36 protein-coding genes, 2 tRNA genes and 2 pseudogenes are annotated in these 41,813 nt (G+C 73.1%); 18 read left to right on the top strand and 22 right to left on the bottom strand.

From position 1 onward, the window contains the following. Together FM076_RS10505 and FM076_RS33615 are read right to left on the bottom strand one after the other, a co-directional pair. On the bottom strand, window positions 1-730 hold a 730-nt coding region (locus FM076_RS10505), incomplete at its 3' end, for an SAM-dependent methyltransferase (RefSeq protein WP_173869717.1). A gap of 30 nt (window positions 731-760) precedes the next feature. Next, window positions 761-1,120 carry a helix-turn-helix domain-containing protein gene (locus FM076_RS33615; protein ID WP_173869715.1) on the bottom strand — a complete coding sequence of 120 codons (360 nt, stop codon included), beginning with the start codon at window positions 1,118-1,120 and terminating at the stop codon, window positions 761-763. A gap of 97 nt (window positions 1,121-1,217) precedes the next feature. Between FM076_RS33615 and FM076_RS10495 the strand changes: the two genes are divergently transcribed. After that, window positions 1,218-2,318 carry an NADH:flavin oxidoreductase/NADH oxidase gene (locus tag FM076_RS10495; protein ID WP_173869714.1) on the top strand — a complete coding sequence of 367 codons (1,101 nt, stop codon included), beginning with the start codon at window positions 1,218-1,220 and terminating at the stop codon, window positions 2,316-2,318. A gap of 97 nt (window positions 2,319-2,415) precedes the next feature. Here FM076_RS10495 and FM076_RS10490 read toward each other — a convergent pair whose 3' ends face one another. From FM076_RS10490 to FM076_RS10480, 3 genes are all read right to left on the bottom strand, one after another. Beyond that, on the bottom strand, window positions 2,416-3,036 hold the full coding sequence (locus FM076_RS10490) for an NUDIX hydrolase (protein ID WP_173869712.1): 621 nt from the start codon (window positions 3,034-3,036) through the stop codon (window positions 2,416-2,418). Window positions 3,037-3,226: 190 nt separating this feature from the next. Then, the gene (locus tag FM076_RS10485; RefSeq protein ID WP_173869710.1) at window positions 3,227-3,433 is read right to left on the bottom strand and encodes a DUF397 domain-containing protein; all 207 of its coding nucleotides are present in this window, start codon (window positions 3,431-3,433) and stop codon (window positions 3,227-3,229) included. Then, on the bottom strand, window positions 3,430-4,305 hold the full coding sequence (locus tag FM076_RS10480) for a helix-turn-helix domain-containing protein (RefSeq protein WP_173869708.1): 876 nt from the start codon (window positions 4,303-4,305) through the stop codon (window positions 3,430-3,432). The genes FM076_RS10485 and FM076_RS10480 overlap by 4 nt, the downstream gene beginning before the upstream one ends. Before the next feature lie 207 nt (window positions 4,306-4,512). Between FM076_RS10480 and FM076_RS10475 the strand changes: the two are divergent. Then, window positions 4,513-4,878, top strand: a pseudogene (locus FM076_RS10475) (ATP-binding protein); the annotation flags it as partial. Window positions 4,879-4,941: 63 nt separating this feature from the next. On the opposite strand, the gene FM076_RS10470 reads toward FM076_RS10475, so the two are convergent. Further along, a complete protein-coding gene (locus tag FM076_RS10470; RefSeq protein WP_173869706.1) occupies window positions 4,942-6,411 on the bottom strand; it encodes an MFS transporter in 1,470 nt (489 codons plus the stop codon). Window positions 6,412-6,512: 101 nt separating this feature from the next. Here FM076_RS10470 and FM076_RS10465 point away from each other — a divergent pair, with 101 nt between their 5' ends. Both FM076_RS10465 and dusB read left to right on the top strand, forming a co-directional pair. Continuing rightward, a complete protein-coding gene (locus FM076_RS10465; RefSeq protein WP_173869704.1) occupies window positions 6,513-7,454 on the top strand; it encodes a helix-turn-helix transcriptional regulator in 942 nt (313 codons plus the stop codon). 82 nt (window positions 7,455-7,536) lie between these two features. Further along, a complete protein-coding gene (dusB, locus tag FM076_RS10460; RefSeq protein ID WP_173869702.1) occupies window positions 7,537-8,676 on the top strand; it encodes a tRNA dihydrouridine synthase DusB in 1,140 nt (379 codons plus the stop codon). On the opposite strand, the gene FM076_RS10455 is transcribed toward dusB, so the two are convergent. After that, window positions 8,673-9,263, bottom strand: coding sequence for a gamma-glutamylcyclotransferase (locus FM076_RS10455; protein WP_173869700.1), 591 nt, complete (start codon window positions 9,261-9,263; stop codon window positions 8,673-8,675). The two genes, dusB and FM076_RS10455, sit on opposite strands and share 4 nt — an antisense overlap. 400 nt (window positions 9,264-9,663) lie before the next feature. On the opposite strand from FM076_RS10455, the gene ppdK reads away from it, so the two are divergent. Then, on the top strand, window positions 9,664-12,411 hold the full coding sequence (gene ppdK, locus FM076_RS10450) for a pyruvate, phosphate dikinase (protein WP_173869698.1): 2,748 nt from the start codon (window positions 9,664-9,666) through the stop codon (window positions 12,409-12,411). Window positions 12,412-12,724: 313 nt separating this feature from the next. Here ppdK and FM076_RS10445 read toward each other — a convergent pair whose 3' ends face one another. The 3 genes from FM076_RS10445 to FM076_RS10435 all read right to left on the bottom strand — a co-directional run bounded on the left by FM076_RS10445 (window position 12,725) and on the right by FM076_RS10435 (window position 15,744). After that, on the bottom strand, window positions 12,725-13,510 hold the full coding sequence (locus FM076_RS10445) for a response regulator (RefSeq protein ID WP_173869696.1): 786 nt from the start codon (window positions 13,508-13,510) through the stop codon (window positions 12,725-12,727). Next, complete coding sequence (locus FM076_RS10440; RefSeq protein WP_173869694.1) at window positions 13,507-14,427, bottom strand: oxidoreductase; 921 nt, start codon at window positions 14,425-14,427, stop codon at window positions 13,507-13,509. Before FM076_RS10440 ends, FM076_RS10445 begins: the two co-directional genes overlap by 4 nt. Before the next feature lie 357 nt (window positions 14,428-14,784). Then, complete coding sequence (locus FM076_RS10435; RefSeq protein WP_173869692.1) at window positions 14,785-15,744, bottom strand: quinone oxidoreductase family protein; 960 nt, start codon at window positions 15,742-15,744, stop codon at window positions 14,785-14,787. A 235-nt stretch (window positions 15,745-15,979) separates the two neighbouring features. On the opposite strand from FM076_RS10435, the gene FM076_RS10430 reads away from it, so the two are divergent. Beyond that, on the top strand, window positions 15,980-16,588 hold the full coding sequence (locus FM076_RS10430) for a TetR/AcrR family transcriptional regulator (RefSeq protein WP_173869690.1): 609 nt from the start codon (window positions 15,980-15,982) through the stop codon (window positions 16,586-16,588). 138 nt (window positions 16,589-16,726) lie between these two features. After that, on the top strand, window positions 16,727-17,233 hold the full coding sequence (aroQ, locus tag FM076_RS10425; protein WP_173869688.1) for a type II 3-dehydroquinate dehydratase: 507 nt from the start codon (window positions 16,727-16,729) through the stop codon (window positions 17,231-17,233). A gap of 64 nt (window positions 17,234-17,297) precedes the next feature. Here the strand turns inward: aroQ and FM076_RS10420 are convergent, their stop codons facing one another. Both FM076_RS10420 and FM076_RS10415 read right to left on the bottom strand, forming a co-directional pair. Next, on the bottom strand, window positions 17,298-17,621 hold the full coding sequence (locus tag FM076_RS10420; RefSeq protein ID WP_173869686.1) for a cupin: 324 nt from the start codon (window positions 17,619-17,621) through the stop codon (window positions 17,298-17,300). A gap of 105 nt (window positions 17,622-17,726) precedes the next feature. Continuing rightward, window positions 17,727-18,719, bottom strand: coding sequence for an NAD(P)H-binding protein (locus tag FM076_RS10415; protein WP_173869684.1), 993 nt, complete (start codon window positions 18,717-18,719; stop codon window positions 17,727-17,729). A gap of 146 nt (window positions 18,720-18,865) precedes the next feature. Between FM076_RS10415 and FM076_RS10410 the strand changes: the two genes are divergently transcribed. Both FM076_RS10410 and FM076_RS10405 read left to right on the top strand, forming a co-directional pair. After that, window positions 18,866-19,825: an AraC family transcriptional regulator gene (locus FM076_RS10410; protein WP_173874650.1), complete on the top strand. Its 960-nt coding sequence runs from the start codon at window positions 18,866-18,868 to the stop codon at window positions 19,823-19,825. Window positions 19,826-20,052: 227 nt separating this feature from the next. After that, window positions 20,053-20,766: a helix-turn-helix transcriptional regulator gene (locus tag FM076_RS10405; protein ID WP_173869682.1), complete on the top strand. Its 714-nt coding sequence runs from the start codon at window positions 20,053-20,055 to the stop codon at window positions 20,764-20,766. A gap of 93 nt (window positions 20,767-20,859) precedes the next feature. Here the strand turns inward: FM076_RS10405 and FM076_RS10400 are convergent, their stop codons facing one another. Beyond that, window positions 20,860-21,255 carry a VOC family protein gene (locus FM076_RS10400; protein WP_173869680.1) on the bottom strand — a complete coding sequence of 132 codons (396 nt, stop codon included), beginning with the start codon at window positions 21,253-21,255 and terminating at the stop codon, window positions 20,860-20,862. 216 nt (window positions 21,256-21,471) lie between these two features. Here FM076_RS10400 and cutA point away from each other — a divergent pair, with 216 nt between their 5' ends. From cutA to FM076_RS10365, 7 genes are all read left to right on the top strand, one after another. Then, entirely contained in the window at window positions 21,472-21,804 is a 333-nt protein-coding gene (cutA, locus tag FM076_RS10395; RefSeq protein WP_173869678.1) for a divalent-cation tolerance protein CutA, read from the top strand. A 29-nt stretch (window positions 21,805-21,833) separates the two neighbouring features. Then, window positions 21,834-23,288 carry a deoxyguanosinetriphosphate triphosphohydrolase gene (locus tag FM076_RS10390; RefSeq protein WP_428814790.1) on the top strand — a complete coding sequence of 485 codons (1,455 nt, stop codon included), beginning with the start codon at window positions 21,834-21,836 and terminating at the stop codon, window positions 23,286-23,288. A gap of 240 nt (window positions 23,289-23,528) precedes the next feature. Further along, on the top strand, window positions 23,529-24,791 hold the full coding sequence (locus FM076_RS10385) for an FAD-dependent oxidoreductase (RefSeq protein ID WP_173869676.1): 1,263 nt from the start codon (window positions 23,529-23,531) through the stop codon (window positions 24,789-24,791). A 129-nt stretch (window positions 24,792-24,920) separates the two neighbouring features. Continuing rightward, a complete protein-coding gene (locus FM076_RS10380; protein WP_173869674.1) occupies window positions 24,921-26,663 on the top strand; it encodes a pyruvate dehydrogenase in 1,743 nt (580 codons plus the stop codon). A gap of 178 nt (window positions 26,664-26,841) precedes the next feature. Continuing rightward, on the top strand, window positions 26,842-28,755 hold the full coding sequence (gene dnaG / locus FM076_RS10375) for a DNA primase (protein ID WP_173869672.1): 1,914 nt from the start codon (window positions 26,842-26,844) through the stop codon (window positions 28,753-28,755). Between the two features lie 398 nt (window positions 28,756-29,153). Beyond that, window positions 29,154-30,428, top strand: a complete 1,275-nt coding sequence (locus FM076_RS10370; RefSeq protein WP_243274413.1) for an RNA polymerase sigma factor — start codon at window positions 29,154-29,156, stop codon at window positions 30,426-30,428. A 107-nt stretch (window positions 30,429-30,535) separates the two neighbouring features. Further along, window positions 30,536-31,363: a S1 family peptidase gene (locus tag FM076_RS10365; protein WP_243274412.1), complete on the top strand. Its 828-nt coding sequence runs from the start codon at window positions 30,536-30,538 to the stop codon at window positions 31,361-31,363. 114 nt (window positions 31,364-31,477) lie between these two features. Here FM076_RS10365 and FM076_RS10360 read toward each other — a convergent pair whose 3' ends face one another. The 3 genes from FM076_RS10360 to FM076_RS10350 form a co-directional block, all read right to left on the bottom strand. Then, the gene (locus tag FM076_RS10360) at window positions 31,478-33,397 is read right to left on the bottom strand and encodes an ABC transporter ATP-binding protein (RefSeq protein ID WP_173869668.1); all 1,920 of its coding nucleotides are present in this window, start codon (window positions 33,395-33,397) and stop codon (window positions 31,478-31,480) included. Next, window positions 33,397-35,130 (bottom strand): ABC transporter transmembrane domain-containing protein, encoded by a 1,734-nt coding sequence (locus FM076_RS10355; protein WP_173869665.1) that lies wholly within the window; start codon window positions 35,128-35,130, stop codon window positions 33,397-33,399. The genes FM076_RS10360 and FM076_RS10355 overlap by 1 nt, the downstream gene beginning before the upstream one ends. A gap of 140 nt (window positions 35,131-35,270) precedes the next feature. Then, window positions 35,271-36,680, bottom strand: coding sequence for an FGGY family carbohydrate kinase (locus FM076_RS10350; protein ID WP_173869663.1), 1,410 nt, complete (start codon window positions 36,678-36,680; stop codon window positions 35,271-35,273). A gap of 288 nt (window positions 36,681-36,968) precedes the next feature. Between FM076_RS10350 and FM076_RS10345 the strand changes: the two genes are divergently transcribed. Beyond that, entirely contained in the window at window positions 36,969-38,057 is a 1,089-nt protein-coding gene (locus FM076_RS10345; RefSeq protein ID WP_173874647.1) for a MalY/PatB family protein, read from the top strand. 98 nt (window positions 38,058-38,155) lie between these two features. Here the strand turns inward: FM076_RS10345 and FM076_RS10340 are convergent, their stop codons facing one another. The 6 genes from FM076_RS10340 to FM076_RS10315 form a co-directional block, all read right to left on the bottom strand. Continuing rightward, window positions 38,156-38,710, bottom strand: a complete 555-nt coding sequence (locus FM076_RS10340) for a hypothetical protein (protein ID WP_173869661.1) — start codon at window positions 38,708-38,710, stop codon at window positions 38,156-38,158. A 230-nt stretch (window positions 38,711-38,940) separates the two neighbouring features. Next, a complete protein-coding gene (locus FM076_RS10335) occupies window positions 38,941-39,486 on the bottom strand; it encodes a hypothetical protein (protein WP_173874646.1) in 546 nt (181 codons plus the stop codon). Between the two features lie 293 nt (window positions 39,487-39,779). Beyond that, on the bottom strand, window positions 39,780-40,379 hold the full coding sequence (locus tag FM076_RS10330) for a Clp protease N-terminal domain-containing protein (protein WP_173869659.1): 600 nt from the start codon (window positions 40,377-40,379) through the stop codon (window positions 39,780-39,782). A gap of 5 nt (window positions 40,380-40,384) precedes the next feature. Then, window positions 40,385-40,618, bottom strand: coding sequence for a hypothetical protein (locus FM076_RS10325; RefSeq protein WP_173869657.1), 234 nt, complete (start codon window positions 40,616-40,618; stop codon window positions 40,385-40,387). 435 nt (window positions 40,619-41,053) lie between these two features. Continuing rightward, a tRNA-Ile gene (locus FM076_RS10320) sits at window positions 41,054-41,127 on the bottom strand. 244 nt (window positions 41,128-41,371) lie between these two features. Further along, window positions 41,372-41,444, bottom strand: a tRNA-Asn gene (locus tag FM076_RS10315). A gap of 191 nt (window positions 41,445-41,635) precedes the next feature. Between FM076_RS10315 and FM076_RS33610 the strand changes: the two are divergent. After that, a pseudogene (locus FM076_RS33610) lies at window positions 41,636-41,813 on the top strand (YtxH domain-containing protein); the annotation flags it as partial.

The following is a 41,813-nucleotide window of genomic DNA, read 5'->3' as shown; positions in this document are numbered from 1 at the left end:
CGGAGGGGCGCAGCAGCAGGCAGACGAATCCGAAGCTGTCCCGGTAACCGTGCAGCCACTCGTTCCGGTGCGCGGCCGCGGCCCGGAGCGCCTCCGCGCTGTCGGGGTGGTCCCGGTTGTCGAGTGCCCACCGGGCGAGCGAGCCGGTCCAGCTCCACTCGTAGTCGTCCAGCTCGTGGCGGGTGGACTGGTGCGCGTACACGGGCGTCCAGCCGTCGGCGGTCACGCGGTCGACCGTTCCCGCCAGACTGTCGTACTCGCCCAGCACCTCCCGTGCCCACGAGGACGGTTCCTGTCGCCAGTACGCCTCTCCGACCAGGACGGCGCCGCCGGGGGCCAGCCGGCGGCGGGCGGCGTCCAGGGTGGGCCGCAGCCCGCCGAACGCGTGGGTGGCGCCCACACTCAGCACCAGGTCGAAGGGGCGCGCGGAGGTGAACGTCGCGACGTCGCCGCAGTGCAGCGTCAGCCGCTTGTCGGTCCCCGACTCCTCGGCGTTCCGTCGCGCGCGCTCCAGCGCCTCCTCGGAGGTGTCCACCCCCACCGCCGTCACGCCGGGATGGTGGCGCAGGGCGCGCAGCAGCCAGGCCCCCTGTCCGCAGCCGAGGTCGAGTACGCGCTCGTCACCGCGCGGCAGCGCACGGGCGAGCAGCCGGTCCACGGAGGAGTCGCTGAGCGGTGACGCGACCGGGTGGTCGGCGTGGGCGAGGAGTGAACGCGTCTGTCGGTCCATCCCCGAACCCTGGCAGACCGACCGCGCCGCTCACCTCCGGTTTGCGGAAACCTGCGACGTGGCGGCCCGCAGGACCGCGCTCAGCAGGCCCGGGAAGCGGGCCTCGAGGTCGGCGCGGCGCAGGCAGTTGATCTTCGCGGTGCCCCGGTAGCACTGGTTGATGACGCCGGCCTCGCGCAGCACCCGGAAGTGGTGGGTGGCGGTCGAGGTGGAGACGGGCAGCTCGATCTGGGAGCAGGTGGCGCCGCTGTCGTCCCCCTCGCCGTAGGCGCTCAGGGTGGTGACGATACGCAGCCGCACCGGATCGGCGAAGGCGTGCAGCACGTTCTCCAGGCGGATCTCCTCCCGCGCGGGGTGGGGGAGTCGGCGTACGGCGGTGGTGGTCGGCACGCGGCCATGGTACGGGAGGCGCCATAATTTGACAGGTCTCGTACTACGGTCGTTACCGTGATTCACGCCGAGACCCCCTGACCGATTGGAGAGCGCCGTGAGCGCACTGTTCGAGCCCCTCACCCTGCGGTCGGTGACCGTGCCCAACCGCGTCTGGATGGCGCCGATGTGCCAGTACTCCGCCGCACCCGAGGGACCCGAGCAGGGCGTACCGACCGACTGGCACCTGACCCACCTCGGCTCGCGCGCCGTCGGCGGCCTGGGCCTCGCCCTCACCGAGGCGACGGCGGTGACCCCGGAGGGCCGGATCAGCCCCTACGACCTGGGCCTGTGGAACGACCGCCAGCAGGAGGCCTTCGCCCGCGTCACCCGCTTCCTGTCCGAGCAGGGCACCGTCCCCGGCATCCAGCTCGCGCACGCCGGCCGCAAGGCGTCCACCGAGCGCACCTGGGTGGAGCGCGGAGGGCCCCTCGCCCCCGGCCGCGACCACGGCTGGCAGCCGGTCGCCCCCAGCCCGGTGCCGTTCGACCAGCGGCACACCACGCCCACCGAGCTGTCCCACGACGACATCGCCGCACTGGTGCGGCAGTTCGCCGACAGCGCCCGCCGCGCACACGCGGCCGGGTTCAAGGTCGTGGAGATCCACGGCGCCCACGGCTACCTGATCAACGAGTTCCTCTCGCCGTTCTCCAACCGCCGCACCGACGCGTACGGCGGCTCCTTCGAGGGCCGTACGCGCTTCGCGCTGGAGGTCGTCGACGCCGTACGCGCGGTGTGGCCCGAGGAACTCCCGCTGTTCTTCCGCATCTCCGCCACCGACTGGCTGACGGAGAACCCCGAGGACGGCCGCGAGGGCTGGACCGGCGACGACACCGTCCGCTTCGCCAAGGAACTGCTGGCGCGCGGCGTCGATCTGCTCGACACCTCCACCGGCGGCAACGCGCCCGACGCCCGCATCGAGGCCGCCCCCGGCTACCAGGTGCCGTTCGCCGAGCGGGTCAAGAAGGAGACCGACATGCGCGTCGGCGCCGTGGGCCTGATCACCGAGCCTCGGCAGGCCGACGAGATCGTCGCCTCCGGACAGGCCGACGCGGTCCTGCTGGGCCGTGAACTGCTGCGCCGCCCGTACTGGGCGAACGAGGCGGCGGCGGAACTGGGCGCCGAACCCCGCCGCCCGATCCAGTACCACCGCTCCTGACGGCACCGCTCCCGACGGCACCGCTTTGACGGCACGGTGCCTTGCGGAAGGGCGCTTGGTGGCGGGGCGCCCGCCGTCAGGCGTCTGACGGCACGGCTCAGTTCAGCTGGTGCACGAACGCGACCGTGAACAGCGCGCCCGCCACGCAGCCCAGCAGCATCACCGGCAGCACCCATCCGGGCCGGCGCTCCCCGCGCAGCGGCGCGGTCGCCCGACGCTGGAGCCCGGCCAGACCGGCCAGCAGCGCCAGCGCGGCGGCGGCGAACGGCACGCTCACCGCGAAGTGCGCGAGCCAGGCACCCGCCCTGGTGGGGCCGCCCCACGAGGTGTCATAGGGGCCGTCGTCCACGAACCCGTACAGCACGCCGCGGGCGACGAACAGCACGAGCAGCCCGGCCGGCAGCACGGCCAGCACCCCCAGGAGCGCCGTCATCGCGGAGTGCGCCACCACGCGCACAGGTCCCGCGGACGGGCTCTGCGGGCCGGCTTCCGCGCGCAGCGCCCGGCGGGCCGCCCCGGTCCGTCCGACGAGCGCGGCGGCACCCGCGTACACCCCCAGGGGCAGCAGGACGAGCCCCGTGCCGACGCGCCGCCCCTGCCGCCGCCAGAAGGCCGGCGCGAACGCGGACCGTCGGCCCGCCGGTGAGGGCGAGGGCGAGGGGGAGGGGGAGGGGGACGTCGTGGGGGCGGAGGTGCGGGTACCGTGCGGAAGGCTCATGCCCGGAACGCTAGGGAGCGACGGCCCGCCGCACGTCACACCACGGAGCCAACTCGCCCCCCTACCGGGGTAGGGGGGCGAGTTGGTGTTGTTCCTCTGCGGGCACGTGCGGCACGTGCGGGACGTGGGGGATGTGTGCGAGAGGAACCGACCGGTCGGTCTGCTGGGGGAGTGGTTACGGGGGGTGCGGTTACAGGGCCTGCGTCCGGTTCAGGTGGGTGAGGAACGCCCGCCACGCCCCCGGCGCGAAGTGCGCCACCCCGCGCCCGGGCTCCTTGCTGTCACGGACGGCCCGCCCTCCGTCCGAGGTGTGGGCCACCTCCACACATTCATTGGCCGTACCCCCGCCGGAGTACGACGACTTGGAGAAGGGGCTGACGATGCTCTTGCTGTTCACGTGGGTTCGCCTTCCTGGGGGATGGTGGTGATGAGCTTCTGGATGAAGTCGCGGGATTGTTCAGGTGTCAGTGCGGCGGACCGCAGGGTGTCGAAGGTGTGTCCGTAGAGAGCTGTGAGGTGGTCGTCCTCCAGGACGACGCTCTCCTGGTGCGTGTCCTGGACGACCGCGGAGGGTGCCCACTCCCCGTCGTAGGACAGCATGACAAACGGTGGCGCGTTCGTTGCCGCCGCCCATTCGTTCAGGGGCAGCACCTGCAAGGTGATCAACGGCTGCTGCTGGAGCCACAGCAGGTCGAGTAGTTGGGCCCGGTGGGTCTTGGGGCTGGACATGGACGAAGTGAGGGCGGGTTCCCAGATCACGGCGGCCAGCCGGGCGCCGGAAGCCAGGAACTGTTTGCGCCGTTCCTGGCGCACCGACACCACGAGGTCCACTTCCGCCTCGTCCTCGATCGCGGGATTCGCGGTGGTCAGCGCTCTGGTGTACTCCGCCGTCTGCAACAGCCCTGGTACCAGCGCCGTCTGCCAGGTGCGGATGAACGTGACGTCGGATTCCAGCGCGAGGTAGTCACCCAGCTTGTCCGGGACAGGCACGGGCTGGTTGACCCACCAGCCGCGCTTGGTCGCGCTGCGGGCCAGTCGTTCGAGCTGGGACCGGGTCGTCCTGTCTTTCACCTCGTAGAGGTCCAGCAGGTAGCGGACTTCCGCGACGCGGGCGCAGTTCGCCCCGGACTCGATGCGGCTTATCTTCGCCGTCGAGCAGCCCAGCGCCTCGGCCGCGTGCTCCTGGTCGAGTTTCGCGGCCAGCCTGTACTGCCGCAGGGCGGAGCCGAGCCGCCTGCCGCGCATGGTGGGCTTCCGGTCCGAGGGCATGTGTCCTCCCCATCTGTGCTTTCCCAAGTCTGCACGGCAACCGGCCGACTGGGACAGGAGTTTGAGACTCAGTGTGACTGGCAAGCTTGCCAATTCGCTCACTTGCCAAGAACCGACATTGCGCCGTAGCGTGAGATCCGTCACGCAGCGCGTGCGGTACGGCACGCAAAGTGAGTCCCATTCCATCGAGCCGCCCCCGGAGGCCCAATGACCGGGCGAACAGCAGTCGTGAGGTTCCGTATCCGTGCGGCGTCCGTGCCGAGAGCGCGGAGGCATGTGGAGCAGGTGCTCAGAGAGTGGAAGCTCGGGCACCTCGCGGAGGAGGCGGCGCTCGTCACCAGTGAGTTGGCGACCAATGTGGTCGCCCACGCCGCGCGGGGGATCGGGGACTACTTCGAGCTGGCACTGCGCCGCCGCGCGGGCGTCCTCGTGCTGGAGGTGTCCGACTCCTTCGAGTGGCGGATGCCGGAACTCCGGAAGCCCGGGCCCGAGGAGACGTCCGGCCGGGGATTACTGCTCGTCGACGCGCTCGCGCAGGCGTGGGGGGTGCGGCCCCGCTCGGGGCCGGGCAAGACGGTGTGGGTCCATCTCGCGGTGAGCGGGGCCGCCGGCAACCAGGAGGAAGGGTCCGCGTCCTCAGTCCGCGGGGCGCGGCATCCGCAGGCCGATGACGGCGAGCAGCAGCAGGCCGCACGCCTGGACGGCCAGGACGGCGGCGAAGGCTTCCCGCATGCCCAGGTGCGGGGTCAGGGCGAGGAAGAGGGAGCCGAGGGTGGCCACGCCCAGGGCGAGACCGGACTGCTGGGCGGTGGCGGCCAGGCCGCTGCCGGCACTGGCCCGGGCGGCGGGGACGCCGGAGAGCAGGACGCGGTAGTAGGTGGGCAGTTGGAGCCCCTGTCCCAGTCCGCACAGCAGCAGGCCCGGGGCGAGGGCGAGCGGTGACAGGCCGGGCCACGCCGCGAGCAGGGCCAGCAGCAGGGTTCCCAGTCCGGCTGTCTGCACCACGGCGCTGAGCGCCAGTACGCGTCCGGTGCCGAGGCGTTCGGTCACCCGGGGCGCGGACATGGAGGCGGCGAACTGTGCCAGGCCCATGGGGACCAGCGTGAGGCCCGCCGTCAACGCGCCGAAACGCAATCCGTGTTGCCACACCAGCGCGCTCTCGAACATGAAGCTGCTGAAGCCCAGGAAGATCGGCGCCCCGGCCAGCAGTCCGCGCCGTACGCCCGGCTCCCGCAGCAGTGAGGGCGGCAGCAGCGGACTGCGGCCGGCCCGTTCCTCGCGGCGTTCGACGGTGAGGAAGGCCCAGGCCAGTACGCACGCGGCGGCCAGCAGGAGCAGCGACCACCAGGGCCAGCCCGCCGCGCGGCCCTCCGTCAGCGGGAGCAGCAGGGCGGTGAGCCCGCAGGCCAGCAGCACCGCTCCGGCCACGTCTCCGCGTGCGGGGGAGGCCGAACGGCTGTCGGGGACGGTGCGCAGTCCGAGTGCCAGGGCGACCACGACGACGGGCACGTTGATCAGGAAGATCATCCGCCATCCGGTGCCCGCCAGGTCGGCGGCGACCAGTACCCCGCCGAGTACCTGGCCGGTGACCATGGAGATGCCGCCGACCGAGCCGAACAGGCCGATGGCGCGGGCCCGGGAGCGCCCCTGGGTGGTGGCGTGGATCGTGGCGAGGACCTGCGGGAACAGCAGTGCGGAGGCGGCGCCCTGGGCGAGCCGGGCGCCGACCAGCCACCACACGCCGGGTGCGGAGCCGCAGGCGAGCGAGGTGAGGCCGAAGGCGGCGACGCCCCACAGGAAGAGCTTGCGCCGTCCGTAGGTGTCGCCGAGCCGTCCGCCGGGGACGAGCAGGGCGGCGTAGGCGACGGCGTAGCTGGCGACGACCATCTCCAGGGCGGCGGGGGAGGCGTCGAGGTCGCTCTCGATGCCCGGGAACGCGACGTTGACGACGAAGAAATCGATCATGGGCAGGGCGGCGCCCAGCAGCAGCGTGAACAGGCCGAGCGGGCGCAGCTCCGTACCGGCCGCGGGAGAGGGCGGCCGCGTGGACCCGGTACCGGGGGAGGAGGCCGCACCCGGCCGGGTGGTGGCGACATCGTGACTCATGGCTACGAGCCTCAGCGACCTGCCAGCCTGGTACCAGACGCTCCTCATCCTGGTATGACGACTACCTGGCACCAGAATGAGCGGTGCTCCATCCTGGTGGCATGACCGTCACCGACCCCTCACCGTCACCGGAGGCCGCCGCTCCGCCGCGGCACAAGCGGGCACCTGAGCCGACGCCCGAGCCCGCGCCCGGCGCCGCCTGGGCCGCCGACAGCGAGCGCCGCGAGGAACTGGCCGCGTTCCTGCGCAGCAGGCGGGAGCGGATCACCCCCGAGCAGGTCGGGCTCCCGCGCGGCCCGCGCCGCCGGACGCCGGGGCTGCGCCGCGAGGAGGTGGCGCACCTGTCGGCGGTCGGCGTCACCTGGTACACGTGGCTGGAGCAGGCCCGCGACATCCAGGTGTCGGCCCAGGTGCTGGACTCCCTCTCCCGGGCGCTGATGCTGGACGCCAGCGAGCGGGCGCACCTGTTCGCGCTCGCGGGCGTCGCCGACCCGACGCCCGCGGCCGAGACGACGGCGCTGCCGCCCGGCGTCCGCCAGATGCTCACCCAGCTGGAGCCGTTCCCGGCCTGTGTGCAGAACGCGCGGTACGACATCCTCGCCCACAACCGCACCTATGGCCGCCTGCTCGGCGATCTGGACGCGGTGCCCGCCGAGGACCGCAACTGCATGTGGCTGGCCTTCACCGACACCGGGTGGAGGACGGCCATGCCCGACCACCAGGAGACCATCCGGCTGATGGTCGCCCGCTTCCGCTCCCGGATGGCCGAGCACTTGGCGGAGCCCGCGTGGAAGGCCCTGCTCGCACGCCTGGAGCAGACCTCGCCGGAGTTCCGCGAGCTGTGGCAGCGGCACGAGGTGGCCCGCGCGGTGGACAAGGGCAAGCGGTTCCTCAACCCCCTGGTGGGGATGCTGTCCTTCACCTACCACGGGCTGTGGCTGAGCCCGGCCGAGGGCGCCCGCATGGGGGTGTACGTACCGCGGGACGAGCAGACGCGGGAGCGGGTGGAGCGGCTGCACCGGCTGGTCACCGAGGGCGCGTAGCCCGCGGGGAGGGGGCACGGGCCGGATGGGTGACAATGGGATGTTGTCCCCGCCCGCCGAGAGCACAGAAGGACGCCGCCGTATGACCCAGCCGCTGCACATCGGACCGCACGTCGTCGACCCGCCCGTCGTGCTGGCACCGATGGCTGGGATCACCAACGCTCCGTTCCGGACCCTGTGCAGGGAGTTCTCCGGGGGCCGCGGACTGTTCGTCAGCGAGATGATCACCACCCGGGCGCTGGTAGAGCGCAACGAGAAGACGATGCAGCTCGTCCACTTCGACGCGAGCGAGAAGCCGCGCTCCATCCAGCTGTACGGCGTGGACCCGGTGACCGTCGGCAAGGCCGCGCGGATGATCGCGGACGAGGACCTGGCCGACCACATCGACCTCAACTTCGGCTGCCCCGTCCCCAAGGTGACCCGCAAGGGCGGCGGCTCCGCACTGCCCTACAAGCGGCCGCTGCTGCGCGCCATCCTGCACGAGGCCGTCAGCAACGCGGGCGGCCTCCCGGTGACGATGAAGATGCGCAAGGGCATCGACGACGACCACCTGACGTATCTGGACGCCGGGCGCATCGCCGTCGAGGAGGGCGTCACCGCCATCGCCCTGCACGGCCGCACCGCCGCGCAGCACTACGGCGGCACCGCCGACTGGGAGGCCATCGCACGCCTCAAGGAGGCCGTCCCCGAGATCCCGGTGCTGGGCAACGGCGACATCTGGTCGGCCGACGACGCGGTGCGCATGATGCGCGAGACCGGCTGCGACGGCGTCGTGGTGGGCCGCGGCTGCCTGGGGCGGCCCTGGCTGTTCGCCGATCTGGTGGCCGCGCTCTCGGGCGAGGGCTCCGGCGCCTACGCCCGGCCCACCCTGCGCGAGGTCGCCGACGTGATGGTGCGGCACGCGCGGCTGCTGGGGGAGTGGCTCGGTGACGAGGCGCGCGGCGTCATCGACTTCCGCAAGCACGTCGCCTGGTACACCAAGGGCTTCTCGGTGGGCTCCGAGATGCGCAAGAGGCTGGCCGTCGCCGGCTCCCTGGCCGAACTGCGCGCACTGCTGGACGAGCTGGACCTGTCCCAGGAGTGGCCCCCCGGCGCCGACGGCCCCCGCGGCCGTACCCACTCCCGCAACAAGGTCGTCCTGCCCGACGGCTGGCTGGAGGACCCGTACGAGTGCTCCGCGGGCATCAGCGCCGACGCCGAACTGGACACCTCGGGAGGTTAGTCCGAACCGGGGCGGCCCTGCCGAGGGGCGGCCCCTCTGTGTGCGTCGCGGTCCCCGGAGGAGCCGCGGCCAGGTGTGCCACTGCCCGTGCCCCTCCGGGGCGCATGGTGCGCGGCCTGCTCCAGCCGGGTCGCGTATCCGTCGAGCAGCTGCCCGGCGAAGGTGTCGGCCTCCCAGTCGTCGGGGCGGACCTGCGCGGGGCTCGTCCAGGTGTAGGACCAGGCCGGCACGGGGGTCCCCGGCCCTGCGGCGGGCCCGGCCGCCGTCCGGGCGGTGAGGCGGCGCAGTGCGTACTCGTCGTCCTCGAACGCGTCCAGTACCCGCCAGGCGCGGGCGTCCAGTCCGGTCAGCAGCAGCCCGTGTGCCGTCCGGCCGGGGGCCGGGACGAGGCCGGGGTAGGGCCTGCCGCGCAGGGCCGCGGTGCGCCAGCCGGTGACGGTCGCGGGCGCGGCGGACGGGACGTGGCCGAGAAGCGCCGTCAGTATGCGGCGGAAGCGGAGGGTCCCGTAGACGAAGAGCGTGTCGGAGGCGGGGTCCACGGGCGCGAGGCGTGCGGCGGGGGTACCGCCGTTCGTCGGGTCGCTCACGCGCGCAATCTACTGCGGCCCGAACGCTGTCCGCATGGTGAGACGGTCACGCGAATGGAGGCGTGATTCGCGCCACCTTGATAAGGGTGACGCTCATATGAGCGCTCAAATGAGGGGTGTATCTCTCCAAGGAGCAGGTGCCGGTTTTACCGGCCCTTGGTTCCGTTGTCGTAGGCGCGGTTCGCTCAGCGTGCGCAAGTGGGTGACCGGCGTGTCTCAGCGTCATCATGCGTTCGGCTTCTGAATGGCACGGCCAATCAGCCGTAACCACGGTGCACTTTCGATCTCTCGGCAGACGGGTGGTTACGGCCGTGTGACATGCCGCTGGACGTACTCGTACGCCTTTGATCTGGGTACGCTCCCCGCCGTCAGGGCAACCGACCACGAGGAGCCGAGTGCGGTGCCGGTTCACGCGAAGAACACAGAGTCCGCGGTAGACGCGCAGCAGCAGAAGTTCGTCTACGACTTCAGCGAGGGCAACAAGGACCTCAAGGACCTCCTCGGCGGGAAGGGCGCCAACCTCGCCGAGATGACCAACCTCGGCCTGCCCGTCCCTCCGGGCTTCACCATCACCACCGAAGCCTGCAAGGCGTACCTCGCCTCCGGCCAGGTGCCCCCGAGGCTCCAGGACGAGGTGAGCCGGCATCTGGCCGCGCTGGAGGAGCGGATGGGCAAGAAGCTCGGCCAGGCCGACGACCCGCTGCTGGTCTCGGTGCGCTCCGGCGCCAAGTTCTCCATGCCCGGCATGATGGACACCGTCCTCAACATCGGCCTCTCCGACGAGTCCGTGCACGGACTGGCCGCCCAGTCCGGTGACGAGCGCTTCGCCTGGGACTCCTACCGGCGCCTCATCCAGATGTTCGGCGACACCGTGCTCGGCATCGACGGCGAGCGCTTCTCCGAGACCCTGGAGGAGGCCAAGAGCGCGCGCGGGGCCGCCACGGATGTGGACCTGACGGCGGACGCCCTCAAGGACCTGGTCCAGAAGTTCAAGAACATCGTCTCCGAGGAGACCGGCCGCGACTTCCCGCAGGACCCGCGCGAGCAGATGGACCTGGCCATCCGCGCGGTCTTCGACTCGTGGAACGGCAGCCGCGCCCGCCTCTACCGCCGCCAGGAGCGCATCCCGCACGACCTGGGCACCGCCGTCAACATCTGCTCGATGGTCTTCGGCAACCTCGGCCCCGACTCCGGCACCGGCGTCGCCTTCACCCGCGACCCCGCCAGCGGCCAGCAGGGCGTCTACGGCGACTACCTGCAGAACGCCCAGGGCGAGGACGTCGTCGCCGGCATCCGCAACACCGTGCCGCTCGCCGACCTCGAACAGCTCGACAAGGCGTCCTACGACCAGCTCATGCGGATCATGGAGACCCTGGAGAACCACTACCGGGATCTGTGCGACATCGAGTTCACCATCGAGCGCGGCAAGCTGTGGATGCTCCAGACCCGGGTGGGCAAGCGCACCGCCGCCGCCGCGTTCCGCATCGCCACCCAGCTGGTGGACCAGGGGCTGATCGACGAGGCCGAGGCGCTGCGCCGGGTCAACGGGAACCAGCTCGCCCAGCTGATGTTCCCCCGCTTCGACTCCAATGGCGGGCTCGAGGGCGCCGACCAGATCGGCTGGGGCATCGCCGCCTCCCCGGGCGCGGCCGTCGGCAAGGCCGTCTTCGACTCCTACACCGCCATCAAGTGGTCCCGCTCCGGCGAGAAGGTCATCCTCGTCCGCCGCGAGACCAACCCCGACGACCTCGACGGCATGATCGCCGCCGAGGGCATCCTCACCTCGCGCGGCGGCAAGACCTCGCACGCCGCCGTCGTCGCCCGCGGCATGGGCAAGACCTGTGTGTGCGGCGCGGAGGAGCTGGAGGTCGACACCAAGCGGCGCTGCCTCAAGACCGCCGACGGGCGGGTTGTGGAGGAGGGCGACGTCCTCTCCATCGACGGCTCCACCGGCAAGGTCTACGCCGGTGAGGTCCCGGTGGTGCCCTCGCCGGTCGTAGAGTACTTCGAGGGGCGGATGCACGCCGGCGCCGACGACGCGGACGAGCTGGTGCGGGCCGTGCACCGGATCATGGCGTACGCGGACCGGGTGCGCAGGCTGCGCGTGCGGGCCAACGCCGACAACGCCGAGGACGCGGCGCGCGCCCGCCGCTTCGGCGCCCAGGGCATCGGCCTGTGCCGCACCGAGCACATGTTCCTCGGTGAGCGGCGCGAGCTGGTCGAGCGGCTCATCCTGGCCGACACCGACACCGAGCGCGACCAGGCACTCGGCGCCCTGCTGCCGCTCCAGAAGGGCGATTTCGTCGAGCTGTTCGAGTCCATGGACGGGCTGCCGGTGACGGTGCGGCTGCTCGACCCGCCGCTGCACGAGTTCCTGCCCGACATCACCGAGCTGTCCGTCCGCGTCGCGCTCGCCGAGTCCCGCAAGGACGCCAACGAGAACGACCTGCGCCTCCTGCAGGCCGTGCACCGGCTGCACGAGCAGAACCCGATGCTGGGCCTGCGCGGCGTCCGCCTCGGCCTGGTCATCCCCGGCCTGTTCACCATGCAGATCCGCGCCATCGCTCAGGCCGCGGCCGAGCGCAGGGCGAGCGGCGGAGACCCGCGCGCCGAGATCATGATCCCGCTGGTGGGCACCGTCCAGGAGCTGGAGATCGTCCGCGAGGAGGCCGAGCAGGTCATCGCGGAGATCGAGCGCGAGCGCGACGTCGAACTGGGGCTCAGCCTCGGCACGATGATCGAGCTGCCGCGGGCCGCGCTCACCGCCGGTCAGATCGCGGAGTGCGCCGACTTCTTCTCCTTCGGCACCAACGACCTCACCCAGACCGTGTGGGCCTTCAGCCGCGACGACGTGGAGGCCAGCTTCTTCACGGCCTACCTGGAGAAGGGCATCTTCGGCGTCTCCCCGTTCGAGACCATCGACAAGGACGGCGTCGGCTCCCTGGTGCGCAGCGCCGCCGAGGCCGGCCGGGCCACCCGGCCCGACCTCAAGCTCGGCGTCTGCGGCGAGCACGGCGGCGACCCCGAGTCGGTGCACTTCTTCCACGAGGTCGGTCTCGACTACGTCTCCTGCTCCCCGTTCCGCATCCCCGTGGCCCGGCTGGAGGCCGGCCGTGCGGCGGCGGCCCAGCAGGAGGCCGCCGGATAGCGGCTCCCTCCCCACCCCCTCCGGGCCGCCTGTCCGCCACCCGAACCCTCACCGCGGACAGGGCCCGGTCCCCAAGGAGGCGGCACCCGTGCGGGGGTGCCGCCTCCTTCACGCCGGTCGCGGCTCCTCCGGACGACGGTCCGCGCGCGGAGGGGGGCACCCGCGGGCCGGGCCGGCTCCCGATCCGCGTCCGGCGCTTCCTCCCGTTGCGCTTCCCGTGCCGTCACCGTGCGCCGCGTCGCTTTCCGCATGAGGCATCGCGTGGCGCCGCGCGTGCCAGGGGCCGACGCCGACGTCAATGCGACGGCCCCGGTCAGGGCACCCGGTGGTAGCGGCGCTCGGGCCGCCCCGTCGTGCCGTACCGCAGCGTCACCCGCGCCGTGCCGGCGGCCACGAAGTGCTCCAGGTAGCGCCGTGCACTCACCCGGGACAGACCGCTGCGCCCGGCGCACTCGGAGGCGGAGACCCCCGTCAGGGCAGAGCTGTCGTCCAGCACCGCCCGCACCAGCGCCGCCGTCTGCTCGGTCAGCCCCTTGGGCAGCGGGGCGGGCCGGTCCGTGGCGAGGGCGCCCACCGGAGCCCGCGGCTCCTGCCGCCCCTGCCGCGTGGGCTGCGGCTGCCGCGCCTCGGGAGCGGCGGCGGGGCCGGGCACGCCCGTCCCGCCAGGGGAGAAGACCCGGTCCAGCTCCTCCTGGCCGGGCGCGGTCAGCGCCTCGAACTCCCGCCGCTGGTGCGCGTACCGCTCCAGCCGCTCCGCCAGCAGCCGCCCCTCGAACGGCTTGACGATGTACTGCACAGCCCCGCCGTGCCGCGCGGCCCGCACGCTCGCCGCGTCCCGCGCCGCCGTGACCACCAGCACGTCGGGACCGCCCCCCGGCGCACCGTCGCCGCGCAGCCCGCGCAGCACCTCCAGCCCGCTCACGTCGGGCAGGTACAGGTCCAGCAGCACCAGGTCGGGGGACAGCTCACGCACCAGGGCCAGCGCCTCGGTGCCGCTGTGCACGACGCCCGCCACCTCGAAGCCGGGCACCCGGGAGACCAGGGTGCTGTGCAGCCGGGCCACCATGAAGTCGTCGTCGACGACCAGCACCCGGATCACGCGGGCGTCCCGTAGCCGACCCCCGTCAGCCGCTCGGAGGCCGCCCACAGCCGTGCGGCGGCCTCGTCGCTGAGGGTCCAGGGCGCCCGCCACGACGGGGCGGGCCCGCCGCGCCAGGACAGGAACCGCGGCCCCGTGAAGGAGTCGGCGCCCACCCCGGGCTCCGTCGCCGCGTACAGCGTCGGCAGCGCACCCGCCTCGGCCGACTGCGCGACGGTCCGGTTGCCCAGCTCGATGACCCGCTCCAGGACCTTCCTGCCCTCCATGCGGGACCTGGCCGTGAGGAGATTGGTGGACGCGTAGCCGGGGTGCGCGGCGGCCGCGACCAGCGGGGTGCCGGCCGTCCGGCGCGCCAGCTCGTGGGTGAAGAGGAGATTGGCGGTCTTGGAGCGCGCGTAGGCGAGCCAGCGGCGGTAGGAGCGCGCGCTGTTGAGGTCGGTGAGGTCGATGTTGGCCAGCGCGTGGAGCTGGCTGGAGACGGTCACCACCCGCGGCTCCCGGGCGGCCAGCAGCCTGTCCAGGAGCAGCCCGGTGAGGGCGAAGTGCCCCAGGTGGTTGACGCCGAACTGGGTCTCGAAACCGTCCGCGGTCCTGCCGTACGGCAGCGCCATCACCCCCGCGTTGTTGACCAGCAGGTCCACCCGGTCGTCGGGCAGCTCCTTGGCGAAGGCGCGCACCGAGGACAGGTCGCCGAGGTCGAGCCGGCGCAGCTCGGTGCGCGGTTTGGCCTCGGGCAGCTCCCGCACCAGCTCGTCCCGGGCCCGCTGCCCGCGCTCCTCGCTGCGGCACGCCAGGACGACCCGCGCGCCGCGCCGCGCCAGCTCCCTGGCCGTCACGAAGCCGATGCCGCTGTTGGCGCCGGTCACGACCGCCGTACGGCCGCTCTGGTCGGGGATGTTCCGCGCTGTCCAGCCCATAGCTCGCCTGCTCCTCGCCTCGTCCGGCGCCTTCGGCGGCCCGTGGCGGCCCGGGCGGTCACGGCGCGCCCTTCCGGCGGCCCGCGACGGCCGGGACGGCCCGCGACGGGCCCCCGCACCGGAGGCTAGCGGCACCTGCGCGGACGGTCGAGGCCGACGCCCCCCCGGTGCTTCCCCGTGGCGGGAACCAGGTGCAGCGGCCCGCGGGGTCCCTGACGGGCGGCTGCCCGTCCACTGCGGTGGGTGATCGGTGAGGGGTGCCTCGGTGGTGGCGCAGGCGCGCGTGAGCGGGTTGCCCCTGACGCCCAGGGCGGGATACGGGGGTCCGGGGCCTGTCTCACGGGAGGACGGCGGTTCTCACAGGAGGATGACGGTGCGCTCGCCCGGCGCGTCCTCATGGGCCCATGCCTTCTCGACGTCGGCGAGCGGGAACGGCCGCGGGCGCACGGCCATGGCGCCTTGGGCGATCGCGGCGACGAGATCGGTGAACTCCCGCCGCATGACGTCCGTGGCGACGGAGCCGAACCCGCTGCCCAGCACGCGGAAGGCGTTGGAGCGCAGGGCGTGCCCGGACAGGGTGACGGCGTCACCGCCCATGCCGCCGATCTGCACCCAGTCCAGGAGGCGGGTGTGCCGGGTGCGGGCGCCGAGGACGGCGCGCATGGCGAGTTCGGTGGGCGGGCCCCATACGTAGTCCAGTACCACGTCGACCTCTGCGGCGGCCTCGGCGAGCGCGGTCGCGGTGGCGTCCTCGTCGGGGGTGAGCTGGACGACGGCGTCGGCGCCCCCGGCCTCGAGGACGTCCAGGCGGCTGCGGTTGCGTCCGGCGGCGACCACCCGGCCGGCGCCGAGGTGCCGGGCGACCTTGACGGCCATCGATCCGGCGTTGCCGGTCGCGCCGTGCACCAGGACCGACTGACCGGCCTGGAACGGTACGCGGGTGCGCAACGCGATCCATGAGGACAGGGCCGGGTTCATGGTGGCGGCCAGGATTGCGGCGTCCGCCCCGTCGGGCACCGGGATCGCGGCGGCCGGGTCGATGACGATGCGCTCGGCCAGGGTGCCGGCGCCCATCACCATGACGTAGGCGAGGCGGCCGTCCGGCCGGCGCACGACGGCGTCGGCGCCGGCCGGTGCGGGCAGGGTTTTGGGGCTGGTGTAGTGCTTGCCGGCGGCGATGCCGCGGGTGGCGGGGTGCACGCCGACCGCGAGGACGTCCACCACTTCCTGGCCGGGCCCGGCCTCGGGCGAGGGGAGGGAGCGGAAGCGCGGTGGCTGGTCGAAGGACTCCACGAGCGCGGCCTTGATCACGGACATGGGGTCTCCTTTCTCTGCGGCCCGGATGAGGTGCCGGCGTCTCTCCCCGGCTTGGGCAGGGCGCGGGCGCCGTGGAGGAGCCGGCCCGGCACGTGGTGACCGCGTCCGCCTCGGCCGCACTCCTAAGATACGACTCCGTATCCAATGATCCCGAGAGTACGGCGCGCAATTAAGAAACGCAAGCGTTTCCAACCGGGTAGAGTGGAAGCGCCGGACCGAGGCGAAGGGGGCACCTATGAGTGGGCAGGACGCAGGGGGAACCGCCACCCGCCGCAGGGGGGCCGCCCTGCGGAACGCCATCTTGCGAGCCGCCTGGGACGTACTGGTCGAGCAGGGCTACAACGGCTTCACCTACGAGGCCGTCGCAGCGCGGGCCGCAACCAGCAAACCCGTCCTCTACCGGCGCTGGCCCCGGCGTGAGGACCTGCTCCTCGCCACACTCGCCCACCACTGGCGCCCGCTCGACCTCCCCGACACCGGCAGCCTGCGCCAGGACGCGCTGACGCTCCTGCGCGCGGTCAACGCCGAGCGCGGTCGCACGGTGATACTCATGCGCATCCAGCTGGCCGACTACTTCCGCGAGACGGGCACCAGCTTCAACGAGCTCCGCGACCGCCTCCTCCCCGCCGGGCAGGTACCCGGTTTCGGACAGATCGTCGCCCGTGCGGTCGAGCGAGGCGAACTCCCCGATGCGCCACGCACCGCACGCCTGGTGAACCTGCCCCTCGACCTGGTGCGTCACGACATGCTGATGAACATGGGGCCGGTACCCGACGAATCGATCGTCGAGATCGTGGACGAGGTGTGGCTTCCCCTGCTCGGCCTGCCACCCCACCGCGCGTAACTCCCCATGCCGAGTACCGCACTTCCCCCATCGGGTACCGAGCCCCGCGAGTCGGGCACCCCGGCCTCGCCGGCCTTGCGCACGCCTCCGCCGCCCGCTGTGGACAACGCTCGTGGTCGAGGGATCTAGGCTGCCCCCATGAACGCGACTTCTCCCTCAGCCGCCTCCCCGGCCCCGCGCGTGCTGCTCCTGCACGGCCCCAATCTCAACCTGCTGGGAGAGCGCGACCGTGACACCTACGGCAGCACCACGCTCAAGGACGTCGAGGAGCGCACCACGGCTCTCGGCGCGGAGCTGGGAGCCCGGGTACGGTGCGCGCAGAGCAACAGCGAGGGCACGCTCGTCGACCTGATCCACGCCACACGCGGCAGCGACGACGGCATCGTCTTCAACCCGGGCGCCTACGCGCACTACAGCTACGCGCTGCGCGACGCGCTGGAGGCCGTGGCGGGACTCGGCATCCCGTGCGTAGAGGTGCACATCTCCAACGTGCACGCCCGCGAGCCCTTCCGGCACACCTCCGTGACGGCCCCCGTGTGCCAGGGCATGGTCTCCGGACACGGCGTCTTCGGATACGAGCTGGCGCTGCGCTCGGTGCTGCACCGGATCGCCGAGTGGGGCGCGCTCAAGCCGCAGCCGGAGTGACCCGCGGAGCCGGGCGGAGGGGTCCGCGGGCCCCGCGGGACGGTGGCGCTGTCCGGTGGCGGCGCTATTCGGTGCCGGTCACCGCGGTGAGGATGAAGACCGCGTCCTCCAGGGCCAGAACACCGTGCCGCAGGTGCGGGACGCGCTGGATCTGCCCCGCCCCGACGTCCTGGTCGGCGGTGCCCTCCGTCAGCCGGATGCTGCCCTGGAGGACGTGGACGCTGGCCGCGGGGGGCGTGTTGTGCTCCTCCAGGGACGAGCCCTCGGTCAGCGCGATGACCGACTGCCGCAGTGGCCCGTCGTGCAGGAAGAGGTACGCGCTGCGGCCGTGCGGGTCCTTCCTCGCCAGCGCCAGGTGCTCGGCTGCCAGTGCGCTCACATCATCCATACGTCCATCGTGCCCCGCACGCCACATGACGCAACCGGGCGACCCGCGCGGAGCGCCGCCGATTCCGCCCGTGCGGGTCAGCCGTTCCAGGCGCGACCGTGCGAGTCAGCCGTTCCAGGCGCCCTCGGCCGCCGCCTCCCGCGCGAAGTCGGTGAAGTCCCGCGGCGGACGGCCCAGCACCTCGCGTACGCCGTCCGAGACCGCCGCGTTGCGCCCGTCCAGCAGCTGCCCGAACAGTCCGCCCAGGAACGCCACCAGATCCGCGGGCAGACCCTGGCCGGCCAGCCATGCGCCGTACTCCTCGGGGCCGAGCGGCAGGTAGCGCACCTGGCGCCCGCTCGCCGCCGCCACCTCGGCCACCGCCTCACCGAAGGTGAGCAGGCGCGGGCCCGTCAGGTCGTGGACGCGGCCGTGGTGCCCGTCCTCGGTGAGCGCGGCGGCGGCGACCTCGGCGATGTCCCCCGCGTCGATGAACGGCTCGCGCACGTCCCCGGCGGGGAAGGGGAGTTCGCCCTCCAGGACCTGCGGCAGGAAGACGCCTTCGCTGAAATTCTGGAAGAACCAGCTGGTGCGCAGGATGGTCCATTCGGTGCCCGCCTCCCGCACCGCCCGCTCCGTGGCCTCGGCAGCGTCCTCACCGCGCGCCGACAGCAGCACCAGGCGCCGCACCCCCTTCTCGGCGGCGCGCCGGGAGAAGGCACGCACCGCCTCGGCGGTCCCCGGTGCCCCCACGTCGGGCTGGCAGACGACGAAGACGGCGCCCACCCCGTCCAGCGCCCCGTCCCAGGTGCCGGGGGACTCCCAGTCGAAGGGCGGCGTCCCCGACCGCGTCCCCACCCGCACCGGGTGGCCCTTCTCGCGCAGCCGCGCGGCGACCCTCCTGCCGTTCTTGCCGGTGCCGCACAGGACGAGGACAGGGGCGTTAGAGGGCTGCGGCGCGCCGGCCCCCCGCGCGGCGGTGCTGTGTGCGCTGCTGCTCTGTGCGGTGGTGCTGTGTGCGGTGCTGCTCAGTGCGGCAGTTTCGTGTGTGGTGGCGCTGTGTGCGGTGGTGCTCTGTTCGGCGGTGTTCTCCGCGGTCCGCTGACTGGTGTGTGTCATGGCTCCAGCCAACGCCCTGAACGCGAGCGGGAACATCGTCTATCGGCTCACCTCCATGTCCCAGCGTCTACGCTGCTGCCGTGACAGGCGTAGGGGAGGAGAACAAGGGCGGCGTCAGCCGTGCGAGCGGCGACGGCGGGGACGCGCTGACCGAGGCGCTCACCGAGGTGCTGGGCGGGGCGCGGGCGCGGGGCGGGCTCTTCCACCGCGCGGTGCTCGCACCGCCCTGGGGCGTACGGGTGCAGGACGGTACGCCGCTGTCGGTGGCCTGCATGATGCGCGGCGAGGGCTGGGTGCGGCACTCCGAGGACCCGGAGCCCGTCCGGATGGTGCCCGGCGACGTGGTGGTGCTGCGCGGGCCCGCGCCCTACGTGCTGGCCGACGACCCCGCGACCGAGCCGGGACTGCTGATCCAGCCGGGCGACTGCTGCACCACACCGGACGGCCAGGACATGTGCGAGGAGCTGGCCCTGGGGGTGCGCACCTGGGGCCGCGACCCGGACGACCCCGTGGTGCTGCTGAGCGGCAACTACCAGCTGCACGGCGACCTGAGCGCACGGCTGCTGGACGTCCTGCCGCCCGTGCTGGTGCTGCGGGAGGGCGAGTGGGACGCGGCGCTGCTGCCGCTGGTCGCCACGGAGATCGTCAAGGACGCGCCGGGCCAGCAGATGGTGCTCGACCGGCTGCTCGACCTGCTGCTGGTGTCGGTGCTGCGGGCCTGGTTCGCGCGCCCGGAGGCATGGGCCCCCGCCTGGTACCGGGCCCAGAGCGACCCGGTCGTCGGAGTGGCGCTGCGGCTGCTGCACGAACAGCCCGGCCACGGCTGGACGGTGGCCGGGCTCGCGGCCAAGGCCGGGGTGTCCCGCGCCGCCCTCGCCCGGCGGTTCACCGAACTGGTCGGTGAGCCGCCCATGGCCTATCTGGCGCGCTGGCGCATCGACCTGGCCGCCCGGCTGCTGCGGGAGCCGGGTGCGACCCTGGGCGCCGTCGCCCGCCGGGTGGGCTACGCCGACGGTTTCGCCCTGAGCACCGCGTTCAAACGGCTGCGCGGGGTGAGCCCCAGCGCCTACCGCGCGCAGCTCGCCCCGGATACGGCCCCCCGGTAGCCGGCCCGCACGCCGCTCCCGGGTAGTCGGCCCGCACGCCGCCCCCGGTAGTCGGCCTGTGCGCCGCCTCCCGGTAGCCGCACCAGTACGTCGCCGCCCGGCAGCCGGTCCGTACGGCGTCGCCGCCCGGCCGCCGGCCCGCCCCGGTGACCGGCTCGTCCCGGTGACCGGCTCGTCCCGGTGACCGGCCCGCCCCGGCTGTCAGAGGGCGGGTGCATGCTGGGGACATGTACGAGGAACGCCCCTCGCGGCTGCCGGGCGCCGTGGCGTGGACCCGTGGTGCCGTCTCCCCCGGCACCACGGGACGGGTGCTGCCCGACGGGTGCATGGACCTGCTGCTGTGGAACGGGGAGCTGGTCGTCGCGGGCCCGGACACCCGCGCGCACATGGCGACCGAGCGCCGCGGCCTGCCGGTGCACGGCCTGCGCCTGCCGCCCGGCACCGGTCCCAGGGTCTTCGGCGTACGGGCCTGGGAGCTGCGCGACCAGCGGGTGCCGCTGGACGCTCTGTGGCCGTCCGGGCAGGTGCGGCGAGTGCGGGAGGGGCTCGCGCAGGCCCGGGACCCTCTCGCCGTCCTGGAGGCGGTCGCGGCGGCGCGGCTGGCCGCCGAGCGGCGCGCGGGCGGCGATCCGCGTGCCGCCGCCCTGACCGAGGCGCTCGTCGCCCGGCTGCGGGCCGGTGCCGGGGTCGCCGAGACCGCCCGGTACGTGGGCCTGAGCGGGCGTCAACTGCACCGCCGGTGCCGGGACTCCTTCGGCTACGGCGCCAAAACGCTGGCCCGCGTGCTGCGGATGCGGCACGCGCTGCGCCTCGCCGCCTCGGGCGTGCCCCTCGCCGAGACGGCCCTGCGGGCGGGGTACGCCGACCAGGCCCACCTGTCGCGCGAGGTCCGCGCCCTGGCGGGCGTTCCGATGAGGGAGCTGGTGCGCGGGACGGGCTAGCTTCCGTGCACCCCGTCGCACCGGGAAGAGCGCGGCGCGACGGGGCGGACGCCGGGGGCGGACGCCGGGAGACGGGCGTACGGAAACGCGGGGTCAGGTGTGGGGTGCGAACAGGTCCACGCCGTTGCCGTCCGGGTCCCGTACGACGGCGTACCGCTGGCCCCAGGGAGCGTCCCACGGGGCGAGGTGTCCCTCGTATCCGGCGTCGGTCAGCTCCCCGTAGAGCCTGTCCACGCCGGCGGGGGAGTCGCACAGGAAGGCGAGCCCGACGCGCCCGCTACCGCGCGGTGGCGCCGCCCAGCCGGGGTCGAACGAGCGGACGGTCTCCTCGGTGTCCCAGGCGATCCGCACGCCGCCCGGCCCGGTGAACTCCACGTGCGGCTGCGTGTCCGCGTCCGCGGGGAGGTCGAGTCCGAGCCGCCGGTAGAAGGCCAGCGAGGCGGCCATGTCGGAGGTGACGAGGCCGACGAGGTCGAATCGAGGTGTCATGCCCCGCACGCTAGGCCCGCTCCCCGGCCGGGTCTTGAACGAATCGGACGCCCCGCGCGGCGGCCGGACGGCGTCCGCACGGAGACCGGATCGCACGCGGACCACACCCGCGCGGCGTCCGCACGGTGACCGAACCGCATCCGCAGGGCACCTGCACGGTGACCGAACCGCACCCGCGCGGCGGACCCGGGAAGTGGGCACCGTTACGGTGGGTGGATGGCCGAGATCCTCACCGTGCTGACCACCACCGGCTCCCAGGAGGACGCCCAGGCGCTGGCCTCGGGCGCCGTCGAGCGGCGTGTGGCGGCGTGCGCGCAGATCGACGGGCCCGTCACCTCCGTGTTCCGTTGGGAGGGCGCCGTGCGGACGGAACCGGAGTGGCGGGTGCTGTTCAAGACGAGCGCGGCGCGGTACGACGCGCTGGAGGCGTACCTGCGCGAGGCGCACCCCTACGACGTGCCGGAGATCATCGCCGCACCCGTCGTGCGGGGCGGTGACGCCTACCTGCGGTGGGTGGAGAAGGAGACGCGGCCCTCCCGGCCGTCCTGAGCCGCCGCCTTTTTGGTTACGGTCGCCCTATGCACGCCATGGACGGCACACCGGCCGCGGAGGGCGGCGGCGCCGCGTACGGGCCCCACCCGGGCGGCACCGCGTACGGGCCCGCCTACGCGCCCTCCGACATCGAGCGCTGGGTGCCGGAGCCGGACAAGCGGCCGGGGCGTACCGCCTTCCAGCGGGACCGGGCCCGCGTCCTGCACTCGGCGGCGCTGCGCCGGCTGGCGGGCAAGACGCAGGTCGTCGCCCCCGACGCGGCGGCCGACTCATGGGACGCGACGCCGCGCACCCGCCTGACCCACTCCCTGGAGTGCGCGCAGGTGGGCCGCGAGCTGGGGGCCGCGCTGGGCTGCGACGCCGATCTGGTGGAGACCGCGTGCCTGGCGCACGACCTGGGCCACCCGCCCTTCGGCCACAACGGCGAGGCGGTGCTCGACGAGATCGCCGCGCCGGTGGGCGGCTTCGAGGGGAACGCCCAGTCGCTGCGGCTGCTGACGCGGCTGGAGCCCAAGCGGTTCTCGGCCGAGCCGGGCGGCCAGGAGCACGTCGGCCTCAACCTCACCCGTGCCGCGCTGGACGCCGCCACCAAGTACCCGTGGCGGCGCGGCGGGCACCCGGCGGACCCGGCCTCGCGCAAGTTCGGCGTCTACGACGAGGACCTGCCCGTCTTCCGCTGGCTGCGCGAGGGCGCGCCCGAGGGCCGTACCTGCTTCGAGGCGCAGGTGATGGACTGGTCGGACGACGTGGCCTACTCGGTGCACGACCTGGAGGACGGCATCAGGGCCGGGCACCTGGACCCGGGGCTGCTGCTGTCCGGGCCGGAGCGGCGCGACATCTTCGCCTGCGCCGCCGCCCGGTACGCGCCGGGCGCCGAGGAGGCGGAGCTGGCCGCCGCGCTCGACCGGCTGCTGGCGCAGGAGTGGTGGCCGCACGGTCACGACGGCTCGGCGCTGGCGCAGGCCCGGCTCAAGGACGCCACCAGCCAGCTGATCGGCCGCTTCTGCATGGCCGCCGAGGCGGCCACCCGTGCCGCCCACGGTTCCGGTCCGCTGACCCGGTACGCGGCCGAGCTGATCGTGCCGGAGCCCTCCCGGCTGGAGTGCGCGGTGCTCAAGGCGGTGGTCGACCGCCATGTGATGCAGCGCCCCGACCTGGAGCGGCTCCGCGGCGAGCAGCGCGTCCTCCTCCAGGAGCTGGCCGAGGCGCTGCTGTCCCGCGCCCCCGAGGGCCTGGACGCGCAGTACGCGGACCTGTACGCGGCGGCGGGCGGGGGCGCCGATGGCGAGGCGGCGCGGCTGCGGGTCGTCGTCGACCAGATCTCGACGCTCACCGACGCCGCGGCGCGCGGCCTGCACCGGGTGATGACGGATCCGGGCCGGGGCGCGGGCAGGGGCCGGGGTGCCGGAGCGGGTGCGGACGGCGCCCGCCGGGTCCGCCGGGGCCGCCGGGGCCGCCGGGGAGGGGGGACCGCCCGATGAGCGGTGGCGGGATCGGGCGGCGGGCCCGCAGGACACCGGGGTGGGCAGCGGGCACCGGGGCGGTACGCCGCGTCACGGAACCCGTCATGGCGCGCACACGTCCCTTCCGCGCCCCCTGCCTCTTCCCGCGCCTGGTGGGATGCGGGACGCTCACGTGTGCACAACGGGGGACAGGCACGTGTGCACGACGGGGGACAGGACGGCCCACAGGGGGCAGCGTCTTCGAGGAGGAGGCTACAAGTGGTCGACGCACACCGTACGTTCGTCATCGTCGGCGGGGGGCTGGCGGGGGCGAAAGCCGCCGAGACCCTGCGCGCGGAGGGTTTCACCGGCCGCGTGATCCTGATCGGTGACGAGCGCGACCATCCCTACGAGCGCCCCCCGCTCTCCAAGGGCTATCTCACCGGTTCGGCCGAGCGCGACAGCGTCTTCGTGCACGAGCCCGCCTGGTACGCGGGCGCCGACATCGAGTTGCACCTGGGGCAGCCGGCCGTCCAGCTCGACCGGGCCGGGAAGTCGGTGCGGCTGGGCGACGGGACCCGCGTCCACTACGACAAGCTGCTGCTGGCCACCGGCGCCGAGCCGCGCCGCCTGGAGATCCCCGGCACCGATCTGGCGGGCGTGCACCACCTGCGCCGTCTCGCGCACGCGGAGCGGCTGCGCGGGGTGCTCACGGCGCTCGGCCAGGAGAACGGCCACCTGGTGATCGCGGGCGCCGGCTGGATCGGGCTGGAGGTGGCCGCCGCCGCGCGCACCTACGGCGCGGAGGTCACCGTCGTCGAGCCGGAGCCCAGCCCGCTGCACTCCGTGCTGGGCCCGGAGCTGGGCGCGCTCTTCGCCGACCTGCACCGCGAGAAGGGCGTCCGCTTCCACTTCGGCGCGCGGCTGACGGAGATCACCGGTACGGACGGCATGGTGCAGAGCGTGCGCACGGACGACGGGGACGAGCACCCCGCGCACGACGTCGTGGCCGCCATCGGCGCGGCGCCGCGCACCGCGCTGGCCGAGGCGGCGGGTCTGGAACTGGCCGGGGCCCCGGTCGGCGGCATCGCCGCGGACGCGTCGCTGCGCACCAGCGATCCGGACATCCATGTCGCCGGGGACGCGGCCGCCGTCATGCATCCGCTGCTGGGCACCCGGCTGCGCGTCGAGCACTGGGCCAACGCGCTCAACGGCGGGCCGGCCGCGGCCCGGGCCATGCTCGGCAAGGAGGTCACCTACGACCGGGTGCCGTACTTCTTCTCCGACCAGTACGACCTGGGCATGGAGTACTCCGGTTACGCCCCGCCCGGTTCGTACGACCAGGTGGTGTGCCGGGGTGATGTGGGCAAGCGGGAGTTCATCGCCTTCTGGCTGCGGGAGGGCCGGGTGCTGGCCGGGATGAACGTCAACGTCTGGGACGTGGCCGGCCCGATCCAGGACCTGATCCGCTCCGGTGCCGCGGTGGACCCGCACGCGCTGGCCGACCCGGGTGTGGCCCTGGAGTCGCTGGGTACCGCGTGATGCCCGGGCGGCGCGTGGGGGTTACGTTCCTGTAGAGGGCCCACGGGAGCGCTCGCCGGAGCGCTCGGTGCCCGGTGCCCCCAGCGCCGCCCGCGCGCGGTGAGCCGACCGACAAGGGACGAGTGAGCGATGGCGAAGCAGACGGTGGCCGAGCAGTTCGTCGACACCCTGGTGCGCTCGGGGGTCGAGCGCCTGTACGGAGTGGTGGGGGACAGTCTCAATCCGGTCGTCGACGCCATCCGGCGCAATCCGGCCATCGACTGGATCCAGGTGCGCCACGAGGAGGCCGCCGCCTTCGCCGCCGGCGCCGAGGCGCAGCTCACCGGGAAACTCGCCGCGTGCGCGGGCTCGTGCGGCCCCGGCAATCTGCACCTGATCAACGGCCTCTTCGACGCGCACCGCTCCATGGCGCCGGTGCTCGCGCTGGCCTCGCACATCCCCAGCAGCGAGATCGGCACCAGCTTCTTCCAGGAGACCCACCCCGAACGTCTGTTCGTGGAGTGCAGCCACTACAGCGAGCTGATCTCCAGCCCCCGGCAGATGCCCCGCGTCCTGCGGACGGCCGTCCAGCACGCCGTCGGACAGCAGGGCGTCAGCGTCGTGGCCCTCCCCGGCGACCTGGCCTCGCAGCCGGCGCCGGAGACCCCCGTCGAGCACGCCCTGGTCACCTCCCGGCCCACGGTGCGGCCCGGTGACGCGGAGATCGACGCGCTGGTGCGCATGATCGACAGCTCGGAGAAGATCACCCTCTTCTGCGGCGCGGGCACGGCGGGCGCCCACGCGGAGGTCATGGAGTTCGCCGAGCGGATCAAGTCGCCGGTCGGGCACGCGCTGCGCGGCAAGGAGTGGATCCAGTACGACAACCCGTACGACGTGGGCATGAGCGGGCTGCTCGGCTACGGCGCCGCCTACGAGGCCACCCACGAGTGCGACCTGCTGATCCTGCTGGGCACCGACTTCCCGTACAACGCGTTCCTGCCGAAGAACTGCAAGATCGTCCAAGTGGACGTGCGGCCCGAGCACCTCGGCCGCCGCACCCAGCTCGACCTGGCCGTCTGGGGCGACGTCCGGGAGACGCTGCGCTGTCTGACCCCGCGGGTGCCGGTCAAGACGAACCGCGCCTTCCTCGACCGGATGCTCAAGAAGCACGCCGACGCGCTGGAGGGCGTCGTGTCCGCCTACACCCGCAAGGTCGACAAGCACGTGCCCATCCACCCCGAGTACGTGGCCTCGATCCTGGACGAGGAGGCCGACGACGACGCGGTCTTCACCGTGGACACGGGCATGTGCAACGTGTGGGCGGCCCGCTACCTCACCCCCAACGGGCGGCGCCGGGTGATCGGCTCGTTCAGCCACGGCTCGATGGCCAACGCGGTGCCGCAGGCCATCGGCGCCCAGTTCCTCGACCGGAACCGCCAGGTCGTCTCCATGTCCGGCGACGGCGGCTTCGCCATGCTGATGGGCGAGTTCCTCACGCTGGTCCAGTACGACCTGCCGGTGAAGGTGGTGCTCTTCAACAACTCCTCGCTCGGCATGGTCGAGCTGGAGATGATGGTGGACGGCATGCCCGCACACGGGACGAGCAACCGCAACCCGGACTTCGCGGCGCTGGCCCGGGCGGCGGGGGCCCACGCCGTCCGCGTCGAGAAGCCCAAGCACCTGCGCGGCGCGCTGCGGGACGTGCTGAAGCACAAGGGCCCGGCCCTGATCGACGTCGTCACCGACCCCCACGCCCTCTCCCTCCCGCCGAAGATCACCCGCGAGCAGGTGAGCGGGTTCGCCCTCTCGGCGGGCAAGACCGTGCTGGACGGCGGCGTCGGGCGCATGATCCAGATGGCACGCTCGAACCTCCGCAACATCCCCCGCCCCTGAACCGCGCCCCCCGCCGCCCCGTCAGGGGCGCGGGGAACGGCGCGCTCAGCCACGGCGCTCACGCGGCCCGCGCCCGGCGGTCAGGGGCACCCCCTCCCCGGAACGAGGGGCGGCCGGGGCGCCCCCGGTACCAATGGGAGGGGGTAACCATGTCAGCGGCGGCCCGTAGACTCGTGGCGTGGCTGGCAGGATCAATGACGAGGACGTGAAGGCGGTCAGGGACGCGGTCCCGATCGACTCCGTCGTCTCCGAGTACCTCCAGCTGCGCAACGCCGGCGGCGGCAACCTGAAGGGGCTGTGCCCTTTCCACGACGAGAAGTCCCCCTCCTTCCACGTCAGCCCCAGCAAGGGCCTCTACCACTGCTTCGGCTGCCAGGAGGGCGGGGACACCCTCGACTTCGTGATGAAGGTCGACCACCTGTCCTTCTCCGAGGCGGTCGAGCGGCTCGCGGCCCGCGCCGGGATCACGCTGCGCTACGAGGAGGGCGGCTACGGCCGCGCCTCGCAGCAGGGCGAGCGCACCCGGCTGGTGGAGGCCCACAGGATCGCCGCCCGGTTCTACGCCGAGCAGTTGGAGGGGCCCGAGGCACAGATCGGGCGGCGCTTCCTGGCCGAGCGGGGTTTCGACCAGCGGGCCGCCGAGCACTTCGGCATCGGGTACGCGCCGGCCGGGTGGGACCACCTGGTCCGCTATCTGCGCGGCCAGGGCTTCACGGACAAGGAGCTGACGCTCTCCGGGCTCGCCCAGGAGGCCCGCAACGGGCGGCCCATCGACCGCTTCCGCGGCCGGCTGATGTGGCCCATCCGCGACATCACCGGCGATGTCGTCGGCTTCGGCGCCCGCAAGCTGCGCGAGGACGACCAGGGGCCGAAGTACCTCAACACCCCCGAGACGCCGATCTACCACAAGTCCCAGGTGCTCTACGGCATCGATCTGGCCAAGCGGGAGATCGCCAAGGCCAACCGCGCCGTTGTCGTCGAGGGGTACACGGACGTGATGGCCTGCCACCTGGCCGGCGTCACCACGGCGATCGCCACCTGCGGCACCGCCTTCGGCGGGGAGCACGTGAAGATCCTGCGCCGGGTGCTGATGGACAACTCCCAGTCCGAGGTGGTCTTCACCTTCGACGGCGACGCGGCGGGCCAGAAGGCGGCGCTGCGCGCCTTCGAGGACGACCAGAAGTTCGCGGCCCGCACCTGGATCGCCATCACGCCTGGCGGCATGGACCCGTGCGACCTGCGGCTGTCCCAGGGGGACGAGGCCGTGGCCAAGGTCGTCGAGGGCCGCACCCCGCTCTTCGACTTCGCCATGCGCTCGATCGTGGACCGGCACAACCTCGACACGGCGGAGGGGCGTTCGGCGGCGCTGGAGGAGGCCGCACCCGTCGTGGTGCAGATCAAGGACCCGTCCATCCGGCGCGGTTACGCGGTCCGGCTCGCGGGGCTGCTGGGCATCGTGGACGAGGAGTTCGTCGTCCGCCGTGTCGCCCAGCTGGCCCGGTGGGCGCGCGAGCGCGGCCAGGCGCCTGCCCGCGCGCCCCAGTCCGCGCGGGTGCGCGAGGCCCCCGCCGTGCGGGCGCCCTTCGTGCCGCGCGGCCCCGATCTGAATCTGCGCAGCCCCGCGCACCGCGTCGAGCGGGAGCTGCTGAAACTGGCCCTGCAGCGCCCGGAGCTGGTCTCGCCGGCGTTCGACGCCTATGGGGCCGACGAGTTCACCGCGCCGCCCTACGCGGTGGTGCGGCAGGCCATCGAGGCGGCGGGCGGCGCCGAGGCGGGCACCGCGGACACCGGCTACCTGGGCCGGGTGCGGGACGCCGCGCCCGACGACACCGTACGGTCGCTGATCACCGAGCTGGCCGTCGAACCGCTGCACAGCGCCCGCAGCCGGGAGGTCGACGAGGCGTACGCGGGCGAGCAGTTGGTCGCCGTGCGGCTCGCCGCGGTGCGCGCCCGCATCACCGAGCTGGAGGGCACGGCCCGCCGCCTGGAGGCCCGCCAGGAGTACGAGCGGTCGGCGGGGGTGCGCCAGCAGATCTGGACGCTCCAGCAGTACGGCACGGCGCTGCGGGAACGGGGAGCCGCCGCGCTCTGAGCCGGACCCGCGCGCGGCGGCGCCACCGTGCTTGCGCCGGCCGTGCTTCCAACGGCCGGGCTCCCGGCGGACGTTCCCGTGCGACCGCTCCCGGGCGGCCGTGCTCCCGCGTGGCCGGCGGTGGTCCTCAGCGGGCGCCGGCCGAGCGGTCCCTCGGTGCGCCGCCGGCGAACGCGTGCCTTCCGGCGGCACGGGAGACCCACCCGCCCCCTCCGCCCCGCTCCCGCGTAGCGGGCCGTGCGCTGAGGGTGACGTTTGGCGGAAAAACTGCGCGCACGCCTCTCGTGGCAGGAGTGTGTCCTGCCCCACACTGGTGAGCGGTGCCTGAGTCCTCGGTGCGGGGCGGTGGTGACCAGGACGGGTCACATTCCCCCGCGGATCCGCACATTTCGTACGGGATGGAGCGCGGCCCGGCCGCAGCCGTCCCCGTCTCGCACGCCGCCCCCGAACCGGCAGCGATCACACTGGAGGTCGCCCCCGTGCAGACCCAGACCCTGAAAGCGGCGCCCCTCGCGGCCCCGGAAGACGCCGGGGTCCCGCCTTCCGTACCGCTCGTCGTGCCCACCGCCGTGCCGCCGGAGGAGATGCCGCCCGGACCCGTGCCACCCGAGGACGCACAGCCCGAGGCCGAGCGCGAGCCCGAGGCCGAACCCGTACCGGACGGCTCCGGTGCTGCCGGAACCGTGCCCGCCCAAGGCGCCGCGTCCGAGGCGGGGCCGGAGCCGGAGCCGCCCGGCCCGCAGCGGGAGCTTGCGGCCTCCGGCCCCTCGGCGGACCTCTTCCGCCAGTACCTGCGCGAGATCGGCCGCATCCCGCTGCTGACCGCGGCCGAGGAGGTGGAGCTTGCCCGGCGTGTGGAGGCGGGGCTGTTCGCCGAGGAGAAGCTCACCGGCACCCCGGAACCGGACAGCCGGCTGGCCTCCGAGCTGGACCAGCTGGTGGTGCTCGGCCGGCTGGCCAAGCGCCGCCTCATCGAGGCGAACCTGCGGCTGGTCGTCTCCGTCGCCAAGCGCTACGTCGGGCGCGGCCTGACCATGCTCGACCTCGTCCAGGAGGGCAACCTCGGGCTGATCCGCGCGGTCGAGAAGTTCGACTACGCGCGCGGCTACAAGTTCTCGACGTACGCCACCTGGTGGATCCGCCAGGCCATGTCCCGGGCGCTGGCCGACCAGGCGCGGACGATCCGGGTGCCGGTGCACGTCGTCGAGCTGATCAACCGCGTGGTGCGGGTGCAGCGCCGCATGCTCCAGGAGCGCGGCTACGAGCCGACCGCCGAGGAGGTGGCGGCCCAGCTCGACCTGACCGAGGAGCGGGTGAGCGAGGTCCTGCGCCTGGCGCAGGAGCCGGTGTCGCTGCACGCGCCCGTCGGGGAGGAGGACGACGTCAACCTGGGCGACCTCATCGAGGACGGCGACGCGCCCTCACCCGTGGAGTCCGCCGCCTTCCTGCTGCTGCGCGAGCACCTGGAGGCCGTGCTCTCCACCCTCGGGGAGCGCGAACGCAAGGTCGTCCAGCTCCGGTACGGCCTGATCGACGGCAGGCCCCGCACCCTGGAGGAGATCGGCAACCTGTTCGGCGTCACCCGGGAACGCATACGGCAGATCGAGTCCAAGACCCTCACGAAGCTGAGGGAACACGCCTTCGCCGATCAGCTGCGGGGGTATCTGGACTGAGGCGCTCTTGTCAGTCCCTTCGGGGCCTCTCCATAATCGCGGCATCGCTTGGCATGCCCGCGACATGCGAGTCCGCGTGCGAGCAACCCCCCACGAGAGGACGCCCGTTGAGGACCACCGGCAAGCACCTCAAGCACCTCAAGCACCTCAAGAGAGTCACCGCCGTCGGCGCCGTCGCGCTCGCCGCCTTCAGCCTCACCCCCTCGGCCGCCTCCGCGCTGCCGGGCGGCGGGGCGGGCGGGGACGGCGACCCCGGCGCGACCGTCGTCGGCGGCACCCCGGCCCGGCAGGGCGAATTCCCCTTCATGGTGCGGCTGTCCATGGGCTGCGGCGGCTCCCTGCTCCGGCAGGACATCGTGCTGACCGCGGCGCACTGCGTGGACGGCAGCGGCCCCGACACCGGCATCACCGCCACCGGCGGCGTCGTCGACCTGGAGGACCCGGCCGCCGAGACGGCCAGGTCCACCGAGGTCGTCCAGGCCCCCGGCTACGACGGCAACGGCAAGGACTGGGCCCTCATCAAGCTGGACAAGCCCCTCGACCAGCCCACCCTGCCCCTCGCCAAGGACGCCGCCTACAATGAGGGCGAGTTCACCATCGCGGGCTGGGGCGCCGACAAGGAGGGCGGCGACCAGCAGCGGTACCTGCTCAAGGCGCAGGTGCCCTTCGTGGACGACGCCACCTGCAAGAGCGCCTACCCGAACCTCGTCGAGGACGAGGAGCTGTGCGCGGGCAAGCTGGACACCGGCGGCGTCGACACCTGCCAGGGCGACTCGGGCGGCCCGATGTTCCGCAAGGACGACGCGGGCCAACTGGTGCAGGTCGGCATCGTCAGCTGGGGCGACGGCTGCGCGAGGCCGGGCAAGCCCGGCGTGTATACCGAGGTCAGCACGTTCGCCGCTGACATACAGGCGGCTGCCGGGAAGCTGGGGTAACTCCTGTCGGCCGGGTTCCGGCCGTGGCCCCCTGGCGTTCTCGCGGGGGTCACGCCCGGAACGGCACCGCCGGACTCGTCCTCGGTGGCTGCTCGCCGTCGCGGCGGACGCGGGTTACTCCACCTCCGCCACCGCCGCCGCGAACTGCGACCTGTACAGCCGCGCGTAGGCACCCCCGGCCGCCAGCAGGCTCTCGTGGTCGCCCTGTTCGACGATCGAGCCGTTCTCCATGACCAGGATGACGTCCGCGTCGCGGATGGTGGACAGGCGGTGGGCGATCACGAAGCTGGTGCGCTCGGCGGCCAGGCGCTCCATCGCCCGCTGGATCAGCACCTCGGTGCGGGTGTCCACCGAACTGGTCGCCTCGTCCAGCACCAGGATCACCGGGTTGGACAAGAAGGCGCGGGCGATGGTGAGGAGCTGCTTCTCGCCGGCGCTGACCGTGTCGCCCTCGTCGTCCAGCACCGTGTCGTAGCCGTCCGGCAGGGTACGGATGAAACGGTCGGCGTGCGCGGCGCGGGCGGCCTCCTCCACCTGCTCGCGGGTGGCGCTCCCGGTGCCGTACGCGATGTTCTCGGCGATGGTGCCTCCGAACAGCCAGGTGTCCTGAAGGACCATGCCGATGCCCGCGCGCAGCTCCTCGCGGGACATGGCGGCGATGTCGGTGCCGTCCAGCAGGATGCGGCCGCCGCCTACCTCGTAGAACCGCAGCAGCAGGTTGACCAGTGTCGTCTTGCCCGCGCCGGTGGGGCCGACGATGGCCACCGTCTGGCCGGGTTCGACGGTGAGCGAGAGGTTCTCGATCAGCGGCCGGTCCTCGGTGTAGCGGAACGAGACGTTCTCCAGCTCCACCCGGCCGCGCGGATCCGCGGGCCGCTGGGCGTGCGCCTCGTCCGGCTCGGGGGACAGCTCCTCGGCGTCGAGCAGCTCGAAGACCCGCTCGGCGGAGGCCACCCCCGACTGGATGAGGTTGGCCATCGAGGCGACCTGGGTCAGCGGCTGGCTGAACTGCCGTGAGTACTGGACGAACGCCTGCACGTCACCGATCGACAGCGTCCCCGAGGCCACCCGCAGCCCGCCGACGACGGCGACGAGCACGTAGGTGAGGTTGCCGACGAACATCATCGCCGGCTGCATGATCCCGCTGATGAACTGCGCCATGAAACCGGCCTTGAAGAGCGCCTCGTTCTGCACGGCGAAGGTCTCGGCCGACTCGCGCTGCCGGCCGAAGACCTTCACCAGCCCGTGGCCGGTGTACATCTCCTCGATGTGCGCGTTGAGCGCGCCCGTGGACTTCCACTGCGCCACGAACTGCGGCTGCGCCCGCTTGCCCACCCGGGTGGCCACCAGCGCCGAGAGCGGCACGGTCACCAGCGCGACCAGCGCCAGCAGGGGCGAGATCCAGAACATCACCCCGAGCACGCCGACGATCGTCAGCAGCGAGGTGGTGAGCTGGCCCATGGTCTGCTGGAGCGTCTGGCCCAGGTTGTCGATGTCGTTGGTCACGCGGGAGAGCACCTCGCCGCGGGACTGCTTGTCGAGGTAGGACAGCGGCAGCCGCGACAGCTTGGCCTCGACCCCCTCGCGCATCCGGAAGACGGTGCGGGTGATGACCCGCGTCGAGATCCGCCCGGCCCACAGCATCAGCAGCCCGGAGGCCGCGTAGACGGCGACGACCGTCAGCAGGACGCCGCCGACGGCGCCGAAGTCGATGCCCTGCCCCGGGGTGAAGTCCAGCCCCGCGAGCATGTCGGCGGCCCCGCTGTCGCCCCGCTCCCGCAGCCCCTCCAGGGCCTGCTCCTTGGTGAGGCCGTCGGGCATCCGGCCGCCGATGAAACCGCCGAAGACCAGGTCGGTCGCGTGCCCGAGGATCTTCGGGCCGATCACGCTGAGCCCGACGCTGGCGACGAGCACCGCCAGCATCAGCAGCAGCCGGCCCCGCTCCGGCCGGAACTGCCCCAGCAGCCGCTTCCCCGACCCCTTGAAGTCCATGGAGCGCCGCGGCGGCGCCCCTCCCATCCCCGGCCCGGACATCAGGCGGCCTCGCTTTCCGTCAGCTGGGAGAGCACGATCTCCCGGTACGTCTCGTTGCTCGCCATCAGCTCCTCGTGCCGGCCCGTCCCCACCACGCGGCCCTCGTCCAGGACGAGGATGCGGTCGGCGTCGCGGATGGTGGCCACGCGCTGGGCGACGATGACGACGGTCGACTGGGCGGTCCGTCTGGCGAGCGCCGCCCGCAGCGCCGCGTCGGTCGCGTAGTCCAGGGCCGAGAAGGAGTCGTCGAACAGGTAGATCTCCGGCCGGTGCACCAGCACGCGGGCGATGGCCAGCCGCTGCCGCTGCCCGCCGGAGACGTTGCTGCCGCCCTGGGAGATCGCCGCCTGGAGGCCGCCCTCCATCCGCTCCACGAAGTCCTTGGCCTGCGCCACCTCCAGGGCCTCCCACAGCTCCTCGTCGGTGGCGTCCGGCCGGCCGTAGCGCAGATTGGAGGCGACGGTGCCGGAGAAGAGGTACGGCCGCTGCGGCACCAGGCCCACTGTGGAGGCCAGCAGCTCGGGGGCGAGGGTGCGCACGTCCTCGCCGTCGACGAGCACCTGACCCTCGGTCGCGTCGAACAGCCGGGGCACCAGCCCCAGCAGCGTCGACTTGCCGCTGCCCGTGGAACCGATGACGGCCGTCGTCTCACCGGGGCGCGCCACCAGGTCGACGCCCTGCAGCACGGGTGCCTCGGCGCCGGGGTAGCCGAACCCGGCGCCGCGCAGCTCCAGATGGCCGTGGCGCCGCAGCCGGCGGACGGGGGAGGCGGGCGGGACGACACTGGAGGAGGTCTCCAGCACCTCCTGGATGCGCTCGGCGCACACCTCGGCGCGGGGCACCATCATGAACATGAAGGTGGCCATCATCACCGACATGACGATCTGCATCAGATAGGCGAGGAAGGCGGTCAGCGAGCCGATCTCCATGGCGCCGTCGTCGATGCGGTGGGCGCCGGCCCACACCACCACGACGCTGGAGAGGTTCACCACGGTCATCACGACGGGGAACATGAGCGCCATCAGCTGGCCGGTGCGCAGCTGCACATCCGTCAGTTCGGTGTTGGCCCGGTGGAAGCGGCGCCGCTCGTAGTCGTCCTTGACGAAGGCGCGGATGACGCGGACGCCGGTGATCTGTTCGCGCAGGATGCGGTTGACGTTGTCCAGCCGCTCCTGCATGGAGCGGAACAGCGGCCGCATACGGCGCACGATCAGCCCGACGGTGACGCCGAGCACGGGCACCACACCCAGCAGCACGCCCGAGAGCGGCACGTCCTGGCCGAGCGCCATGAAGATGCCGCCGAAGCACATGATCGGCGCCGTGACCATCAGCGTGAAGGCCATCAGCGTGACCATCTGCACCTGGAGCACGTCGTTGGTGGTGCGGGTGATCAGCGAGGGCGCCCCGAACCGGCCGACCTCGCGGGCGGAGAAGGACTGGACGCGGTCGAAGACGCCCGCCCGGATGTCCCGGCCGATCGCGGCGGCGGTCCGCGCGCCCAGGTAGACGGCACCGATGTTGCAGACGACCTGCACCACGGAGACGGCCAGCATGAGGCCGCCGTACTCCAGGATGTAGCCCGTGTCCCCGCGGACGACACCGTTGTCGATGATGTCGGCGTTGAGGGTGGGCAGATAGAGGGTGGCGCAGGTCTGTATGAGCTGGAGCAGGACGAGAAGCGCGACCGGCTGCTTGTAAGGGCGCAGCCGGGCGCTCAGTAGGCGGATCAGCACACGGATGTCCTCATGGTCAAGGAGGGTGTTCGGAAGGCGGGGGTCGAAGAGCGTAACTGCGGGCGGCTCTCAGGCGCTCCCATTTTCGGCGTTCTCCGGGTGCCACCGCGCTCAAGGCCGGGCAAAGGACGAGGAACCGGCTACACCCGCAGGGCGCCCGGGTACATCTCCTCGCGCACGGTCGCGTACTGCTGGCGCACGGCCTGCCCGATGGCACGGTCGTCGTCGGCGGCCTCGAACACCTGGCAGGCGGCGGCCGGCCACTGGGGCGGGTAGCCGGAGCCGGACAGGGCCCAGGCGGCCTGGCGGGCGGCACCGAGCGCGGCGTAGTCGGCGGGCTCGGGCACCACGACCTGCGCGTCCAGCAGCGCGGGCGCCGCGGCGCGCACGGCCTCCAGACCCGCGGCCTGTCCCAGCAGGAAGACCCGGCGGACGGACACGCCCCGGGAGCGCAGCACCTCCAGCGCGTCGGCCAGCCCGCACAGCATCCCCTCCACCGCGGCGCGCGCCAGGAATTCGGGCTTCATGCTCTCGCGGCGCAGCCCGTGCAGGGAGCCCGCGGTGTGCGGAAGCTGCGGCGTCTGCTCACCCTCCAGGTACGGCAGCAGCACCAGTCCGGAGGAGCCGGGGGTGGAGGCCAGCGCCAGTTCGGACAGCCCCTCCAGACCGGTGCTCAGCATCCCGGCGGCGCCGCGCAGCACCCGGGTCGCGTTGAGGGTGCGCACCACGGGCAGGTGGATGCCGGTGGCGTCGGCGTAGGAGGCGATGGTGCCGGAGGGGTCGGTGAGCGCCTCGTGGTGGACGGCGCACACCGAGCCGGTGGCGCCCAGCGAGATGACCGCGTCGCCCAGCCCCAGCCCCAGCCCGAAGGCGGCGGCCATCGTCTGCCCCGTACCGGCGGAGATCAGCAGGCCCTCGGGTGTGTACCCGGCGGGCTGCGAGGGGCTGACGACCTCCGGCAGCCGCACCTGGTGGCCGAGGGCCAGCTCGACCAGGTCCGGCCGGTAGGACTCGGCCGCAGCCGACCAGTACCCGGTGCCCGAGGCGTCCCCCCGGTCGGTCACCCGCCGCTCGGGACGGCCCAGCAGCTGCCAGACGAGCCAGTCGTGCGGCTGCATGATCTCGGCCACCCGCCGGGCGGCCCCGGGCTGTTCGCGGGCCAGCCAGCGCAGCTTGGAGACCGGGTGGCCGGCCTGCGGCACCGTGCCCACCGCCTGCGCCCAGGCCGCGCGCCCGCCCAGCGCGTCCACCAGATCGGCCGCGGCCGTCTGCATCCGCTGGTCGTTGCCGAGCAGCGCGGGCCCGACCGGGGTGCCGGCGGCGTCCAGTGCGAGGAGGCCCTGCTGCTGGGCGGAGACGCCGATGGCCTGCACGTCGGTGAGCCGGCCGCCGCCCGCCGCCTCGCCGAGGGAGAGCAGCCAGGACTGCGGGTCGTCGCGCTCCCCGGGGTGCTCGGCGTGACCGTGCCTGAGGACCGCGCCGGTCTCCGCGTCGCAGACGACGATGCTTGTGTACTCGGCTGAGCTGTCCAGTCCGGCGACTATCCCCATGGCCGGAATGATGCCTCATAGCCGCCCGTACCGGCCCTGGTACCCCACCCGCGTGACCCACGCCTCACCTGCCACGTCCGCGCGCCGCTCCCCCTGCCGCTCCTTCCGTCCGTTTCCGTACCGTCGCGCCGGGAGCCCGCGCGGCCTAGCGTGTCAGCAGCCCGTACGGCACCCGACGACCGGAAGGGGAGCCCCTTGCCCACCCTGGAACCGGACGAGCCCGGCACCGCACCCGAGCCCGACCCCCTGTGCCGGCTCACCCTCGCCGACCTGCGCCGCCGCACCAGCATGAAGTGGCGCACCCACGACCCGGACGTGCTGCCCCTGTGGGTGGCCGAGATGGACGTGCCCCTGGCCGAACCGGTCGCCGAGGCGCTCCATGAGGCGGTACGGCTGGGCGACACCGGCTACCCGGCGGGCACCGCCTACGCGGAGGCGCTGGACGACTTCGCACACCGCCGCTGGGGATGGCGCGTCCCGGCCGCGCGGACCGCCCTCGTCCCGGACGTGATGCTCGGCATCGTCGAGGTGCTCAAGCTCATCACCTCGCCCGGCGACACGGTCGTGGTCAATGCACCCGTCTACACGCCCTTTTACCAGTTCGTCACGCACCTGGACCGCCGGGTGGCGGAGGCTCCGCTGGACGCGGCCGGGCGGCTGGACCTCACGACGCTGGAGGCGGCGTTCGCCCGCGCCACCGAGGGCGGGCGCCGCGCCGCCTACCTGCTGTGCAGCCCCCACAACCCCACCGGCACCGTGCACACCGCCGACGAACTCGCCGCCGTCGCCGCCCTCGCCGACGACGCGGGCGTCCGGGTGGTCGCGGACGAGATCCACGCGCCCCTGGTGCTGCCGGGGGCCCGCCACGTGCCCTATCTCTCGGTGCCGGGCAGCGCGACGGGCTTCTCGCTGATGTCCGCCTCCAAGGCGTGGAACCTGGCCGGACTCAAGGCCGCGCTGGCCGTCGCGGGCAGCGGGTCGGCGGACGAACTGGCGGCCATGCCGGAGGAGGTCGGCCACGGTCCCAGCCACCTGGGCGTCCTCGCCCACGTGGCCGCCCTGCGGCACGCCACCGACTGGCTCGACGGCCTGCTGGCGGGGCTCGACCGCAACCGGCGGCTCCTGGGCGAACTGCTCGGACGCCGGCTGCCCGGTGTCCGCTACCGCCCGGGGGAGGGCACCTACCTGGCCTGGCTGGACTGCCGCGACCTCGGCCTGGGTGACGACCCCGCGGCGGTCTTCCTGGAGCGCGGCCGGGTCGCCCTCAACTCCGGGCCCTCCTTCGGCACCGGGGGAGCGGGCCATGTGCGGCTCAACCTGGCGACCTCCCCTCAGATCCTCCAGGAGGCGGTCCATCGGATGGCCTCCGCGCTGTGAGCCCTCGCGTCCCGCGGGCCCTGTGGGACGCGGGCACAAGGCGGACCCGTGACCGCTCCTCGCGGTCACGGGTCCGTGCCCAGGGGGTGGGTGGCGCGTCAGCAGCGCTTGGACGAGTACGCGTAGCTCTGCTTGCTGTCACCCATCGCGCGGACGGCGCCGCGGGCGGCGGTGCAGTGGCGCACGGTGTTCGCCGGGTAGGACCAGAAGGAGGCGGCGGAGGTGCGGTTCCAGACCCGCAGCCCGACCAGCTTCTTGGTGTTGAAGTCGTAGACGGCGATGTTGGTGGCGTAGTTCTTGTGGTTCTGGCGGAAGCTCTTCCACACGTACAGGTAGCCGTAGTTCCGCTTGCAGCGCGGCGAGTAGAACTGCTTGACCGACGCGATGACCTGGCCCTTGCGCTTGATGTGGCCGGTCGAGCCGATCTGGTACGCGTCGTTGCAGGGGAGGGCCCGCAGGGAGTCCTCGTCCATGGAACCGTCCTGGTCCGCCATGGAACCGTCCTGGTCCGCCATGGCGGTGGACATCGCCCCGCGGTCCGCCTCCGGGGCGGGGGCCGGGTTACTGCCGGCCTGGGCGGCGCCGGCGGGCAGCAGGGCCATCGCACAGGCGGCCGTTACGAGAGCGCCCTTGACGGGCGAGAGCGTGCGCATGGGTCTCCTCCTTGAGGGAGAACGGGATCTTCCGGACATAACGGCCGGATTCGGGCATAGAGTAAGAGTCCCCGGTGCCCTCGGAGGGGATTGGCACCCGCTACGGCGGGTCGCGTGGAAAGGGGCCCGGCACCACCAACGTGGTGCCGGGCCCCGGGGATTGGGCCATACGGACCGCCGGTCCCGGCCGTACGGGCGGCCACCGCCCGCACGGCCGGACGGCGACCGGGTCAGCAGCGCTTCTGGGACGCCGCCTGGTAGGCCTGCGGGGTGCCCGCCGGGCGCAGGGAACCGATGCCGGAGGTGCACTGGTCCACCGTCTTGGCACCGTCCGTCCAGAACTCCTGCTGCTTGGTCCCGTTCCACGACGTGGCCGCGTGGACGGTGTCGTCGCTGTAGCTGTAGACCCCCGCGGTGACGTCGTAGGGAGCGGCCGTCTTGTGGAAGCTGTCCCACACCCACACGTAGCCGTAGTTCTCGTCGCACTTCTTCGAGTAGAACTGCTTCACGGAGGCGATGGTCTCCGTCCCCCGCTTGATCAGCCCGCGCTCGCCGATCGGCACGGCGTCGTCGCAGACGCCCGCGGTCCGCGCCAGCCGGCTGGCCGGGTTCCCCTCGGGGGAGGGAGCGGTGGAGCGGGCCGGTTTCTGCGGGTGGGAGGGCGGGGTGGCCGGGCCGCTGCCCGCGTACGCCGCACCGGCCGGCAGCAGCACCAGTGCGGAGGTCGCGGCGACGAGCGCGCCCTTGTTCAGGCGTGTGGAACGCCGAGAGCGTATGGAAAACACGATGACATTTCCCCCTCTGTCGTGAAGATACCCCCAATGCACGGCATTCGAGGTATCAGAGACATCCGAGGCATTCACGTCATGCGGTGGATGCGCCGGATACCCAGTAAGACACATCGGCCCCCCGAGGGGTTGTACGTCGTGCACGGCATCTCCGTGCGGCCAGGGGGTGTTGGCGACCGCGCGGCGCCGCCGGGACCGGGACGTGCCGGCGCCCACGGAGGGCCGGGCTGTTCTCGTCACCGCACGGAGCCGGTCCGTCCCCTTGCTCCGCCCTCCCCGTGTCAGGCGGGGAACTCCCGCAGGTCGCCGAGCACCTGCTCGCGGGCCCGGTCCGGCTCGACGCCCAGCCGGGTGAAGAGCGTCCGGGTGAGGGCGTCGTCGCAGCGCAGCAGCGCGAGCACCACATGGGCCACCCCGATGCACCGGTCCTTGCGTGCCGTCGCCTCGCGCAGCGCCTCCTTCAGGGCCCTCTTGGCCCGCGCGGCGAAGGGAAGGTGCCGGACGGGGGTGTCGGTGCCCGTCCCGCGCCCCCGCCCGCGCCGGACGTCCGCCGCCGGCGGCGGATCCAGCGCACCCTCACCGAAGGTCTCCTCCGTCCGCCGGCGGATCTCCTCCAGGTCGATGCCGAGCGCGCGCAGCGCCTCGGCGTCCAGGGGGCCCAGACCGTCGCGGGTGCCGGCCACCACCCCTGCCACCGCCGTCCGGCACGCGGACGGGGTGACACCGAGCCGGACGAGAGCGGCTGCCCCCGGCTGCTCCGGGTGGTGCAGCACCGCGAGCAGCAGGTGCTCGGTGCCGATCCGGTCGTGCCCGAGCGTGTTGGCCTCGTCCTGCGCGCGGATCACCACGTCCCGCGCCTCCCTGCTGAACCGTTCGAACACCGGCCCTACCTCCCTGTCCGCTTCGCGTGCTTCTTGTGGACGGCCTGCCTGCTGACGCCGAGGGCCGCCCCGATCTCGTCCCAGGACCAGCCCTGCCGACGGGCGCTGTCCACCTGGAGCGCCTCCAGCCGCTCGGTGAGCCGCCGCAGCGCCGCGACGGCCCGCAGTCCGACCGCCGGGTCACCGTTCATGGCGGCCTGCGCGGTGTCCACCGCTTCCTGCGCTTCGGTACCTGCCATGGTGTCAACTTAGGGTGACAAAGAGAGCGTGTCAACCGTTGTTGACGCGACCGGGGGTGGTGCGACGGGAGAAGGGGGGCGATGCGGGGAGAGGGGGGAGGGGAAGAGGGTGGTGGCCGGTTCCGGCCGGGCGGGGCGCACGTTCGCCGGTCGTCCTGGCGAGCCACGAGCCGGCCGTCCGACGCGCAAGGGTGCGGGGCGAGTTGAGGGAGGACGGGCCAGGGCGACGGTGTTCTCGGGAGGGACCGGCGGCACCCCGGACCGCTACGCGCGCTCCGGGAATCCACGGGCCGCGTCCTGCACCGGACCGAGCGCGCCGAACGGCGCACGGAATGTTCCACGGAGGAGAGTGGAGGCGGCCCGTGTCGAAGGCCGCCACGGTCCGCCACGGCCTTCGACCTCCACAGCGGAAAGCGCTCGGTCCGCTGTGCACGGTGGGGCGGGTGGGACTCGAACCCACGGCCGACGGATTATGAGTCCGCTGCTCTAACCGGCTGAGCTACCGCCCCGCAACGGCGCGCCGCGCACATCTGTGCGCGCCGTCTGCCGCAGCATAACCGTTCATAGGATCTGCCGCCCGCGCCGGGGGAGATCTACGCAGGTGAGGACCCCGAACAAGGGGTGATCGGTTCCCGCTCCCGGCCAACTTCCGCGAAGACCGACGACGACGTGCCCTGCGAGGGTTCCCGTCGGGCGGGCGGTGAGGGGGAGAGGACACGGAAAAGGGCCCCGGTGGGGCCCTTTCGAGTGATGCTCCCGCGACTGGACTCGAACCAGTAACCTGCCGGTTAACAGCCGGCTGCTCTGCCGATTGAGCTACACGGGACCGTCTCGTCGGTCGCGCTCCCGGTGGCCGGGGCGCTCCCTTGCGACGGGGAATACATTAGCGCATGCCAGGGGGTGCTCCGAAATCGGTATTGCCGCCGCTCGTGCGCGGTACCCCTTGAGGCGCCCCGACAGCTGCGACGCCGCCGGGGTGCCAGGAGAAGGACCAGTCGCCGAGAGAAGGAGCAAGTCATGCGCTACCGGCTCACGTTCGTGTCCGGACTGGCCGTCGGCTACGTGCTCGGGGCCCGCGCCGGACGCGAGCGCTACGAGCAGCTGAGGAAGGGCGCGCGAAGGATCGCGCAGAACCCCGCGGTGCGCAACGCCGGCGAGGCCGCGGCGCTCAGCGGACGGCAGGTGGCGGCCAAGG

Source organism: Streptomyces albus subsp. chlorinus (assembly GCF_013302895.1).
In the GTDB taxonomy this organism is placed as follows: domain Bacteria; phylum Actinomycetota; class Actinomycetes; order Streptomycetales; family Streptomycetaceae; genus Streptomyces; species Streptomyces chlorinus.
This window is presented reverse-complemented; position numbering and strand designations above follow the sequence as displayed.

What these genes read in the sequence shown, in the direction of transcription:
- FM076_RS10490 (WP_173869712.1), bottom strand. Translation starts at nt 3,036, where the DNA reads ATGAGCCTTCCGCACGGTACCCGCACCTCCGCCCCCACGACGTCCCCC.
- FM076_RS10480 (WP_173869708.1), bottom strand. Translation starts at nt 4,305, where the DNA reads ATGCCCTCGGACCGGAAGCCCACCATGCGCGGCAGGCGGCTCGGCTCC.
- FM076_RS10470 (WP_173869706.1), bottom strand. Translation starts at nt 6,411, where the DNA reads ATGAGTCACGATGTCGCCACCACCCGGCCGGGTGCGGCCTCCTCCCCC.
- FM076_RS10465 (WP_173869704.1), top strand. Translation starts at nt 6,513, where the DNA reads ATGACCGTCACCGACCCCTCACCGTCACCGGAGGCCGCCGCTCCGCCG.
- dusB (WP_173869702.1), top strand. Translation starts at nt 7,537, where the DNA reads ATGACCCAGCCGCTGCACATCGGACCGCACGTCGTCGACCCGCCCGTC.
- FM076_RS10440 (WP_173869694.1), bottom strand. Translation starts at nt 14,427, where the DNA reads ATGGGCTGGACAGCGCGGAACATCCCCGACCAGAGCGGCCGTACGGCG.
- FM076_RS10435 (WP_173869692.1), bottom strand. Translation starts at nt 15,744, where the DNA reads ATGTCCGTGATCAAGGCCGCGCTCGTGGAGTCCTTCGACCAGCCACCG.
- FM076_RS10430 (WP_173869690.1), top strand. Translation starts at nt 15,980, where the DNA reads ATGAGTGGGCAGGACGCAGGGGGAACCGCCACCCGCCGCAGGGGGGCC.
- aroQ (WP_173869688.1), top strand. Translation starts at nt 16,727, where the DNA reads ATGAACGCGACTTCTCCCTCAGCCGCCTCCCCGGCCCCGCGCGTGCTG.
- FM076_RS10420 (WP_173869686.1), bottom strand. Translation starts at nt 17,621, where the DNA reads ATGGATGATGTGAGCGCACTGGCAGCCGAGCACCTGGCGCTGGCGAGG.
- FM076_RS10415 (WP_173869684.1), bottom strand. Translation starts at nt 18,719, where the DNA reads ATGACACACACCAGTCAGCGGACCGCGGAGAACACCGCCGAACAGAGC.
- FM076_RS10405 (WP_173869682.1), top strand. Translation starts at nt 20,053, where the DNA reads ATGTACGAGGAACGCCCCTCGCGGCTGCCGGGCGCCGTGGCGTGGACC.
- FM076_RS10400 (WP_173869680.1), bottom strand. Translation starts at nt 21,255, where the DNA reads ATGACACCTCGATTCGACCTCGTCGGCCTCGTCACCTCCGACATGGCC.
- cutA (WP_173869678.1), top strand. Translation starts at nt 21,472, where the DNA reads ATGGCCGAGATCCTCACCGTGCTGACCACCACCGGCTCCCAGGAGGAC.
- FM076_RS10390 (WP_428814790.1), top strand. Translation starts at nt 21,834, where the DNA reads ATGCACGCCATGGACGGCACACCGGCCGCGGAGGGCGGCGGCGCCGCG.
- FM076_RS10380 (WP_173869674.1), top strand. Translation starts at nt 24,921, where the DNA reads ATGGCGAAGCAGACGGTGGCCGAGCAGTTCGTCGACACCCTGGTGCGC.
- FM076_RS10370 (WP_243274413.1), top strand. Translation starts at nt 29,154, where the DNA reads ATGGAGCGCGGCCCGGCCGCAGCCGTCCCCGTCTCGCACGCCGCCCCC.
- FM076_RS10360 (WP_173869668.1), bottom strand. Translation starts at nt 33,397, where the DNA reads ATGTCCGGGCCGGGGATGGGAGGGGCGCCGCCGCGGCGCTCCATGGAC.
- FM076_RS10350 (WP_173869663.1), bottom strand. Translation starts at nt 36,680, where the DNA reads ATGGGGATAGTCGCCGGACTGGACAGCTCAGCCGAGTACACAAGCATC.
- FM076_RS10345 (WP_173874647.1), top strand. Translation starts at nt 36,969, where the DNA reads ATGAAGTGGCGCACCCACGACCCGGACGTGCTGCCCCTGTGGGTGGCC.
- FM076_RS10340 (WP_173869661.1), bottom strand. Translation starts at nt 38,710, where the DNA reads ATGCGCACGCTCTCGCCCGTCAAGGGCGCTCTCGTAACGGCCGCCTGT.
- FM076_RS10325 (WP_173869657.1), bottom strand. Translation starts at nt 40,618, where the DNA reads ATGGCAGGTACCGAAGCGCAGGAAGCGGTGGACACCGCGCAGGCCGCC.